Annotated in this window: 62 protein-coding genes (1 of these 62 cut by a window edge); 29 read left to right on the top strand and 33 right to left on the bottom strand. The window is 68.3% G+C overall.

Annotated features, from left to right (window positions below; all coding sequences use genetic code 11):
• The 3 genes in view from AC3DEZ_RS19130 to AC3DEZ_RS19120 are tightly spaced (at most 46 nt apart) and all read left to right on the top strand, a layout consistent with a single transcriptional unit that may run on beyond the window.
• A protein-coding gene (locus tag AC3DEZ_RS19130; protein ID WP_488389626.1) for an efflux RND transporter permease subunit crosses the window boundary here: on the top strand, positions 1-111 show its end. 3,060 nt of this gene lie to the left of the window's left edge; 111 of the gene's 3,171 nt are visible here — the last part of the coding sequence; its start codon lies off the left edge, out of view; the stop codon is at positions 109-111.
• A gap of 46 nt (positions 112-157) precedes the next feature.
• Positions 158-892 carry an SDR family oxidoreductase gene (locus AC3DEZ_RS19125; RefSeq protein WP_488389625.1) on the top strand — a complete coding sequence of 245 codons (735 nt, stop codon included), beginning with the start codon at positions 158-160 and terminating at the stop codon, positions 890-892.
• A complete protein-coding gene (locus AC3DEZ_RS19120) occupies positions 886-2,358 on the top strand; it encodes an efflux transporter outer membrane subunit (protein WP_488389624.1) in 1,473 nt (490 codons plus the stop codon). Before AC3DEZ_RS19125 ends, AC3DEZ_RS19120 begins: the two co-directional genes overlap by 7 nt.
• Positions 2,359-2,445: 87 nt before the next feature.
• On the opposite strand, the gene AC3DEZ_RS19115 is transcribed toward AC3DEZ_RS19120, so the two are convergent.
• Positions 2,446-2,685 carry an XAC0095 family protein gene (locus AC3DEZ_RS19115; RefSeq protein ID WP_488389623.1) on the bottom strand — a complete coding sequence of 80 codons (240 nt, stop codon included), beginning with the start codon at positions 2,683-2,685 and terminating at the stop codon, positions 2,446-2,448.
• Between the two features lie 155 nt (positions 2,686-2,840).
• Between AC3DEZ_RS19115 and AC3DEZ_RS19110 the strand changes: the two genes are divergently transcribed.
• Complete coding sequence (locus AC3DEZ_RS19110) at positions 2,841-3,191, top strand: helix-turn-helix domain-containing protein (protein WP_488389622.1); 351 nt, start codon at positions 2,841-2,843, stop codon at positions 3,189-3,191.
• Positions 3,192-3,357: 166 nt separating this feature from the next.
• On the opposite strand, the gene AC3DEZ_RS19105 is transcribed toward AC3DEZ_RS19110, so the two are convergent.
• Positions 3,358-3,729 carry a BON domain-containing protein gene (locus AC3DEZ_RS19105; RefSeq protein WP_488389621.1) on the bottom strand — a complete coding sequence of 124 codons (372 nt, stop codon included), beginning with the start codon at positions 3,727-3,729 and terminating at the stop codon, positions 3,358-3,360.
• 163 nt (positions 3,730-3,892) lie between these two features.
• Between AC3DEZ_RS19105 and AC3DEZ_RS19100 the strand changes: the two genes are divergently transcribed.
• Positions 3,893-4,936: an oxidoreductase gene (locus tag AC3DEZ_RS19100; protein WP_488389620.1), complete on the top strand. Its 1,044-nt coding sequence runs from the start codon at positions 3,893-3,895 to the stop codon at positions 4,934-4,936.
• An 80-nt stretch (positions 4,937-5,016) separates the two neighbouring features.
• Here the strand turns inward: AC3DEZ_RS19100 and soxR are convergent, their stop codons facing one another.
• Positions 5,017-5,496: a redox-sensitive transcriptional activator SoxR gene (soxR, locus tag AC3DEZ_RS19095; RefSeq protein ID WP_447104673.1), complete on the bottom strand. Its 480-nt coding sequence runs from the start codon at positions 5,494-5,496 to the stop codon at positions 5,017-5,019.
• A gap of 75 nt (positions 5,497-5,571) precedes the next feature.
• Between soxR and AC3DEZ_RS19090 the strand changes: the two genes are divergently transcribed.
• Together AC3DEZ_RS19090 and AC3DEZ_RS19085 are read left to right on the top strand one after the other, a co-directional pair.
• The gene (locus AC3DEZ_RS19090; protein ID WP_488389619.1) at positions 5,572-6,144 is read left to right on the top strand and encodes an NADPH-dependent FMN reductase; all 573 of its coding nucleotides are present in this window, start codon (positions 5,572-5,574) and stop codon (positions 6,142-6,144) included.
• Positions 6,145-6,218: 74 nt separating this feature from the next.
• Positions 6,219-8,063, top strand: coding sequence for an ABC transporter ATP-binding protein (locus AC3DEZ_RS19085; RefSeq protein WP_488389618.1), 1,845 nt, complete (start codon positions 6,219-6,221; stop codon positions 8,061-8,063).
• Between the two features lie 323 nt (positions 8,064-8,386).
• Here AC3DEZ_RS19085 and AC3DEZ_RS19080 read toward each other — a convergent pair whose 3' ends face one another.
• The 7 genes from AC3DEZ_RS19080 to AC3DEZ_RS19050 form a co-directional block, all read right to left on the bottom strand.
• Positions 8,387-8,824 carry a hypothetical protein gene (locus AC3DEZ_RS19080; RefSeq protein WP_488389617.1) on the bottom strand — a complete coding sequence of 146 codons (438 nt, stop codon included), beginning with the start codon at positions 8,822-8,824 and terminating at the stop codon, positions 8,387-8,389.
• Between the two features lie 71 nt (positions 8,825-8,895).
• Positions 8,896-10,215 (bottom strand): PQQ-dependent sugar dehydrogenase, encoded by a 1,320-nt coding sequence (locus AC3DEZ_RS19075; protein WP_488389701.1) that lies wholly within the window; start codon positions 10,213-10,215, stop codon positions 8,896-8,898.
• Positions 10,216-10,269: 54 nt separating this feature from the next.
• Positions 10,270-10,464, bottom strand: coding sequence for a CPXCG motif-containing cysteine-rich protein (locus AC3DEZ_RS19070; protein WP_447104668.1), 195 nt, complete (start codon positions 10,462-10,464; stop codon positions 10,270-10,272).
• A 12-nt stretch (positions 10,465-10,476) separates the two neighbouring features.
• On the bottom strand, positions 10,477-10,764 hold the full coding sequence (locus AC3DEZ_RS19065) for a DUF3247 family protein (protein WP_488389616.1): 288 nt from the start codon (positions 10,762-10,764) through the stop codon (positions 10,477-10,479).
• A gap of 72 nt (positions 10,765-10,836) precedes the next feature.
• On the bottom strand, positions 10,837-11,514 hold the full coding sequence (locus AC3DEZ_RS19060; protein ID WP_488389615.1) for a type 1 glutamine amidotransferase domain-containing protein: 678 nt from the start codon (positions 11,512-11,514) through the stop codon (positions 10,837-10,839).
• Between the two features lie 116 nt (positions 11,515-11,630).
• Positions 11,631-12,533 carry a phosphogluconate dehydrogenase (NAD(+)-dependent, decarboxylating) gene (gene gnd / locus AC3DEZ_RS19055; protein ID WP_447104665.1) on the bottom strand — a complete coding sequence of 301 codons (903 nt, stop codon included), beginning with the start codon at positions 12,531-12,533 and terminating at the stop codon, positions 11,631-11,633.
• A gap of 48 nt (positions 12,534-12,581) precedes the next feature.
• Positions 12,582-13,289, bottom strand: coding sequence for an alpha/beta fold hydrolase (locus AC3DEZ_RS19050; RefSeq protein ID WP_488389614.1), 708 nt, complete (start codon positions 13,287-13,289; stop codon positions 12,582-12,584).
• 106 nt (positions 13,290-13,395) lie between these two features.
• Here AC3DEZ_RS19050 and AC3DEZ_RS19045 point away from each other — a divergent pair, with 106 nt between their 5' ends.
• A complete protein-coding gene (locus AC3DEZ_RS19045) occupies positions 13,396-14,289 on the top strand; it encodes a TIGR01777 family oxidoreductase (protein WP_488389613.1) in 894 nt (297 codons plus the stop codon).
• A 41-nt stretch (positions 14,290-14,330) separates the two neighbouring features.
• Here the strand turns inward: AC3DEZ_RS19045 and AC3DEZ_RS19040 are convergent, their stop codons facing one another.
• The 5 genes from AC3DEZ_RS19040 to AC3DEZ_RS19020 all read right to left on the bottom strand — a co-directional run bounded on the left by AC3DEZ_RS19040 (position 14,331) and on the right by AC3DEZ_RS19020 (position 19,846).
• Positions 14,331-16,541 (bottom strand): TonB-dependent receptor, encoded by a 2,211-nt coding sequence (locus tag AC3DEZ_RS19040; protein ID WP_488389612.1) that lies wholly within the window; start codon positions 16,539-16,541, stop codon positions 14,331-14,333.
• 66 nt (positions 16,542-16,607) lie between these two features.
• Entirely contained in the window at positions 16,608-17,009 is a 402-nt protein-coding gene (locus tag AC3DEZ_RS19035) for a DUF2946 family protein (protein WP_488389611.1), read from the bottom strand.
• Positions 17,010-17,020: 11 nt separating this feature from the next.
• Entirely contained in the window at positions 17,021-18,397 is a 1,377-nt protein-coding gene (locus AC3DEZ_RS19030; protein WP_488389610.1) for a hypothetical protein, read from the bottom strand.
• Positions 18,398-18,458: 61 nt separating this feature from the next.
• Positions 18,459-18,854, bottom strand: a complete 396-nt coding sequence (locus AC3DEZ_RS19025; protein WP_488389609.1) for a DUF2946 family protein — start codon at positions 18,852-18,854, stop codon at positions 18,459-18,461.
• 116 nt (positions 18,855-18,970) lie between these two features.
• Positions 18,971-19,846 carry a CPBP family intramembrane glutamic endopeptidase gene (locus AC3DEZ_RS19020; protein ID WP_488389608.1) on the bottom strand — a complete coding sequence of 292 codons (876 nt, stop codon included), beginning with the start codon at positions 19,844-19,846 and terminating at the stop codon, positions 18,971-18,973.
• Positions 19,847-19,907: 61 nt separating this feature from the next.
• Between AC3DEZ_RS19020 and AC3DEZ_RS19015 the strand changes: the two genes are divergently transcribed.
• The gene (locus tag AC3DEZ_RS19015; protein WP_488389607.1) at positions 19,908-20,327 is read left to right on the top strand and encodes an MmcQ/YjbR family DNA-binding protein; all 420 of its coding nucleotides are present in this window, start codon (positions 19,908-19,910) and stop codon (positions 20,325-20,327) included.
• On the opposite strand, the gene AC3DEZ_RS19010 is transcribed toward AC3DEZ_RS19015, so the two are convergent.
• Positions 20,309-20,821 carry a DUF1993 domain-containing protein gene (locus AC3DEZ_RS19010; protein ID WP_488389606.1) on the bottom strand — a complete coding sequence of 171 codons (513 nt, stop codon included), beginning with the start codon at positions 20,819-20,821 and terminating at the stop codon, positions 20,309-20,311. The two genes, AC3DEZ_RS19015 and AC3DEZ_RS19010, sit on opposite strands and share 19 nt — an antisense overlap.
• 348 nt (positions 20,822-21,169) lie before the next feature.
• Here AC3DEZ_RS19010 and AC3DEZ_RS19005 point away from each other — a divergent pair, with 348 nt between their 5' ends.
• From AC3DEZ_RS19005 to AC3DEZ_RS18980, 6 genes are all read left to right on the top strand, one after another.
• Positions 21,170-21,712: a porin family protein gene (locus AC3DEZ_RS19005; RefSeq protein WP_488389605.1), complete on the top strand. Its 543-nt coding sequence runs from the start codon at positions 21,170-21,172 to the stop codon at positions 21,710-21,712.
• A 109-nt stretch (positions 21,713-21,821) separates the two neighbouring features.
• Entirely contained in the window at positions 21,822-22,340 is a 519-nt protein-coding gene (locus tag AC3DEZ_RS19000; protein ID WP_488389604.1) for an adenine phosphoribosyltransferase, read from the top strand.
• Positions 22,341-22,984: 644 nt separating this feature from the next.
• Complete coding sequence (locus AC3DEZ_RS18995; RefSeq protein ID WP_488389603.1) at positions 22,985-23,413, top strand: DUF6326 family protein; 429 nt, start codon at positions 22,985-22,987, stop codon at positions 23,411-23,413.
• A 21-nt stretch (positions 23,414-23,434) separates the two neighbouring features.
• Complete coding sequence (locus AC3DEZ_RS18990; protein ID WP_488389602.1) at positions 23,435-24,151, top strand: DUF4386 domain-containing protein; 717 nt, start codon at positions 23,435-23,437, stop codon at positions 24,149-24,151.
• Between the two features lie 116 nt (positions 24,152-24,267).
• Positions 24,268-26,541: a CocE/NonD family hydrolase gene (locus AC3DEZ_RS18985; RefSeq protein WP_488389601.1), complete on the top strand. Its 2,274-nt coding sequence runs from the start codon at positions 24,268-24,270 to the stop codon at positions 26,539-26,541.
• A 42-nt stretch (positions 26,542-26,583) separates the two neighbouring features.
• Positions 26,584-27,177: a hypothetical protein gene (locus AC3DEZ_RS18980; RefSeq protein WP_488389600.1), complete on the top strand. Its 594-nt coding sequence runs from the start codon at positions 26,584-26,586 to the stop codon at positions 27,175-27,177.
• A gap of 8 nt (positions 27,178-27,185) precedes the next feature.
• Here the strand turns inward: AC3DEZ_RS18980 and AC3DEZ_RS18975 are convergent, their stop codons facing one another.
• The 3 genes from AC3DEZ_RS18975 to AC3DEZ_RS18965 are packed head-to-tail and all read right to left on the bottom strand — an operon-like array spanning position 27,186 to position 29,825.
• A complete protein-coding gene (locus AC3DEZ_RS18975) occupies positions 27,186-28,331 on the bottom strand; it encodes an MFS transporter (protein ID WP_488389599.1) in 1,146 nt (381 codons plus the stop codon).
• 40 nt (positions 28,332-28,371) lie between these two features.
• Positions 28,372-29,160: a DeoR/GlpR family DNA-binding transcription regulator gene (locus tag AC3DEZ_RS18970; RefSeq protein WP_488389598.1), complete on the bottom strand. Its 789-nt coding sequence runs from the start codon at positions 29,158-29,160 to the stop codon at positions 28,372-28,374.
• Positions 29,157-29,825 (bottom strand): HAD family hydrolase, encoded by a 669-nt coding sequence (locus AC3DEZ_RS18965; RefSeq protein WP_488389700.1) that lies wholly within the window; start codon positions 29,823-29,825, stop codon positions 29,157-29,159. The genes AC3DEZ_RS18970 and AC3DEZ_RS18965 overlap by 4 nt, the downstream gene beginning before the upstream one ends.
• A gap of 162 nt (positions 29,826-29,987) precedes the next feature.
• Here AC3DEZ_RS18965 and AC3DEZ_RS18960 point away from each other — a divergent pair, with 162 nt between their 5' ends.
• Positions 29,988-30,854, top strand: a complete 867-nt coding sequence (locus AC3DEZ_RS18960) for an endonuclease/exonuclease/phosphatase family protein (protein WP_488389597.1) — start codon at positions 29,988-29,990, stop codon at positions 30,852-30,854.
• Positions 30,855-30,997: 143 nt separating this feature from the next.
• Positions 30,998-31,507 (top strand): DUF2306 domain-containing protein, encoded by a 510-nt coding sequence (locus AC3DEZ_RS18955; RefSeq protein ID WP_488389596.1) that lies wholly within the window; start codon positions 30,998-31,000, stop codon positions 31,505-31,507.
• Positions 31,508-31,736: 229 nt separating this feature from the next.
• On the opposite strand, the gene AC3DEZ_RS18950 is transcribed toward AC3DEZ_RS18955, so the two are convergent.
• Positions 31,737-31,949, bottom strand: coding sequence for a hypothetical protein (locus AC3DEZ_RS18950; protein WP_447104644.1), 213 nt, complete (start codon positions 31,947-31,949; stop codon positions 31,737-31,739).
• A 98-nt stretch (positions 31,950-32,047) separates the two neighbouring features.
• Positions 32,048-33,256: a DUF418 domain-containing protein gene (locus AC3DEZ_RS18945; RefSeq protein ID WP_488389595.1), complete on the bottom strand. Its 1,209-nt coding sequence runs from the start codon at positions 33,254-33,256 to the stop codon at positions 32,048-32,050.
• 285 nt (positions 33,257-33,541) lie between these two features.
• On the opposite strand from AC3DEZ_RS18945, the gene AC3DEZ_RS18940 reads away from it, so the two are divergent.
• Together AC3DEZ_RS18940 and wrbA are read left to right on the top strand one after the other, a co-directional pair.
• Entirely contained in the window at positions 33,542-34,039 is a 498-nt protein-coding gene (locus AC3DEZ_RS18940) for a hypothetical protein (protein WP_488389594.1), read from the top strand.
• Positions 34,040-34,285: 246 nt separating this feature from the next.
• Positions 34,286-34,885, top strand: coding sequence for an NAD(P)H:quinone oxidoreductase (gene wrbA, locus AC3DEZ_RS18935; RefSeq protein WP_488389593.1), 600 nt, complete (start codon positions 34,286-34,288; stop codon positions 34,883-34,885).
• A gap of 129 nt (positions 34,886-35,014) precedes the next feature.
• Here wrbA and AC3DEZ_RS18930 read toward each other — a convergent pair whose 3' ends face one another.
• Entirely contained in the window at positions 35,015-36,010 is a 996-nt protein-coding gene (locus tag AC3DEZ_RS18930; RefSeq protein WP_488389592.1) for an NAD-dependent epimerase/dehydratase family protein, read from the bottom strand.
• 364 nt (positions 36,011-36,374) lie between these two features.
• A complete protein-coding gene (locus tag AC3DEZ_RS18925; protein WP_488389591.1) occupies positions 36,375-37,355 on the bottom strand; it encodes an alpha/beta fold hydrolase in 981 nt (326 codons plus the stop codon).
• 113 nt (positions 37,356-37,468) lie between these two features.
• Here AC3DEZ_RS18925 and AC3DEZ_RS18920 point away from each other — a divergent pair, with 113 nt between their 5' ends.
• From AC3DEZ_RS18920 to AC3DEZ_RS18910, 3 genes are all read left to right on the top strand, one after another.
• Positions 37,469-38,299 (top strand): helix-turn-helix domain-containing protein, encoded by an 831-nt coding sequence (locus AC3DEZ_RS18920; RefSeq protein ID WP_488389590.1) that lies wholly within the window; start codon positions 37,469-37,471, stop codon positions 38,297-38,299.
• 77 nt (positions 38,300-38,376) lie between these two features.
• Positions 38,377-39,999, top strand: a complete 1,623-nt coding sequence (locus tag AC3DEZ_RS18915; protein WP_488389589.1) for an esterase/lipase family protein — start codon at positions 38,377-38,379, stop codon at positions 39,997-39,999.
• Between the two features lie 115 nt (positions 40,000-40,114).
• Positions 40,115-40,375: a hypothetical protein gene (locus tag AC3DEZ_RS18910; protein ID WP_488389588.1), complete on the top strand. Its 261-nt coding sequence runs from the start codon at positions 40,115-40,117 to the stop codon at positions 40,373-40,375.
• 134 nt (positions 40,376-40,509) lie between these two features.
• On the opposite strand, the gene AC3DEZ_RS18905 is transcribed toward AC3DEZ_RS18910, so the two are convergent.
• The gene (locus AC3DEZ_RS18905) at positions 40,510-40,878 is read right to left on the bottom strand and encodes a winged helix-turn-helix transcriptional regulator (protein ID WP_488389587.1); all 369 of its coding nucleotides are present in this window, start codon (positions 40,876-40,878) and stop codon (positions 40,510-40,512) included.
• A gap of 79 nt (positions 40,879-40,957) precedes the next feature.
• Here AC3DEZ_RS18905 and AC3DEZ_RS18900 point away from each other — a divergent pair, with 79 nt between their 5' ends.
• Complete coding sequence (locus tag AC3DEZ_RS18900) at positions 40,958-41,554, top strand: FMN-dependent NADH-azoreductase (protein WP_488389586.1); 597 nt, start codon at positions 40,958-40,960, stop codon at positions 41,552-41,554.
• 8 nt (positions 41,555-41,562) lie between these two features.
• Here the strand turns inward: AC3DEZ_RS18900 and AC3DEZ_RS18895 are convergent, their stop codons facing one another.
• Positions 41,563-41,883 (bottom strand): hypothetical protein, encoded by a 321-nt coding sequence (locus tag AC3DEZ_RS18895; protein WP_488389585.1) that lies wholly within the window; start codon positions 41,881-41,883, stop codon positions 41,563-41,565.
• Positions 41,884-42,030: 147 nt separating this feature from the next.
• Between AC3DEZ_RS18895 and AC3DEZ_RS18890 the strand changes: the two genes are divergently transcribed.
• On the top strand, positions 42,031-42,771 hold the full coding sequence (locus tag AC3DEZ_RS18890; RefSeq protein ID WP_488389584.1) for an alpha/beta hydrolase: 741 nt from the start codon (positions 42,031-42,033) through the stop codon (positions 42,769-42,771).
• On the opposite strand, the gene AC3DEZ_RS18885 is transcribed toward AC3DEZ_RS18890, so the two are convergent.
• The gene (locus AC3DEZ_RS18885) at positions 42,687-43,184 is read right to left on the bottom strand and encodes a hypothetical protein (protein ID WP_488389583.1); all 498 of its coding nucleotides are present in this window, start codon (positions 43,182-43,184) and stop codon (positions 42,687-42,689) included. The genes AC3DEZ_RS18890 and AC3DEZ_RS18885 overlap by 85 nt on opposite strands.
• Before the next feature lie 113 nt (positions 43,185-43,297).
• On the opposite strand from AC3DEZ_RS18885, the gene AC3DEZ_RS18880 reads away from it, so the two are divergent.
• The 4 genes from AC3DEZ_RS18880 to AC3DEZ_RS18865 all read left to right on the top strand — a co-directional run bounded on the left by AC3DEZ_RS18880 (position 43,298) and on the right by AC3DEZ_RS18865 (position 45,112).
• A complete protein-coding gene (locus AC3DEZ_RS18880) occupies positions 43,298-43,726 on the top strand; it encodes a VOC family protein (protein WP_488389582.1) in 429 nt (142 codons plus the stop codon).
• A 65-nt stretch (positions 43,727-43,791) separates the two neighbouring features.
• A complete protein-coding gene (locus AC3DEZ_RS18875) occupies positions 43,792-44,106 on the top strand; it encodes an ArsR/SmtB family transcription factor (RefSeq protein WP_488389581.1) in 315 nt (104 codons plus the stop codon).
• A complete protein-coding gene (locus AC3DEZ_RS18870; RefSeq protein WP_488389580.1) occupies positions 44,103-44,459 on the top strand; it encodes an SRPBCC family protein in 357 nt (118 codons plus the stop codon). Before AC3DEZ_RS18875 ends, AC3DEZ_RS18870 begins: the two co-directional genes overlap by 4 nt.
• Positions 44,460-44,503: 44 nt before the next feature.
• On the top strand, positions 44,504-45,112 hold the full coding sequence (locus AC3DEZ_RS18865; protein ID WP_488389579.1) for an ATP-dependent Clp protease proteolytic subunit: 609 nt from the start codon (positions 44,504-44,506) through the stop codon (positions 45,110-45,112).
• A gap of 16 nt (positions 45,113-45,128) precedes the next feature.
• Here the strand turns inward: AC3DEZ_RS18865 and AC3DEZ_RS18860 are convergent, their stop codons facing one another.
• Positions 45,129-45,542, bottom strand: a complete 414-nt coding sequence (locus tag AC3DEZ_RS18860; protein WP_447104625.1) for a hypothetical protein — start codon at positions 45,540-45,542, stop codon at positions 45,129-45,131.
• A gap of 165 nt (positions 45,543-45,707) precedes the next feature.
• Between AC3DEZ_RS18860 and AC3DEZ_RS18855 the strand changes: the two genes are divergently transcribed.
• A complete protein-coding gene (locus AC3DEZ_RS18855; protein WP_447104624.1) occupies positions 45,708-45,920 on the top strand; it encodes a DUF6289 family protein in 213 nt (70 codons plus the stop codon).
• An 81-nt stretch (positions 45,921-46,001) separates the two neighbouring features.
• Here AC3DEZ_RS18855 and AC3DEZ_RS18850 read toward each other — a convergent pair whose 3' ends face one another.
• The 6 genes from AC3DEZ_RS18850 to AC3DEZ_RS18825 form a co-directional block, all read right to left on the bottom strand.
• Positions 46,002-46,463, bottom strand: a complete 462-nt coding sequence (locus AC3DEZ_RS18850; RefSeq protein WP_488389578.1) for a DUF6970 domain-containing protein — start codon at positions 46,461-46,463, stop codon at positions 46,002-46,004.
• Between the two features lie 100 nt (positions 46,464-46,563).
• Positions 46,564-48,282, bottom strand: a complete 1,719-nt coding sequence (locus AC3DEZ_RS18845; protein ID WP_488388304.1) for a putative porin — start codon at positions 48,280-48,282, stop codon at positions 46,564-46,566.
• Positions 48,283-48,336: 54 nt separating this feature from the next.
• Positions 48,337-49,023, bottom strand: coding sequence for a cell envelope integrity protein TolA (gene tolA / locus AC3DEZ_RS18840; RefSeq protein WP_488388305.1), 687 nt, complete (start codon positions 49,021-49,023; stop codon positions 48,337-48,339).
• A gap of 4 nt (positions 49,024-49,027) precedes the next feature.
• The gene (locus tag AC3DEZ_RS18835; protein WP_488388306.1) at positions 49,028-49,438 is read right to left on the bottom strand and encodes an ExbD/TolR family protein; all 411 of its coding nucleotides are present in this window, start codon (positions 49,436-49,438) and stop codon (positions 49,028-49,030) included.
• 10 nt (positions 49,439-49,448) lie between these two features.
• Positions 49,449-51,254 carry a DUF2341 domain-containing protein gene (locus tag AC3DEZ_RS18830; protein WP_488388307.1) on the bottom strand — a complete coding sequence of 602 codons (1,806 nt, stop codon included), beginning with the start codon at positions 51,252-51,254 and terminating at the stop codon, positions 49,449-49,451.
• Positions 51,255-51,289: 35 nt separating this feature from the next.
• Positions 51,290-52,825: ShlB/FhaC/HecB family hemolysin secretion/activation protein (locus tag AC3DEZ_RS18825; RefSeq protein ID WP_488389162.1), on the bottom strand; the 1,536-nt coding region annotated here is incomplete at its 5' end.

The raw sequence follows: 52,825 nt of genomic DNA, 5'->3' as shown, positions 1-52,825 counted from the left end.
CTGTTCGGCCTGTTCCTGACCCCGGTGTTCTACGTGGCGCTGCGCAAACTCGCGCATCGCCCGCTGGTCTCGCACGCCCCGGCGCACGCGACCGGTGAAGCCCACGTCTGATCCCTCCCTGGTTCGTTTCTCCCTCCCCCACGTACTGGAGAATCCCATGCAAGACACATCCCGCATCGCCCTGGTCACCGGCGCCACCCGCGGCATCGGCCTGCAGACCGTGCGCCAGCTGGCCGAGGCCGGCGTGCACACGCTGCTGGCCGGGCGCGATCGCGACCGCGCGGTCGAGGCCGCGCTCAAGCTGCAGGCCGATGGCCTGCCGGTCGAGGCCATCGCGCTGGACGTCACCGACGACGCCAGCATCGCCGAGGCGGTCAGCACCGTCGAGGCGCGCCACGGCCGCCTGGACATCCTGGTCAACAACGCCGGCATCCTGGTCGACGAATCCGGCAAACGGGTCTCCGAGCAGACCGCCGTGACCTGGCGCAAGACCTTCGACACCAACGTGTTCGGCCTGATCGCGGTGACCCAGGCGTTCCTGCCACTGCTGCACAAGTCCTCGTCCGGCCGCATCGTCAACGTCTCCAGCATCCTGGGTTCGGTGGCGCTGAACGCGGATCCGTCCTCGCCCATCTACGACTTCAAGGTGCCCGCCTACAACGTTTCCAAGAGCGCGGTGAATGCATGGACGGTGCAGCTGGCCTATGAACTGCGCGACAGCCGGATCAAGGTCAACACCATCCATCCCGGCTACGTGAAGACCGACATGAACGCCGGCGAAGGCGAACTGGACATCGCCGACGGCGCCCGCACCAGCGTCTCCCTGGCGCTGATCGACGACAACGGGCCGCAGGGTGGCTTCTTCCATCAAGGAGAGGTGCTGCCATGGTGATCCGCTCTCTCGTCGTCGGCATCGCCTCGGCGCTGCTGGCCGCCTGCGCCACCGTCGGCCCCGACTACCGCGCGCCGGAACTGGCGCCAGCCACGCTGCCCAGCGCCAGCGAGACCGCGTTCAACGACACGCGCCCGGTCGCCAACTGGTGGGCGCAGTTCGAGGACGCCACCCTCGACCAGTTGATCGCCGACGCGCTCGCCGCCAATCCCGATCTGTGGATCGCCGCCTCCCGCGTGCAGGAGGCGCGCGCGGTGTTCAGCGAACGCCGGCTGGACCTGGCACCGCACGTGCAGTTGGGAGTCGAGCAGACCCGCAGCAAACAGCCTGTCGCCGATCAGGGCCGGGTGGAAACCGAAACCGACAGCGTCGGCTTCGATGCCGCCTGGGAACTGGATCTGTTCGGCCGCCTGCGCCGTTCCGCCGAAGCCGCGCACGCGGATCTGCAGGCGCAACGCAACGACATGACCGCCATGCAGGTCAGCGTGGCGGCGGAAGTGGCGCGCAACTACTTCGAGTTGCGCGGCGCGCAGAAGCGCCTGGACGTGGCCCGCAGGACCCTGGGCAATCTCGGCGAAACCCAGCGCCTGACCGAATCGCGCTGGCAACTCGGCGCCGGCACCGAACTGGAAGTGCAGAGCAGCCTGGCGCGGATGAAGGCGATCGAGGCGACCCTGCCGGTCCTGGAAACCGCCGAGGCGCAATCACGCCATCGCATCGAAGTGCTGACCGGACGCCGACCCGGCACGCTGGATGCGGTATTGGTCCCGCGTGAAACACCGGCGCTCGCGAAAGTGCTGCCGATCGGCGACACCAGCACCCTGCTGCGCCAACGTCCGGATGTGCGCGCGGCCGAACGCCGGTTGGCCTCGGCCACCGCGCGGGTCGGCGTCGCCACCGCAGATCTGTTCCCGCGGGTCAGCATCCGTGGCTTCGTCGGCTTTCTCGCCGGTGATTTCAGCGGCCTGATCAATGGCGACAACAAGGCCTGGTCGGTGACCCCGTCGATCAGCTGGGCGGCATTCGATCTCGGCAGCGTGCGCGCGCGCCTGCGCGCGGTGCAGGCGCAGAACGACGGCGCGGTGGCCGAGTACGAGAAAGCGGTGCTGGGCGCGCTGGAAGACACCGAGAACGCGTTGCTCGGCTACGCCAAGCGACAGACCCAGTTGCTGCGGGTGAACGAACAGGCCACCGCCGCGCACCGCGCCGCCGAACTGGCGGAGGCCCGCTACCGGGCCGGCGCGTCGGACTTCCTCACCCTGCTCGACGCACAGCGTACGCAGCTGGCGGCGGACGATGCGCTGGCGCAGGCCGAAGCCGGCGTCAACGTGGGCGTCGTCGCCGTGTACAAGTCGCTCGGCGGCTGGGGCGAGCCGGACGTGGATCCGGCGCTGGCCACGGTCAAGCGCGAAATCGGCAACCCCGCGCCGCATGCGGAAAGCAGCACGAGCCTCGTGCAACGCTGAGCGTCACAGGGAAAAGCCATCGGCGGAGCCGGTGATGTCAAGGATGGCGTGGGGTCGGGTCGGGTGGACCCGGCCCCGCTTATTTTCTCACCCCCGCCAACGCGTGGCGGCCAGCGCGTCGCTCATTTCGCGCGCGAGCTGGCGGAAGCAGTGCGCCAGCGCCGACGGCTGCAGGCACAAGGCATCACGCGCGTCATCGCTGCGCTGTCCCGGCATCACCATCGCCGCCATCATTTCGAGTTGATCCCGCACCTGTTGCAACTGCAGCTGCGCTTCTTCCGGAAGGTGGTAGCCGGCGTCGTCTTCCGGCGTTCCGCGTGCCTGCATCCTGGTTCTCCTGTCAGCAATCCTTGCATCACGGGCGCATGTCAAAAGTGAAAAATAACACTGAAAAAACACACCCCGCGACCGTTAGAGAGCCTTGCATATGCACCCACGATAGGCAAGCCTGTTTGCCTGCCACCGGGCACGGCCGTTAGCGTATGCGCATGGTCAAAACAGGCCCCACTCTCGCCCAGCGACTCACTCAGGCACGCGCAGCGATCGGCATGTCACAGGAACAGGTCGCGCAAGCCGTGGGCATCACCCAGCCGAGCTATTCCGCGCTTGAACGCGGCATCAGCAAGAGCACATCCAAGATCGGTTCTCTCGCACACGTGTTCGGCGTGGATGCGTATTGGCTGGAGACCGGCGAAGGGCAGCATCGTCGTGGCCAGGTGTCCGAATCGGGCACGCCCTATCGTCTCCCCGGCGAACAGCGTCGCCTGCTGCAAATGCTCAATCGCCTGAGCGCGCGCAAGCGCCGGGCCCTGATGGATTTCCTGCAGGAATGAGCACCGGTCGGTGGACGCGTCCATCCGGCTGACCCGCAAAGGAAGCGACCTTCTTTTCCGGATGTGCAAAGAGAGAAGCGGATGCATCCTGCGCTGGGATGCACCCGCTTCGTGCCACACACGATGGAAACACCCGCCCGCGGATGCCGCAGGCCTGCTTGCCTGCCTACTTCGTACCGACGCTCAGGCCGCTGCTGTCGACCTTGCGGACACCCTTGACTTCGCGCGCGACCGAGACGGCCTTGTCGATCTGGGCCTGGTTGTCGACGCGCCCGGACAGCTTGACTTCACCGTTGGTGGTTTCGACCTTGATGTCCAGGCCGGAAACATCCTCGGCCGCCAGCAGTTCGGTCTTGACCTTGGTGGTGATCCAGGTGTCGTTGACGGGCTGGCTCGAATCGCCCTGCGCGGATTGCGCGCGCTGCTCTTCCGGCTCGGTCTGCTGCTGCGCCATGGCGCCGGCGCTGACCAGCAACGCGCCGGCGGCCAGCGCCGCGGCGAGCGGAAGACGGAAAGTGGTGACGGTCGACCGTTTCATGGTTCCTCCTGCCTGTGCGGGAACGCGGTGCCAGTCTTGCCATGCGCACGTACAGCAGGCGTGAAGAGGATGATCATTCGAGCGCTTGCGTGACGTGCCATTCAGTTGCGCCACGCAAGCGTTAAGATGCTCCGCACGTCGCCTCCTCCGCGAGAATCCGCCCATGGCCGCCTCCCTCAACGTCGCCCTGCTCGGCTATGGTTTCGTCGGCAAGGTGTTCCATGCGCCCTTGCTGAGCCGCACGCCGGGCCTGATCCTGCATACGGTGGTTTCGCGCGACGCCGGCAAGGTGCACACGGATCTCCCGCAGGTCCGGGTGGTGGCCGACGCCGACGAGGCCTTCGCCGATCCCGCCATCGATCTGGTCGTGGTCGCCACCCCCAACGAGACCCACGCGCCGCTGGCGATGGCCGCGCTCATGCGGGGCAAGCATGTCGTGGCGGACAAGCCGTTCACGGTCACGCTGGAGGAAGCCGAGCGCGTCATCGCCCAGGCACGCGCCAGCGGACGCCTGGTCAGCGTGTTCCAGAACCGGCGCTGGGACGCGGATTTCCTGACTGTTCGACAATTGCTGGGCGACGGCGCGCTGGGGGAAATCGCGGAGTTCCATTCCCATTTCGATCGCTACCGTCCGCAGGTCGCGCAGCGCTGGCGCGAGAGCGACGTGCCCGGCGCGGGCCTGTGGTACGACCTCGGACCGCACCTGGTCGATCAGGCGCTGCAGTTGTTCGGCACGCCGCTGGCGGTACACGCGGATCTGGCGAGGCAGCGGACGGGCGCGCGGGCCACCGACTACTTCCATGTCCAGTTGCGCTACCCGCGCGCACGCGTGCATCTGCATGCCGGTTCGCTGGTGGCCGGCAATGGGCTGCGATTCGCGGTTCATGGCGAGCGCGGCAGCTATCTGAAGCACGGACTGGACGCGCAGGAAGAACGGTTGCGCGCAGGCGGCATGCCCGGTGACGCGGGCTGGGGCCGGGATCCGCAACCGGGACAGCTGGTCCTCGCCGGTGAGGACGGGACGCTGATCGCGCAGACGGTGGACAGCCTGCCCGGCGATTACCGGCACTACTACAGTGCGATGCGCGCGGCCATCGTCGATGGCGCGCCGCTTCCGGTCACTCCCGAAGAGGCCTTGTCGGTGATGCGGCTGATCGAAGTGGGCATCCGCAGCGCGGACGAACACCGCGAAATCCCGTTCGCCTAGCGCGGAGCCTGCTCCGCTGGAGACCGCGTGCGGAAAGGCCCTGTTCTCCGGAATTCCATAAAGCCGATCCCTGCTCAGCGTCAGGGATCGAGCAGGCGCGGACCGGGCCCTTCCTCGGCCAGTTCGTCGAGCGGATTGCGCAGCGGACAGACTTTCAGCGACAGGCATCCGCAACCGATGCAGCTGTCCATGTGATCACGCAGGCGGGTCAGGCGTTCAATCCGCTCATCCAGATCCGCCTGCCAGCGCGCGGACAGCTTGCGCCAGTCGGCGGCGGTGGGCGTGCGCCCTTCCGGCAGCGAAGACAGGGCGTCGCGGATCTCGGCGAGCGGGATTCCGGTCCGCTGCGCGACCTTGATGATGGCGACCCGGCGCAGCACCTCGCGCGGATAGCGACGCTGGTTGCCGGCATTGCGCCAGCTGTGGATAAGTCCCTTGCTCTCGTAGAAATGCAGGGTGGATACCGCCACGCCCGCTCTCGCCGCCACTTCGCCCACGGTCAATTCCATGCAGACGTTCGCCTTCTTCTTCGCCGTTTCCGGTTTGGCTTGCGCGGACATGACCACACTCGCTTGACCTCAATATTGATTGAGGTTTTACCCTGTGCGGCCTCTCCCTGCAAGTCCTTGATGCGCATGACTCCTCCCCTCGAACTGGCCCTGATCTATGGCAGCGACCGCGAAGGCCGTTTCTGCGATGTGGTGGCCAACTGGATCCGCGGCCAGCTCGACCGCCGCCGCGACTACGCGGTGGACGTGGTCGATCCGGCGCTGATGGATCTGCCGCACCGGCATGGCATGACCCCGTCGGCCGACCTGGTGAACCTGCAACAGCGGATCTGGCGCGCCGACGCGTTCCTGCTGGTGGTGCCGGAGTACAATTACGGCTATCCCGCGGCGCTGAAGTTCCTGATCGATTCGGTCCAGGAGCATTGGCAGGCCAAGCCGGTGGCGTTTGTCGCGTATGGCGGCATCAGCGGCGGTTCGCGCGCGGTGGAGCAGCTGCGCCAGGTGTTTTCCGGACTGCACGCCTGCGCGGTGCGCAATTCGGTACTGTTCCCGATGGCGTGGGATCGTTTCGGCGCCGACGGCCAGCCGCGCGATGCGGCGGCCTGCGCGCAGGCCGCCTCCACCATGCTCGACCAGTTGGCCTGGCTCGGCCATGCCCTGCGCCAGGCGCGCGCGGCCTGGCCATACCCGGCGCGGTGACGGTCCGGCGACGCCGACGGCGTCGCGGCGGGCATTCCCCCTGACGTGCCCCGTGCACATGGAAGACACGACCCATGTTCCGATTTTTCGAAAAGCGGATTGATCCCTACCCCGCCGGCGAGCCCGCCACGCCGCCGCGCAAGCTGTTCGCATTCCTGCTGCACTACTCGCGGCCGCTGCTGCCGTGGCTGTTGCTGATGTCGGTGCTGACCGGCGCCATCTCGGCGCTGGAAATCCTGTTCTTCGACTTCATGGGCGATCTGGTCGACTGGCTCGGCAACGCCGATCGCGCCGGCTTCATGGCCATCCACGGTTCGACCCTGCTGTGGATGGCGACGCTGGTGGTGGTGGTGTACCCGCTGCTGGTGCTGGTGCAGTCGCTGGTGATCCACCAGACCATCTTCGGCAACTACCCGATGATCGCGCGCTGGCTGTCGCACCGCTATCTGCTGCGGCAGAGCGTGTCGTTCTTCCAGGACGAGTTCGCCGGGCGCATCTCGCAGAAGGTCATGCAGACCGCGCTGGCGATCCGCGAGACGGTGATGAAGCTGATGGACGTGTTCGTCTACGTCGTCGTCTACTTCGTCGGCACGGTGATCCTGGTCGGACGCGCGGACCTGCGCCTGATCCTGCCGCTGGCGCTGTGGCTGGCCGGCTACCTGGTCATCCTGTTCTGGTTCGTCCCGCGCCTGCAGCGGGTGTCGATGGCCCAGTCCGATGCGCGCGCGCAGATGACCGGCCGGATTGTCGACAGCTACACCAACATCCAGACCATCAAGCTGTTCGCCCATACCATGCGCGAACAGGACTATGCGCGCGACGCGATGGACGAGTTCATGGTCACCGTGCACCGGCAGATGCGCCTGGTGACCCAGCTGACCGTCAGCCTGCACAGCATCAACGCGCTGCTGCTGGCCGGCGTGGGCGGACTGGCGGTGATGGCGTGGCTGCAGGGTTCGATTTCGCTGGGCGCGATCGCGGTCGCCATCGCCCTGGTGATGCGCATCCGCTCGATGTCCGACTGGATCCTGTGGGAAGTCGCCAGCCTGTTCGAGAACATCGGCACGGTCGAGGACGGCATGAACACCATCGCCCAGCCGCTGGCGATCACCGACGGCGATAGCGCGCGCGACCTGGAAGTCAGCCACGGCGAAATCCGTTTCGAGCACCTGCAGTTCCACTATGGCCGGCAGTCGAAGGTCATCGAGGATCTGTCGCTGGTCATCCGTCCCGGCGAGAAGGTCGGCATCGTCGGCCGCTCCGGCGCCGGCAAGTCGACCCTGGTCAACCTGCTGCTGCGCTTCTACGACCTGGAGGGCGGGCGCATCCTGATCGACGGGCAGGACATCGCCCGGGTCCGGCAGGAATCGTTGCGCCGCAATATCGGCATGGTCACCCAGGACACCTCGCTGCTGCACCGCTCCATCCGCGACAACATCCGCTACGGCCGGCCGGACGCGGACGAGGCGCAGATCATCGAGGCCTCCCGGCGCGCGCACGCGGACGAGTTCATCCGCACCCTGACCGACGCCAAGGGCCGCAGCGGCTACGACACCCATGTGGGGGAGCGCGGCGTGAAGCTGTCCGGCGGCCAGCGCCAGCGCGTGGCGATCGCGCGCGTGCTGCTGAAGGATGCGCCTATCCTGGTCCTGGACGAGGCCACCTCGGCACTGGATTCGGAGGTCGAAGCCGCCATCCAGGAGCAGCTGTACGCGCTGATGGAAGGCAAGACGGTCATCGCCATCGCCCACCGCCTGTCCACCATCGCCGTGCTGGACCGGCTGGTGGTGATGGATCAGGGCCGCATCATCGAAACCGGCAACCACGACGAACTGCTGCAGCGTGATGGCCTGTACGCGGCGCTGTGGCGACGGCAGTCCGGTGGATTCATCGGGCTGGACGTGGCCGAGGTGGATTGAGGGCCGGGATTCGGGATGACCGGCCGTGCGGCCGTTGAAAGCCGGGATTCGGGATTCGGCGAATGCTGCTTCTGCCTCCCCCTTTTTAAAAAGGGGGATTGAGGGGGATTTGCTTTTGGCGCCTGGAGCAAGCGCTTCTCAACAGTCGAATGGCTGGTCAATCCCCCGTCATCTGCTACGCAGATGCCCGCCCCCTTTTGCAAAGGGGGCTGTTTCGCCCATCGGCTTCTGCCTCCCCCTTGACCAGCCATTCGGCTGTTGAAAGCGAAAAAAGGGGATTGAGGGTGATTCGCTACTGCTCTTCCCTACACCAGTGCTCTTCCCTACACCAGCCATCCGCGCACCACGCATTTCTGCGCGTAGCGCCAGAACAGCAGGGCGATGATGATCAGGATCACCGGCATCACCAGCCCCGCGACGCCGTAGGCGGTCCAGGCCGGCGTGGCCAGATAGGCGCCGATCATCTGCGCCAGCAGCGCGAGCAGGGAGACGAAGAACATCGTCACCGCCCAGCGTTTCCCCATCAGCATGCCCAGTGCCCCCAGCACGCCGCCGAACACCGCGATCGCGAAGGCCACGTTGAGCCACATGGGCGTGGCCTCGTAGACCTGGCGCTGCTGTTCGGTCATCCGCGCCAGCCCCTCGGCGCTCATGTTGACCTGCATCCAGAACATCGCCACGCCGATCAGGTTCCAGATCAACGCGATGATGGCCACGAACCGGAATCCCTTGGAACGCGGAATCTCCATGGTGCCGTTCATATGCCCTTCCCTCCCCAGGTTGTCGGACGGCGGGAGCATAAACCCGGCGGACTGTCATTGCGCTTACATCCTCAGCGCGGCGCGACCCGCCAGACGACGTTGCCGACATCGTCCGCCACCAGCAAGGCACCGGTCCGATCGAATGCGACACCGACCGGTCGCCCGCGCGCGTTGCCGCCGACATCGAGGAAACCGGTGAGCACATCGATCGGCGAGCCCATCGGCTGGCCCTCCGAAAACGGCACGAACACGACTTTGTAGCCGGCAGGATCGGAGCGGTTCCAGGAACCGTGCAGGCCGATGAACGCGCCTTCGCGGAAACGCGCGGGCAGGGCGTCGCCGCGCGCGAAGGCCAGGCCGAGCGCGGCCACGTGCGCGCCGAGCGCATAGTCCGGCGCAATCGCCCGCGCCACCCTGTCCGGATCCGCCGGCTTCACCCGCGCGTCCACATGCGCGCCGTAGTAGCTGTAGGGCCAGCCATAGAACGCGCCTTCGCGGACACGCGCCAGATAGTCCGGCACCAATTGATCGCCGATTTCATCGCGCTCGTTCACCACCACCCACAGCGCGCCGGTCTCCGGCTCCCACGCCAGTCCGACCGGATTGCGCAGGCCGGACGCATACACGCGGCGCGTCCCGCCGACGGGATCGATCTCCAGCACCGCCGCGCGATCGGTCTCGTTTGCCATGCCGTTCTCGCCGACATTGCTGTTGGAACCCACGCCCGCGTACAGCCGGCGCCCGTCGATACTGGCGACCAGGCTCTTGGTCCAGTGATGGTTGATGGGCCCACCGGGCAGATCCGCTACCTTCACCGGCGTGGCGTCGATGCGGGTCTGGCCGGAGCGGTACGGCACCCGCACCACCGCATCGGCATTGGCGATGTAGAGCTGATCGCCGACCAGCGCCATGCCGAACGGCGAGAACAGATCCGACAGCAGCACGTGGCGGGTTTCGGCGACACCATCGCCGTCGGCGTCGCGCAGCAAGGTGATGCGGTCGGCGCTGGGCACACCGGCGCCAGCCTTGGCCATCGTCCGCTTCATGAACCAGTTGCGCAGTCCTCCCTTCTCGCCTGGCTTGGGCGGCGCATTCGTCTCCGCCACAAGCACATCGCCATTCGGCAGCACGTACAGCCAGCGCGGATGTTCCAGACCACGCGCGAATGCCCGCACGGCCAGACCATCCGCCGCCATCGGCGCCGCGCCTTCCGGCCAGCCGACCGCGGGCGCGATGTTCACCGTGGGAATCCAGCGCTTCTGTGGGGCCGGCAGCTGTGGCCGGGGCCCGATTTCGCTGGTCTGCTGCGCGACGGAGGGCGCACACGCGGTGATCAGCAGCGCCAGCCCACCGCCCAGGAACTTCCGCATGCGCATGGCCGCGCTTCCCATCGGCAAGGACGATTCATGCTGGACCGCGCCGGGGGAACGCCGCGTCAAGACCGCTCAGGCGTCGTCCTGGCGCCGCACCGACACGGCCGGCACGCCGTCCTCGTCCACGCCGACCCGGATTTCGATCGGCCGGCAGCAGACCTGGCAATCCTCGACGTAGTCCTGCTCGCCGGCGGAGTCATCGACGAACAGGGTGATGATTTCCCCGCAGTAGGGACACGCGATGTCGGTCGAAGGAAGCTGCGGCATGGCGGCCCGCGCTCAGGCCGACCCGAGCTGCACGATCTCGCGGATGCGATCCATCCACAGGTAGTGCGCGTGCGCGGGATCGCGCTGATCGTCCAGCCGGACCACCGCATTGAAACCTTCCACGCCGTCCGCGTCGCGGAACACCTGCAAGCTCGGGCGGGTGGAAACCGTGCCGGTCAGCGTGCCGCCATCGACCAGGCGCAATTGCACCACCGCTTCGTCCGGCAGCGCCCGCACCATCGCCTCGAGCCGATCGATGTCGGCCTGCCGCGTATACAGCGTCTGCGGTACTTCGATCATGGCCGTCGCTCCCGGGAGGGACGACCCCACTCTAGCGCCGGGGCGATAAGCAACCGTGAAGATCGCGGAAACTCATCCGATCAGTTCGAGCAGCGCGCGCGCCGCCGGTTCGGAGGATGCGGGGTTCTGGCCGGTGATCAGCTTGCCATCCACCACCACATGCGGCTGGAACAGCGGGCCGGCTTCGAATCGCGCGCCCTTGGCCTTCAGTTCGTCCTCCAGCAGGAACGGCACCACGTCGGTGAGCTCCACCGCCGCTTCCTCGGCGTTGGTGAAGCCGGTAATCCGCTTGTCCTTGACCAACGGCTGGCTGAGCGTGCCCTGGGCATGCCGCAACACCGCCGGTCCATGGCACACCGCGGCCACCGGCTTGCCGGCGGCGAAACGGGTTTCGATCAGGCGGATCGAATCCGCGTCTTCGGCCAGATCCCACAAAGGACCGTGGCCACCGGGATAGAACACCGCGTCCACGTCCTCATCGAGCACCTCCGCCAGCGGGCGCGTCTGCGCCAGTTCGGCGATGGCGGCGGTGTCATTGTTGAAGCGCAGCGTCGCCGGGGTCTGCGCGTCGGCGGCATCGCTCTTCGGATCGAGCGGCGGCTGGCCGCCGCGCGGCGAGGCCAGCACGACTTCCGCGCCGGCATCCTTGAACACGTAGTACGGCGCGGCGAACTCCTCCAGCCAGAAACCGGTCTTGTGGCCGGTTTCGCCCAATTGGTCATGCGAGGTCAACACCATCAGGATCTTCATGATCCGGCTCCATTCGGAAACACCCGGGGAAGTGGCGACGCTAGCAGCGCGATCGCTAAAGGCAGGTAACGATCATGTGGCGATCGCGTTACCGCGGCCGCCACACCCCCTCCGGATCAGCCCTGCTTGATGCGATGCCCGCCGAATTCGTTGCGCATCGCCGCCAGCAGCTTGTCGGCGAACGAATCGTCCTCGCGCGAACGCAGGCGTTCCAGCAGCGACATCGTGATCACCGGCGCGGATACGTCCAGATCGATCGCCTCGGCCACCGTCCAGCGGCCTTCGCCGGAATCCTCGACGTAGGGCGCGATGCCGGCCAGGGTCGGATTCTTCTTCAGCGCATCGGAGGTCAGGTCCAGCAGCCAGGAGCGCACCACGCTGCCGTGGCGCCAGATCTCGGCGACCTGCTGCAGATCGATGTGGAAGGCTTCCTTGCGCTCCAGGATGGCGAAGCCTTCGGCGAAGGCCTGCATCATTCCGTACTCGATGCCGTTGTGGATCATCTTGGTGAAGTGGCCCGCGCCGGACGGGCCGACGTGGCCCCAGCCGCGATCGGCCGCCGGCGCCAGGGTCTCGAACAGTGGCCGCAGCGCTTCCACCGCCCTGTCATCGCCACCGATCATCAGGCTGTAGCCTTCGGCCAGGCCCCACACGCCGCCGCTGGTGCCGCTGTCGACGTAGTGCAGGCCGGCCTCGGCCAGGCGCGCGCCACGGCGCATGGTTTCCTTGTAGTTGGAATTGCCACCGTCGATGACCGTGTCGCCGGCCGACAACAGCGGCGACAACGCGTCCAGGGTTTCATCGACCACGCCGGCCGGCACCATCACCCAGACGATGCGGGGCGACGGCAGCGCGGCGATCGTCGCCTGCAGCGAATCGGCGATGACGATGCCGCGTTCGGCCGCCTGCGTGCGCGCGGCTTCGCCGGGATCGTAGCCATGCACGCGATGTCCGCCGCGGGTCAGGCGTTCGGCCATGTTGGCGCCCATGCGGCCCAAGCCGATCATTGCCAGTTCCATAAATGCTCCTGAGTTTCGGATGTGAAGGGAGGGAAGGAGTTGCATGGCTCAGGCGGTCAGCCAGGCGCGCAGCAGCTCGGTGGTTTCCTGCGGCTTTTCCATGGGGGGAAGATGGCCGCAGTCGGTGAATACGTGCAGGCGCGCACCGGGGATGCCGGCCTGCAGGATCCGCGATTCCTCCGGCGCGGTCATGCGGTCGTCATCGCCGACGCCGACCACCGCCGGCATCGCCAGCGTCGGCAGCAGCGGCTGCGAATCGGGGCGTTCCAGGATCGCGCGCTGCTGGCGGAGGAAGGCGTCGCGGCCGACCCGCTCGGCCATCGCCATGACGTCCTCGCCCACCGCGGTGTCCACCCGGCTGGCGTGCACCAGCTGCGGCAGCAGCTTGCGGGTGACCCCCGCGAAACGGCCGCGTTCGGCCATCGCCAGGCTGGCCCGGCGCACCGCCGCGCGTTTGGGCGGATCGGCGCGCGCGCTCGTGGACAACAGCGCCAGCCGCTCCACCCGCTGCGGCGCCCGGCGCAGGATCTCGAAAGCCACGTAGCCCCCCATCGACAGCGCGCCCAGCGCGAACCGCTCCGGCGCCTGCGCCAGCACGCGCGCGGCCATCGCGCCGACGCTGTCGTCGAGGGTCAGATCGGGGACCGCGACGTCGGCAAGGTCGGCCAGGCCGGCCACCTGGTCCCGCCACAGGCGGGCGTCGCAGAGCAGACCGGGGAGCAGCACGAGGGGAAAGCGCGCGGGGGAATCGGGCATCCGTGAATTTTAGTCGCCCGGCGCCCGGAAGCCGAGCGCACGGTGCTTTCCACGGGCGGAACACGCCTCCCGGCGTAGGCTGGTAGACCCCACATCGTCCATCCACATGCGCATCCTGCTCACCGGCGGCACCGGATTCATCGGCCGTCCCCTCTGTGCCCGCCTGATGGCGGGCGGCCATCGCCTGACCGTCTGGTCCCGCCACCCGGCCCTGGCCCGGCAACGCCTGCCCGGGGTCACGGTCATCGAGGACCTGGCCGAAGCGGGCGAGATCGAGGCGGTGGTGAACCTGGCCGGCGAGCCCCTGGCCGCCCGCCGCTGGAACGCCCGCCAGAAGCAGGCCATCCGCGATTCACGCCTGGGCACCACGGCGAAGCTCATCCGCTGGATGACGCCGCAGTTGCGGCGGCCGCACGTGCTGGTGTCCGGTTCGGCGATTGGCTACTACGGGCCGCATGACGATGCCCTGCTGGATGAATCGACCCCGCCCGGCGAGGACTTCGCCGCCACCCTGTGCCGGGATTGGGAATACGCCGCCATGCAGGCCGAAGACCTGGGCCTGCGGGTGTGCCGCCTGCGCACCGGCATCGTGCTCGGTCCGGACGGCGGCGCGCTGGGGAAAATGCTGCCGCCGTTCCGCTGGGGACTGGGCGGCCCGTTCGGCGACGGACGCCAATGGATGAGCTGGATCCACCGCGAGGATCTGGTGTCCCTGATCGTGTGGCTGCTGGAACAGGAATCGGCGGGCGGCGCGTACAACGGCACCGCGCCGGAACCGGTCCGCAACCGCGACTTCGCACGCGGCCTGGGCAGGACGCTGCACCGGCCTGCCCTGCTGCCGATGCCCGCGCCGCTACTGCGGCTCGCCCTGGGCGAAGCCGCGCAACTGCTGCTCACCGGCCAGCGGGTGATCCCCATGCATGCGCTGGTGGAAGGCTTCCGCTTCCGCTTCCCGCAGTTGGATGACGCCCTGCGCGACGTTCTGCGCCGTCCCGGCTGAGCCGCGCACCCGGAAGGATGCGCGGCTCGACCTCGCCGCGTTCAGAACGACTGCCGCAGCACCAGTTCCCAACTGCGCGGGTCCCCCAGATAGACCATGCTGTCGTTCAACGCATACACCACGTGGGTGCGATCACCGAGATTGCGTCCACGCAGGATGAGCCGCGTCTGCGGACTCCACTGCCAGCTCACATGCGCGCCCCACAGCGCGTAGCCGGCGGTGGACAGCGTATTGGCCGCGTTGGCGTAGCGCGACGACACGCCGCGCAGGTCGACGCCCGCCGACCAGCGATCATCGAAGGCGTAGTCCACCCACAGGTTGCCGACCCGCGCGGGCGTGTTGGCCGGCCGGTTGCCCGCGCGCGATACCGGCGCGCCGCCGACGCTCTCGAAGAAATCATCGAGGCTTGCGTCCACCCACGCCAGGTTGCCCTGCACATCCAGTCCCTCCAGCGGCTGCCAGCCGAAGGTGGCCTCGACGCCGCGCGCCGACTGCCGGCCGATCGGCAGGGTCTGGCCAGGATGATCGGGATCGGCGATGGCCAGGTTGTGGCGCACGATCCGGTACGCCGCCAGCGTCGCGAAGTGGCGGCCATCGCGCGACTGGAACTTCGCGCCCAGTTCTCCCTGCCGGCCGGTGGTCAGATCGAAGTCGCGCACGTTGGCGAAGCTGGCGGTGCTGAGGATGCCGGCCGGCGGATCGGCGGCGGTGCTGTACTGCGCGTACACACTGGCCCGCGAGGTGATCGCCCAGTTCAGCGCGGCGCGACCGGTGGTCGGCGTGTACTCGCGTTCGAACCGCGCCGGATTGCTCGCGCTGGCGGCGCGATGGTTGACCACGTCCAGGCGGATGCGATCCCGGCGCAGGCCGGTCAGCAGCGAGAGCGACGGCGTCAGTTCGGTCAGGTTCTCCACGAACAGGGCCTGGGTATGCAGGCGATTGGTGCGATCCGGCCGATACGCGAGCCGCGCGCCGGGCACGTCGAGAAAATCGCCCGGGGTGACCGCCTCCAGCGGCACGGTGTCGATCACCGCCGGCAGCGATTGCGGGAAACGGGTCTGGCGGTTGTAGCTGATGTCCAGTCCCGCGCTCCAGCGCGACGGCAGCCGGCCCAGTGCGCCGTCATGCGACCACTCCAGGCGGTTGCCGTAGACCTGCTGATCATGGCGCTGCAGCAGCGCGCCCGAGCGGATCACGGCCCGGTTGTCGGCGGTCAGGCGGTAGCTTTCGACATTGCGGTAATCGCGCAGGGCGTCGTAGTGATAGAGCGTGTTGCGCACGGTATCCGCGCCGCCCGGCGACCACTCCAGGATCGATCGCGCCCACAGCACGTCCTGTCCGTAGTAACCATCCGACACGTTGTAGTTGCGGCCCACCGTCTCCGGCAGCACCGACAGGCGCCCGATGGCCGGTTGGCGCACCGGCGTGCCCCAGTAGGGACGGTCGTTGTCCTCCCGCTGATGCTCCAGCGCCAACGTGTGGCGCAACGTGGGCGTCCATTGCGCCAGCCACGACGCGGCGACGGTGGTCGCCTGGCGCTGCTGGCCATCGATGGCGCTGTCGGCGTCACGCGCGCTGACATCCAGCCGCAGCGCCTGGCGCGCGGCATCGCCGCCCAGGCGCAGGTTGGCGCCCATCGCCACGGAACGGTCGCGGAAGGATCCGGCGCTGGCCTGCCATTGCGCATCGTCGCGTTCGAGGTTCGCCAGCCGGGTGACGTAGTTGATGGTGCCGCCGACCGCGCCGGCGCCGTACAGGAAACTCGACGGACCGCCGATCGCTTCCACCCGTTCGTATTGCCAGGCATCGACCGGGCGCGCGGCGATCGAGGCGTACTGCACGTCGATGCCATTGAACAGCTGGGTGATCTGGCTGCCGGAAAAACCGCGCAGGGTCACCGCGTTGCCGTTGCCGGGCGGCGAGGCCACGGTCAGGCCGGGAATGCCGGACAGCGCTTCCTGGGTGGTGCGCACGCCACGCGCATCGAGCGTGTCGCGATCGAGGACGGTGATCGAGACCGGCGTCTCGCGCACGCTCAGTCCCAACCGGGTGCCGGTGCCGGCTGGCGCATCCAGGGCGGTACGGCGGCCTTCGACGCGAACGGCGTCGAGCGTGGTGGCCTGCGTGTCGGCGGGCGGCGAATCCGCATCGGCGGCATGCGCCATCGCGGACGGGAGAACGGAGGACAGGGCCGCGAGCACGGCCAGGGAAAGACGGGACGCGCGAAGCGTGCCGCGATGATGCATCGACATGAATGCGAAACTCCGGAAGCGGCGCATGCGGCGCCGTGGGGAAACAGGGACGGTGATGGCGTTGCGCTACACCGCTGGTGGTCCCCGGCAACCCGCTCCCGCCGGCCGGAATGCTTCCCGCGTCAATGACGTTTCCGGCCCGCGCGCCGGCGCGGGCGGGCACGGCGGCGATGTCCAGTCGAAAGCCTCCGGTGGCGGCGGCAGCGCGGCGGCCAGCGGACATTGCGGACAGGCGTCGCCCTCGTCCGGCCAACCCGACGTCGGCGCGGCGGGTGCTTTTCCTGGTGCCGCTTTCGCGGTGTCCACCCACTTCAATCCGGCGGGCGTGCACAGTTCGATCCATCCGGCCAGCACATCGCCGCCGCGGCTGGCGAGCACGCGGCTGATTGAGGGCGCGAGCACGAGCAGCAGCGCGGCCAGCAACGCCAGCCGCGCCGTCGTCCGCGCGAACGGAATTCCGGGTCGCACCCGCGTGTCCTTCAGCGCACCGAAGCGCCTTTCAATCGCGGCTTGCCGTCGTGCACGTCGGTCCACACCAGCCAGGCGGCGCCGTTGGCCCAGCGCAGGCGCGGCATGCCGCTGGCGCGTCCACGCGCGGCCAGCGTGGCGACTTCCACACGCGTGGCGGATTGCCAGCGCAGGTCGTAGGTACCCAGCACGATGCGCTGGCCGCTTGCACCGCTTTCCTCCAGCCAACTCGCCAGCAGGCGGCCGTCGCCAAGCGCCAGACCCAGCCGGCCCAGCACCTGCCCGCCGCGCGCGAGCGTGATCGGCGCATCGAAGTGATCGCCCGCGTCACCCGAATGGGCCGCGCGCAGTTCCGGCATCCCGCCCGCCTCGGTGTACCAAGCCACCCAGACATCGTGGCCGCGCGCGGCCACCACCGGCCCGTTCACCGGACACGCCGGCATGTGCCAGCCATCGGTATGCACATCGCGTGGCGCGGTCCATGCCCGTCCGTCAAACCGGACGATGCGAGTGTCGCGGATCTCGCCCGCGGTGCGCCCGCGATACACGACCACCACGCCGCGATCGGTAATCGCCGACGCGGTGGTGCAGCAATCGCAGGTGGAGGCATCCAGCGGCCACTCGGCCAGCGGCCGCGCCTGCGCGCCATACAGCGCCGCGCGCAGCATCATCGCGCCGCCACCACCGTGATGGCCGCCGTCGTGCGCGGCGTCGGCGGAATGACCGGCACCGGCCGCCGCCTTCTGCCGGCTGTCCAGCCAGGCGATGCCGAGCTGATCCTCCGCCTGCGTCCAGAAGGTCACGAAACCATGATCGCCGCGGGTGCCGGCCGGATGCACCAGTTGCGGCGCGCTCCAGCTTCGTCCGCCGTCGCCGGAACGCACCAGATCGATGCCGTAGTCCATCCGCGAAGGCCCGGTGCTGCGCAGCCAATGTGCCCACAGCGAGCCATCGGGCAGCGCCTGGACATGCGGGGTGTCGGCCCAGTTGAGGAACCAGTCCTTTCCTTCGGCGATCGTGACGGGTGCCTGCCAGCCCGCTTTGCCGGCCCACGCCAGGCGCAGGCGATGCGCGCCTCCGGTCGCCGGCTCCACCCAGCTCAGCAGGCGTCGTCCATCGGGTGCAATCACCAGATCCGGCTGCGCGGCGCCCGCCGGCGCGGGCAGATGCCATTCGCTCGCCCGCGCCGACGGCGCGGTCGCGGCGATCTTGGTTTCCACCTCCGTTTCCGCGCCCTCGCGTCCGCGATCACCGCAGGCGGCCAGCAGGCCGATCAGGCTCCATGCGCCCACGCGCAGCAGGGCGGAAACGGAAAAGACGGGAGCGCGACGGCTCCCACGGAAGGCAACCCGCGACGCGATCGGGCGCGTCGGCATATGAACGGACATCGGCATTCTCCAAAGCACGGGCACGGCCACGTGGCCGCGGGAACAGCTCGGTACTCGTGGTTCAGAAAATCGTTGGCGGGCCCTGGCCGCCGAGTCCGCGCAGGCGGACCGGAACGTGTGGCACGGGGTGGCGCAGGTGCGTCGCGAGCCGCGCCAGGGGCAGCCACGGCACCTGCGCGATCAACGACAGCGGCATCGGCGGCAACGACGACACCAGCGGGCAGTAGGCGCAGTCCGCGCCCATCGGCGCGGACTGCGCGGGCGGGGTCTTGTCGGGCAGCGCGCCCGCGTCCACCCACTTCAGGCCACTCGCGGTGCACAGCTCGATCGCGGCGGTCATCGCGCCGGCCGCGCCCGCCGCCAGCGCCCGGCTCAGCGCGGACGCGAGCGCCAGCAGCAGCATGGCGCAGAGCGCCAGCCGGGCCATCGGACGGAAGAAGGCGGGATTGCGGATCACGGCGGGGATTCTAGCCCCCGCCGCGGCCCGATGCGCGCGCGGCGTCCGCCGCAAGTGCCTGATCCGGCAGGCGTGCGACGAAATGTCGCACGGCCCGCGCGGGCCCGCCGCGTCGCTCAGGAGGGCACGCTCGCCGGTGTCATCCGCAGGGCGGCCTGTCGCGCGCGATGCCGCCAGCACCACAACGCCATCAGCACGCTGGTGATCGCCAGCATGAATCCGAATTCGTCCACCGCATACACGGTGATGGGTCCGGTCTCGACCGTCAGCAGGGTGAACACCAGGCTGATCACCGCATTGTGGCTGCCGTGCAGGAAGGCGGCGGTCCAGACACTGCCGGTGTACTCGCGCAGCCAGGCGTACACGTAGCTCAGGCCCGTCACCATGATCGTGAAGCAGACCATCGCGAACGGCTTGGGCGGATCGCCGGGAAAGTTCAGCCAGAACAGCACCGGGTAATGCCATACCGCCCAGATCAGACCGGTGAACAGCGGACCGGCACCGAAGCCGAACCGCTGCACCAGTCGCGGTCCGAGGAAGCCGCGCCAGCCGATCTCCTCGCCCAGCGCCATCGTCACGTTGAGGACGAAGCTCACGCTCAACTGCAGCGCCAGCATCATGGCGATGATCGCGCCGTCGGACGCCTCCGGCAGCCCGATCACACGTCGCGCGTAGGGCAGGTAGATCTCGGTCGAGAGCTTGCCCATGCCGGTGGCCCAGATGATCCCGTAGGCGAACAGGCCATAGCCGATGGGAAGCAGATAGCTGAGCCAGGCGGCGCGCCCGCCGGGCCAGCGCCAGCCCAGCGTCGCCAGCGGGATCCGCGCCAGCAGGCAGGTCAGCAGCGCCGCCAGTCCCGGTCCCCACATCAGGCCGGTCACGAACAGGCGCCGCCCTTCCGCGTTGGCGAAGGACAGATTGAGCAGCAGGTAGAAGGGAAGGCTGAGAACGAAGGTCAACAGCAGGAACAGCACCACAGGATAGCGACGCATCATGACGACGACTCGAGGGGCCCCGGTGGCATCATGCCAGCTTGTTCCCCCGCGTGCAGCCATGGACGTCCAACAGACCCAGACCTTCTGCGCCGGCCTTCCCGGCGCCACCGTCACCGAGTGGGGCGAACCGGCCAACCTGCTGGCCTACTTCGTCGGCGGCAAGCGCTTCGCCCACTTCAAGACCAGCGCGCCGGAGCGCTGGCGCTTCAGCTTCAAGGTGGCGCCGGAACGGTTCCTCGAACTGACCGACCAGCCCGGCATCAAGCCGGCACGCTGGCTGGGCCGCTACCACTGGGTGACCGTGGTGGAGGTGCGCGCCATGCCCGACGAGGAACTGCGGGCGCTCATCCACTGGTCGTACCGGGCGGCGCTGGCCACGCTGAGCCGCGCGCGCCAGCGGGAGATCACCGGCGAGACGCCGGCACCGGCGCCTGCCCGGCGCGCGGGCAGGCGGAAGATTCAGGCTTCGCCCAGGTAATCCATCTTGCCCAGCGGCACACCGTTGTGGCGCAGGATCGCGTAGGCGATACCTACGTGGAACAGCAGGTTGGGCAACACGAAGCCCAGCAGATAGTCGCGACCGCTGAAATGCTGATCCCCGCTGCGACGCGGCAGCACCACGTCCCTGCCTTCGCTGCCGTCGATCTGCGCCGGCGTGAAGGTGCCCAGGAATTCCAGCGCGCGATCCAGCCGCGCCTGCAATTCCTCGAAGGTCGTCTCGTTGTCCTCGAAGCGCGGCGATTCCACACCGGCCAACCGCGCCGGCGCGAACTTGGCGGTGTCGGTGGCGATCTGCACCTGTCGCAGCAGCGGCAACATGTCCGGATACAGGCGCGACTGCAGCAGCACCGCCGGGTCGTAGCCCTGCGCCAGTGCATGCGCGTGCCCCTTGTCAAGGATGTGCCTGAAATTGCGCAGCGCGCGGATCAGCACGGGAACGGAGGCCTGGTACATCGACAGGGATTCGCTCATGGCGGCGGGCTCGGGACAGGGAAGCGCGCAGCTTAGACAAGTCCGGTTCCGGTGATTAGCCCTTTCCGGCGGGAGAGTCCATCCCGAATCGCGTGCTGCGTCCGCATGCGTTCCCCGCTTCAAGGAACGGGCGCGCGCGTTGTGCGCAATCCATCGCGGAAATCCAGTGCCGATGCGTCATTCCTTCGTTCCATCGACGGGAAACTGCATCGCCGACGCCGCCGTTTGTTCCGGCATTCGCATCCCTATCTTTGTTTCGCACGACGGCTGCCCAGGCATTCCGCCAGGACCCGTCGCCAGAAGCATCGCCACTCCCTCCCCCGCGCGATGCATGCAGGAGTTCCAGACATGAAGAACAACAACAAGCTGTCCCGTGCCCTCCTTTCCGCCGCGCTGCTGGGCGGTATCGCCTTCGGCGCGCAGGCGGCCGAGCCCAAGGGCTTCTATGCCGGCGTCGGCGCCGGCCAGTCCAGCGTGGACGAACAGCGCTACGACGACGAGGACACCGCGTTCTCGGTGTTCGGTGGCTACCAGTTCAATCATTGGTTCAGCCTGGAAGCCGGCTATTCGGATCTCGGCAAGCTGGAACCGCGCGGCAACCTCGGCCGTCCGCTGGAGGCCAGCAGCATTTCGCTGACCGCGGTCGCCACCGTGCCGTTTACCGAGAAGTTCTCCGGCTATGCCAAGGCCGGCGTGCAGCGCTGGGATCTGGATCGCGCGTTGCCGGAGGTGACCCGCACCCGCGACGACAGCGGCACCGACGCCACCTATGGCCTTGGCCTGCAATACCGCTTCACCGACAGGGTCGCGCTGCGCGGCGAATACAGCCGCTTCGAGATCGAGGACGCGGACGTGGATCTGGCGCAGTTGCAGGTCCGTTACGACTTCTGATCCCGCACGCGGTTCAGCCTTGAAAACCGCCGGCCCGTCCGGCGGTTTTCGTTCGCGGGCAGGGACGCGGTAGCATCGCCCTCCCCCCTTCTGCCTGGCGAGTTTCCCGATGTCCCACTGGTCCGACCTGATCCGCGACGTGCCCGATTTCCCCAAGCCGGGCATCGTGTTCAAGGACATCACCCCGGTGCTGGCGGACGCCGACGGCTTCGCCGAGGCGATGGCCGAACTGGCCGAACCCTGGCGCGGCACCGCGCTGGACGCGGTGATCGGCGTGGAATCGCGCGGCTTCATCCTGGGCGCGGCGCTGGCGCGCGAACTGGACATCGGTTTCGTGCCCGTGCGCAAACCGGGCAAGCTGCCCGCGCGCACGTTGACCCTGGACTACACGCTGGAATACGGCAGCGACCGGCTGGAAATCCATGCCGACGCCCTGCCGGCGGGCGCGCGCGCGCTGGTCATCGATGATGTCCTCGCCACCGGTGGCACGCTGCGCGCGGCGGTGGCCCTGGCACGCCGGCAGGGCGCCGAAGTGGTCGGTGCGGCGGTGCTGGTGGAACTGGCGTTCCTCGGCGCGCGCGAACGCTGGGACGACCCGACACCGCTGTGGTCGGCGCTGGCGTTTTGATCCCGACCAATGTCCATCCGCCGTCAACTCCCCCCGCCGCTCCGTCATTCCTGCTCCGCTTCATTCCAGTTCTCCCGTCATTCCAGCGAAAGCGGGAATCCATTTCGACTTGAGCGGGGCATCGACCGCACGACTTCTTCACCTGTCTCGTCCCTCATACGGGATTCGAATTCGTCTGGACGCGCCACGACGGCCATGTGGTGCACTGGCGTACCCACGCGCCGGACTGGCCCCCTCCATGCGCTTCCCTGTGGGAGCGACGTGAGTCGCGAGCTTTTCGCCGTGCAATCCGGGAAACATCGCGACTGACGTCGTTCCCACAAGAGATCACCGCCTGGCCGTGGGAGCGAGATCAGTCATGAGCTTTTCCGGCAATTCCGGCTGCATCGCGACTGACGTCGCTCCCGCAAGGAACGGGAACGGATTTCGCCCTGCCGACAGGCACTAGCCCATCCGGCATATGGCCGGGCATAAGGCGCGTGCTAACGTCGCCACCGGCCACAACGGGTGTGGACGGGCGAGGAGAGACGCGTGGCCTGCCCGTTGTCGGCTCTTCGCTTCCTGCGGCCCGCATGATTCCGTTGGCCGTTTGCGCCGCACGCTGTTCCTGATCGTCACGCGATACGTTCCGGCTGGGGAAATCCATGGCAACGAAGCAGACCACGCCTCCGCTGGAGGACGCGAAGATTCCGGTGAAGATCAAGCTGTCCGCGCTGTGGACCAGCCTGATGCTGTGCTACGTCTATGGCGACTATTTCGGCCTGTACCGGCCGGGCAAGCTTGACAACATGATCAACGGCAAGATGGGCCCGCTCGGCGCGGTCACCCAGAACGTGCTGGTCGGCACCTCGATCATGATGGCGATACCGGCGTTGATGGTGTTCCTGTCGCTGGCGATGAAACCCGCGCTCAGCCGCTGGGTGAATGCGCTGCTGGGCCTGGCCTATGCCGCGATCATGGTGCTGACCATGCCGGGTGCCTGGCGCTTCTACCAGTTGCTCGGCGTGATCGAAATCCTTCTGTCCCTGACCATCGTCGGCCTCGCGCTGAAATGGCCGCGCCGCCCGCTCTGACGCCCCTCCCGGACGCTCCCCATGAACATGGATTCCGTCATCACGCTGCCGCATCCGCGTACCACCGCCCGCATCGCCGGGATGCTGTACCTGATCGTGGTGCTGGCCGGCATCTTCAGCATCGCCTACGTCCCGTCGCAGACGCAGGTGGCCGGCGACGCGGTGGCGACCGTCGCGAAGATCACCGCGAATGAGGGCCTGTTCCGGCTCGGCATCGCCGCCGGACTGGTCTGCTACCTCGCGTTCCTGTTGCTGCCGCTGGCGCTGTACCGGTTGCTCGCGCCGCACGGCAGGACCGCCGCCACGTTGATGGTCGCGCTGGCGGTGGCCAGCGTGCCGCTGTCGTTCTTCAACCTGCTGCACAAGCTCGACGTGCTGAGTCTGCTGGACAACGCCGGCTACCTGCGCGCGTTCACGCCCGAGGAACTGAACGCGCAGGTGATGCTGGCGCTCAAGGGTTACGCCAACGGCATCCTGGTGTCCAAGCTGTTCTGGGGATTGTGGCTGCTGCCGTTCGGCTGGCTGGTGTTCACTTCGCGCCTGCTGCCGCGCGTCCTCGGCATCCTGTTGATGCTGGGTTGCCTGGGTTACGTGATCGATGTCTTCGCCCGCCTGCTGGTCCCCGGCTTCGCCGAGACCGCGCTGGCGGGATACATCACCCTGCCCGCCACGCTGGGCGAAATCGGCACCTGCCTGTGGCTGCTGGTGCTGGGTGTGCGCATCCCCGCGCGGCGGTAATCCGCCTTACCCGCAACGCCGGCCTCCACCAGGGCGGACCGGCAGATGCGCGCGGCCATGGCTTCCGGCATCATCCGCCGACTTCCGGCCACCGGCTGGACACCAGGGAGCAGCGCATGCGGACGCGTAACCGGCAGGCACGGAGACAGGCGCCATGGAAAGCGGGACTGCTGGTCGTTGCATGGTTCCTGATCCCCCTCGGCCTGCATGCGCAGACCCTTGCCTGGCCGGACAAACCGTCGGCTTCCAACCCCGCGCTGGAACGACAGGTGCCCGCGCTGGCCCGCAAACTGCTGGCTGATTACCAGGATCCCGATCGTGAGCGCGGACTGATCAACCGGGTGCGCCTGCAGATGGTGGCCGGACAGCCGAAGGCCGCCTTGGCGAGCATCGCCGCGCTGCGCGAGGTGCGCCGGGAGACGGCGCCGGAGCAGGCGGATGTGCTGTTCATCCAGTACGAAATCGACGCCGATGCGCGGATGCGCGGCGAGGCCAATCCCGCCGCCGCGTTTCGGCGCACGTTCGCGCGCCTGGACGATCGGCAGGCCGCCCGCGCGCTGCCGGTGCTGGGCGCGGATCTGCCGCGCGCGCGGCGCGATCTGGATGCTGCGTTGGAGAAGCAGCGCGGCAAGATCGCCATCGAACGGGCCGACGCACTGGAGCTGGTCCGCCTGTATCAGTTCCATACGGTCTATACGACGCTGTTGCCTGTGCTGCCGCAACTGTTGGCCGAGGACGAAGCCAACCGCTATCTCATAGAACGCGACGTGGTGATTCCCGGCGCCGATGGCACGAGCCTGCGCGGCCTGGTGGTGCGTTCGCGCAAGGTGACCACGCCGCAGCCGGCACTGCTCGGTTTCACCATCTATGTGAATGACGACTGGACGCTGTCCGACGCCAAAGCTGCCGCCGCGCATGGTTATGTCGGCGTGTTCGCCTTCAGCCGCGGCAAGGCCGGAGCGCCGGGCACGCCGGTGCCCTACGAGCATGACGGCGAGGATGCCGCGGCCGCCATCGACTGGATCAGCCGACAGCCATGGTGCGACGGCCGGATAGGCATGTATGGCGGCAGCTACAACAGCTTCACCCAATGGGCGGTCGCCAAGCATCGGCCGCCGGCTCTGAAGGCGATGCTGACCTCGGCCTCGACCGCGCCGGGCATCGACATTCCGATGCAGGGCAATGTCTTCCTCAACTTCCTGTATCCGTGGCCGCTGTGGACCGCCGCCAACGCCACGCTGGACAACGACAGCTACGGCGACGAGGAACGCTGGCGGCGCCTGGACGCCACCTGGTACCGCAGCGGCCGCGCCTACCGCGATCTGCCCGCGATAGACGGCCATCCCAATCCCTATTTCTCGCGCTGGCTGGAGCATCCGTCCTACGACGCCTATTGGCAGGCGATGACCCCGCAGGGCGAGGAGTTCGCCGCCATCGACATTCCCGTGCTCGCCGTGACCGGCTACTTCGACGGCGCGCGCGTGGGCGTGCAGCATTACTTCGACGAACACCTCCGCCACAACCCCAAGGCGGATCACACCCTGCTGATCGGGCCCTACAACCATTTCTCGATGCAGACCGGCGCGGCGCGCGTCCAGGAAGGCTATGAAGTGGATCCTGCAGCGCTGATCGATCTGCCCGCCCTGCGCTTCCAATGGTTCGATCATGTTCTGCGCGGCGCGCCGCGTCCGTCCGTCCTGAAGGATCGGATCAACTATCAGGTGATGGGCGCCGACGCGTGGAAGCATGCCGCGTCCCTCGAGGCCATGGCCAACCAGCGCCAGCGGCTGTACCTGCAACCGTCCACGGCCGGCGGCATCGAGGGCGTGCTGTCGGAACAGGCCTCCAACAAGCGCGGGCAGAGCGTGCTGACCGTGGATCTGGCCGACCGCAGCGACGCCGACTGGAATCCGCCGACCCTGTCGATGCTGGACGCGCTGGACCCGCACGGCGCGCTGGTGTTCCGCGGCGCACCGCTGTCCGCCCCGGTCGAGTTGTCCGGTCTGTTCTCCGGTGAGCTCGACTTCATCACCAACAAGCGCGACTTCGATCTCAACCTGGCGCTGTACGAGCAGTTGCCGGATGGTCGCTATCTGCTGCTGTCCTGGCACATGGGTCGCGCCAGCCACGCGCGTGACCGCGGCCGGCGCGAGCTGCTGGCTCCGGGCAAGCCGCAGTCGATCGCGTTCCGCAGCGAACGCCTCACCAGCCGGCAGTTGCAGCCGGGCAGCCGGCTGGTGGTGGTGCTGGGCGTCAACAAGCAGCGCGACCTGCAGATCAACTACGGCAGCGGCAAGGAGGTCGGCGAGGAGACCATCGCCGATGCCGGCGCGCCGCTGGAGATCCGCTGGCTGGGCAGCAGCCATATCGAGGTACCGCTGCTGCGTTGAGTGGCGTCTGCCGCTACAGTGATGTTACACAGGCGGCCAGCGATGACCCACGTTTTCGTCAGCATCAACCCGAACATTCCGGAACCGGATCTGTCGCGGCTCAAGCTGTTCCACGATCGGGTGGTGGCGCTCGCCAACACCCGGCTGGTCAAGGCCGGGCAGTCGAACATCCATGCCTCGATCACGCTGGACGCGGCGAAGGGCATCGCCCGCCGCGTCGCGTTGCCGCCGGAAGAACAGGTCGCGCAGTTCCTGATGGCTTTCCGGTTCTTCTACATGAAAAGCGAGGAGACCCACTTCCCGCGCATCGTGAACCTCGTGTCCCGGCACGCGGCCCCCGGGGCGGCGGTGGTGTTCCGCGCCATCAAGGCGCGCTGGGAGAATTCCTGCTCGGTCCAGTTGCGTCTCAACGGCGAGCCGATCACCTCGGGCAGGCTCATCGACCTGTGGTTCAACGCGCACTACTTCCATGGCGAACCAGCCAAGCGCGAACAACTGGATGGCATGAATGCGCTGCTGTCCGACGACCTGAGCAAGTTCATGCTGCTGGACGCGGTCTACAACGCGTCGGAGATCGTGCGCGGATTCCACACCGGCATCGGCGCGCTGTTCGTCCCGGTCGGCACGGAAATCTAGCCGCGCGCTCAGTTGCGCAGCGCGCGCCCGCACATCGCCACGCCGACCATCATCGCCGCCAGCAGCAGGAACGCGGTGGGCAGGCTGCTGTGGTGGGCGACGAAGCCGATGCCGGCCGGACCGGTCAACACGCCGGCATAGGCGATCGTGGTCATCGCCGGCACGGCCAGCGCCTGCGGCATCACCTTCTGCCGGCCGGCGGCGGTGAACAGCACCGGCACGATGTTGGAGCAGCCCAGGCCGACCAGCGTGTAGCCGGCCAGCGACCATTGCCATTGCGGCAGGCAGGCCGACAGGGTGATGCCCGCGGCGGCCAGCAGGCCGCCCTGCCACACCACCCGCGTCGGTCCCAGCCGCGCCACGATCGCGTCGCCAGCGAACCGTCCGCCGGTCATCGCCAGCGCGAAGCAGGCGTAGCCGAAACCGGCCTGCGCCGAGGCCATGCCGCGCTGTTCGGTCAGGAACACCGCGCTCCAGTCCAGCATCGCGCCTTCGGTCAGGAACACCACGAAGCCCAGCACGCCCAGCAGGATCACGAACCCGTGCGGCACCGCGAACAGCGGACCCTCGTGAGGGCTGCCGTAGGGCAGCAGGCCGCGCCAGTTGAAGGCCAGCAGCAGCAGGATGAAGGTCGCCCAGAACAGGGTCATCGCCAGCGGCGCCAGGCCCAGCGACATCATCACCGCCGCACCCGCCGCGCCGACGATGCCACCCAGGCTGAAGAAACCATGGAAACCGGACATCATCGGCCGCCCCGCCGCCTCCTCCACGATCACGGCCTGCACGTTGAACGCGCAGTCGGCCGCGCCAATCGCCGCGCCGAACACGAACAGCACCGCGCCCAGCGCGTACACCGACGGCACCCAGGCCAGCAGCGGCAGCATCAGGCTGGACACGATCGTGCACAGCACCAGCACCCTCCGGCAGCCCTGCCGCGTGGTCCAGGCGCCGGCCAGCGGCATCGCGATCAGCGAGCCCAGGCCCAGGCACAGCAGCAGCGCGCCGAGCGAGGCTTCGTCCAGGCCGGCGCGGGCCTTGGCGAATGGCACCAGCGCCGCCCACACCGCCACCGCGCAGCCGGCGGCGAAGAACAGCAGGCGGGTGGCGCGGTACTCGACACGGGAAATGACGGAATCGGAAGCGGCGGCGGACATCGGGATGATTCTTGGGGGAGGGGATGAAACGGTGCGGGATTCAGCGCCGATCGGCGCGATGGACGGCGATTTCCTGCTGCTCGAAGGAACGGCGCAGGCTTTCCAGCGCGTCGTGCTCGACGATGAGGTGATCGATCTGATGCAACGAGGCGAACTGGAAGCGCGCGTCCGCGCCGAACTTCTCGTTCATCACCACCACCGCGGTCTCGCCGCTGCATTCGATCATCGCCCGCTTGAACAGCGACTCCTCGGCGTCATTGCCCCACAGGCCGCTGTCGATGTCGACCGCACAGGTGCCCGGGAAGCATAGATCCGCACGCACCCGCCGCAGTTCCTGCACCGCCTGCGCGCCGATGGCCGCGCCGATCCGGTGTTCGATGCGCCCGCCGATGACCAGCACTTCCACGTCGGTCCGTTCCATCAGCCGGAAGGCGATATCGGGCGCGTTGGTGACGACGGTCAGATCGAAGTTGCGCGGCAGCGCGTCGGCGATCGCGCTGTTGGTGGAACCGGCATCGAGAATGACCGTCTGGCCCTTGCGCAGCAGACCCAGCGCGGTGCGCGCGAGCAGTTGCTTGCGCTCGGAATCCTGGCCCTGGCGCTGCAGCAGCGGCTTCACTTCCGGCGCGTGCAGCAGGGCGCCACCATAGATGCGCCGGCACAGGCCGCGCGCGGCCAGTTCGCGCAGATCGCGACGAATGGAGTCCTCGGAGACCGCGAATTCCTGAGCCAGTTCCACCGCCAGCACGCGTCCCTGCGCATGCAGGCGCTGGAGGATGCGCTGCTGGCGTTCTTCCGGCAGCAGGTCGAGGCCGGGAACCGCGCTCATCGAGGCGGCGCCACGCCCAGGCGCGCAAGTTCTCCATGCAGCTGCGCGGCGTCGTGGAAGTGGATCGCGTGCATGCCCAACCGCGCCGCCGCCTCGACGTTGCAGGCCGTGTCGTCGATGAACACCGTACGGTCGGCGCGCAGGCCGTGGCGCTCCATCAGCAACTGGAAAATGGCCGGGTCCGGTTTGGCCATGCGCTCCTGGCCGGACACCATGATGCCGTCGAACCAGCCGAGGAAGCCGTAGCGTTCCAGCGCGTGCGGGAAGGTTTCGCGCGACCAGTTGGTCAGCGCGTACAACCGGCAGTCGCCGCCGCGCAGTTCGTCCAGCAACCGCACGGTGGGCGCCAGCGCCTCGCCCAGTGTTTCGGTCCAGCGATCGCGATAGGCGCGGATGCGCGCCGCCTGATCGGGATGGCGCGCGATGGCTTCGTCCACCGCCTCGTCCCAGCCACGACCGGCATCCTGCGCGGCATTCCAGGCCGGACTGCACACCTCGGCGAGGAACCATTCCATGCCGGCGACGTCGTCGCCGAACAGTGGGCGGTAGAGATAGCGGGGATTCCAGTCGATCAGCACGCCACCGAGGTCGAAGACGATGGCGTCGATGGCCGGCGCCGGGGAAGGCGCGGGAGCGGGGGCGGAAATGGGTTCCGGGCGGTGCATGGGGGGAATGACCTGTGCGGGCTGGCGGCGATTGTGCATAAACATGCACAATCGTGCAACATCAGGCGCTCCCCCGCCTCAACCTGGGTGCTGCGCCACGTCACGAGGGCTCGGCGGACGACGGTTACACTCCGGCGCTCCCCCGCACGAACCCCGGAAGCCATGCGCCGACTCGCCGCCCTGCTGCTCGTCCTGTCCACCACCCTGACGGGTTTCGCCGCTTCGGCGGCCGACGCCACCATCGCTCCCTTGACGGTGATGACCTTCAATGTCCGCCTCCCCACCGACGCCGACGGCGAGAACCGCTGGCAGGCGCGCAAGGACATCCTGGTGGATACCGTCCGCGCGCGGCATCCGGCCGTGTTCGGCACCCAGGAACTGTTCGCCGAGCAGGGCGACTACATCGTGCGGCACCTGCCTGAGTACGCCTGGTTCGGCGTCGGCCGGCGCGGCGACGCCGAGGGCGCCGGCGACGAACACATGGGCGTGTTCTACCTGCGCGACGAATTGAAGGTGATCGAGTCGGGCGATTTCTGGCTGTCCGATACACCCGACGTGGCCGGCAGCATCACCTGGGGCAACCTGTATCCGCGCATGGTCACCTGGGCGCTGTTCGAGCGCATCGCCGATGGCCGCCGCTTCTACTTCTTCAATACCCACCTGCCTTATCGCGACGAGGACGAACCCATCCGCGAGCGCGGCGCCACGCTGCTGCTGAAACGGCTGTCGGAGCTGCCGGCGGAAGTGCCGGTCGTGGTCACCGGCGATTTCAACACCGGCCCGGAAAGCCGCGTGCATGCATTGCTCGCGGGCGACCTGGTCGACGCCTGGGAACGCGGCACGCAACGCAGCGGTCCGGAAGCGACCTTCCACGCCTTTTCGGGCAACGCGGATCGGCGCATCGACTGGATCCTGGTGCGTGGTTTCGATGTCGGTCCGGTCGCCACGGTGACCGATCAGAAAAACGGCCGTTACCCTTCGGATCATTTCCCGGTGATGGCCGAACTGCGCTGGTCGGCCACGCCCTGATCGAGGGGCTGGCGTCATGGTCGCGTCCGGCATAGTCTGCGCCGACGCGCGGTGACCGTCCCGGAGGGGGAAGGCACGACGACCGGGGGCATCCCGTGCGGCAGGTCGAAGTTCCTTTTCCTCCCTTCGAAAGGACACGCACCATGGCGCCCTCGTTCTCGCCGCTCGGCATCGTCCATACCGTTCTCAGTCTGCTGCCCGTCGTGTTCGGCGCCATCGCGCTGATCCGCGATGGCCGCATCGAACCCGTCTCGCGCACCGGCAAGGCTTATCTGGCCGGCATGCTGGTTTCCATCTTCACCTCCTTCGGGTTGTCGAGCACCGGCGGTTTCAACGAGGCGCACGCACTGGGCATCGTCGCCCTGCTCGCGCTGGCCGTGGGCTTCACCGCGCGCCACTACGCCTGGCTGGGCGGCGGCGCCGAGTATCTGCAGAACCTCAGCCTGTCCTTCAGCTACATGCTGCTGTTCATCCCCGCCATCAACGAGACCCTGCGACGCGTGCCGCCCTCGCAACCGCTGGCCGACGGACCGCAGTCGCCGCTGGTGCTGGGATTGGTGTCGATCGTGTTCGTGCTGTTCGTGATCGGCGCCAGCTACCAGGCATTGCGCCTGCACGCGCGGCGCAAGGTCATGGCCACCAACGCCGCCTGAAGGCGGTCTTCCCGGCGCAGGCCGGTGGCGACAGGCCAGCCTCCCGCAGCGCCGGGCCTGCCCGGCCGCGGAGTCCTGAAGATATCTTTGCCGATGGCCGTCCGCGATCAGCGGAGCAAGTTCGGCTCCACACGTTCCCACGTGGAGCCGAGCCTGCCCGGCTGCGGAATCCTTGAGGTTCTTTTTCGAGGGCCGCCCACTGTCAACGGAGCAAGCTCCGCCCTGCCGCTCAATCGCGCATCACCGTGACGTAGGCGCCGGTGCCCAGCACGCGGAAGGTATCGCGATCGATCCGATGCAGACGCGATCCGTCCTCCAGCAGGTAGACCGGTGCGTTGTCATGCAGCGTCGCCTCGCGATCGCGCATGTCGCAGGCACGCAGCACATCGACGCGGCAGCGGTTGCCTGCGTCGTCCTGGGCGAAGAAGTAATCGGTGTTCATGCTTGCCTCCTCTCGACGACGGCAAGCGAGCCTAGTCCCCGGCGCGTTAAGAAGACCGTAGCGATTCGTGAGTGTTGCGTGGCATTCCGTGGCGGCGATCACGAAGCGGGAACAGCGCCGCGCGGCAGGCGCATCGGCTGCATGGCGCCATACGTCAGGCTGCGCCACAGCCATTCGCAGGGTCCGTAGCGGAAGCGCGCGAGCCACCAATGGCTGAACAGGATCTGCGCACCGAATATGCCGACCCACGCCAGCAACCAGCCGGCCGCGCCGGTACCCGGCCCCAGTCCCAGTCCGATGCCGTAGAACAGGAAGATGCCGAACACGCTCTGCGCCAGGTAATGGGTCAACGCCATCCGTCCAACCGGCGCCAGCACCCCCAGCACGCGCTCGCCGCGTGGGCGCAGGAACAGCAGGGTGAAACCCGCCGCCCAGGTGACGCCCAGGGCCAGGGAGTCGAGGCGGAACAGGAATCCGTTCACCCAGCGCGGAAGGCTGTCCACGCCCCAGCCCAGATGCGCTTTCGCCAATTGGAGCAGCGTGCCCGCGATCGCGATCGCCAGGCTCCCCCAGAACAGCTTCCGGAACAGGTCGCGATGGCTCCACGGCTGTTGCAGCAACCGCCGCCGGCCCGCCCAGTAACCCAGCAGGAAACGGCCCAGTACGAAACAGATCAGCATGCCGCCGGACAACCGTGTCCAGTTCACCATCGCCGCGTTCGCGGTGAATACCCGTCGCCAGTCGTCGGTGCGGAAGGCCTGCAAGGTCAGCGCGTCGATCTCGGCGCGCGGCGGCAGGCCGGGAAATCCGCCGCCCAGCCACGGCACCAGCAGGGTGGGCAGGACCAGCGCGATGAACAGGCCGCCCCACAGCAGCGCGCCGTCGGGGACCCGTCGGAACAGCACCAGCAACAGGCCGACCAGCGCGTACGTCATCAGGATGTCGCCCCACCAGATGAAATAGCTGTGCGCCAGGCCGATGACCAGCAGCCACCACAGCCGGCGCACGAACCGCGACATTCCGGCGCCACGCGCCTGCGCACGCTCGATCTGGATGGCGAAACCCAGTCCGAACAGCAGCGAGAACACGGTGATGGCCTTGGCGCTGACCAGCCATTCGATCACGCCGATCGCCACCGCGTCGAAGCCGGCGCTCGGCAGGGCGGCGCGCGCCGGTTCGGTCAGCAGGTTGTAGAGGCTGAGGTAGCCCAGGTTGGCGAGCAGCACGCCGGCAAGCGCGAATCCGCGCAGCGCGTCGATGAGGTGATGGCGATCTTCGGGACTGACCGGTGCATCGGCTGCTGGCATGGGCAATCGTTCTTCCGTGGACAAATGCCGCGATGGTGAAGGCGGTCTCCGTGTCCGGAACGTCGCCCGGCGCCCGATCCCGCCGCCATCGAGGATGGCCGAATGTAGCAAAGTACGTAGCGCCGCGCGCCTGCCTTCCGGCGAGGCCGGGGAGCCGGTGCCGGCCCCTGGGTCGGCCAGGCACCCGAGGCGTGCGGGCAGGGCGGACAAGGATGTTTCGGATGTTTCCGATACCTGGGCGGCCGCGCCTTTCCTAGAGTGCACGGTTTCTTCCGGAGCCTGCATTTGCAATCGACCTCGTCCGAATCCCTCCCCACCCCATCCCGGGAGGGCCACCCCATCATCCGTTTCCGCCCACAGAGCACCTGGCTGTTGCTGTTCCTGGCCTTCATCACGTTCGGTGTCTACTACGGCCACTACACCCTGCGCCAGACGCGCGCGCTGAGTCCCTGTCTACCCGAGGACAAGGGCCGACAACTGCTGGCCGCCTCGTACCGTGTGCTGATCATGGGCTACGCGTCGCTGGTGCCGGTCGCGGCGCTGTGGCTGCTGCCGTTGAGCGCCGGCACGGCGGCTGTCATCGGCATGCTCGGCAACGTGTGGCTGTTGGCCTGGTTGCTCATGCATTCCGTCTGGTCGGTGATGTTCCGGACCCACCTCAATGCGTACTACGGTTTCCAGCCAGGTTCGCCCGACTGGTTCCATGGCTTCTGGTCATTCTTCTTTCCGTCCCTGTACGTGAACTACAAGATCAACCGCATCGTCGAGCGTCGTCCCTCTTGAGCGCGTCGCACGCGCAATGAAGCGGCATTCCGGTACGCCGGCGCTGCGCGTCGGCGTCATCGGGTGGCCGCCGGCATACGAACGGTTCCTGGCGCGCACGACAGGGTGCCGGAACCTCCACTATCCGCACGGATGGAACAATCCAATTCCGCCACGGGCCTCAATCCCGCGCGGGAGGCTGGCCTATAGTCACCGCGCTTGCCGCATCGCGACCGGCTCCCCCTCCTGCCACCCGTGGAGATTTCCATGTCCAAAGTCCTCGTTCTCTATTATTCCGCCTACGGCCACATCGAGAAGATGGCCGAAGCCGTCGCCGAAGGCGCGCGTTCCACCGGCGCCACCGTCGACATCAAGCGCGTGCCCGAACTGGTGCCGGAAGATGTCGCCAAGGCCTCGTACTACAAGCTGGATCAAGTCGCGCCGATCGCGAAGGTCGACGACCTCGCCAACTACGACGCGATCATCGTCGGCACCGGCACCCGCTTCGGCCGCATGGCCTCGCAGATGGCGAACTTCCTCGATCAGGCCGGCGGCCTGTGGGCCAAGGGCGCGCTCAACGGCAAGGTCGGCGGCGCCTTCACCTCCACCGCCACCCAGCACGGCGGCCAGGAAACGACCCTGTTCTCGATCCTGACCAACCTGCTGCATTTCGGCCTGGTCACGGTCGGCCTGCCCTACAGCTTCCAGGGCCAGATGCGTCTGGACGAAGTCACCGGCGCCAGCCCCTACGGCGCCTCCACCATCACCGGCGGCGACGGCTCGCGCCAGCCCAGCGAGAACGAGTTGGAAGGCGCGCGCTTCCAGGGCCGCCATATCGCCGAAGTCGCGAACAAGCTGTTCGGCTGATGGCGCCAGCGCCCCTCTTCCGCCAGCGGGAGAGGGGTGAAACTCCGACGAGGAGTGGGCGCGTCCGCCGTCCATCGTCTGCCGCTGAGCATCACTGCCGACGCGGACGTCGCCCGCGCTCCCCGCGTCTCAATGGCTCTCGACCGGATACGGACCATCCGCGAAAGACTCCGCGTGGTAGCCCTTGGCGCCGATGTGCTTCGCCAATGCGCTCAACACCGTGCCTCCGGCCTGGAGGCGCGCCAGCACCGCGGCGAAATCATGCCGCGGCCGCCAGCCCAGTTCCTCGCGCGCCCGCGCGTTGACATAGACGCGATCGATGCCGGCCGGCAGTTGCCAGCCGCGCCGCGCGTATTCCGGTTCGAATTCCGCAACGCGATCTCGCAGCGCGCCCGCCATGTCCGTGCGCAGCCGTGGCAGGTCCGCGCGCGTGAACGGCGTGGTGGCGCTGATGATGTAGCGGCCGAAGCCCAGCGCGGGCGCCCGCTCGATGGCGAGCAGGTGCGCATCCACCACGTCCTCGATATCCACCCGCCGGTACAGGAACTCGTTGGCTTTCAGGTTCGCGTCATCGAAGCTCGCCCGCGTCCGCCGGTCGTCGTCTTCCTCGGCGAAGAAACGCGAGGTGCGCAGGACGATGCAGGGCAGCTTCTGGTTGCGCTGGAACAACTGGCACAGATCCTCGGCGGCGGCCTTGGTGACGCCGTAGATGTTCTTCGGTTCAGGCCGCACATCCTCGGTGATCCACGCCGCCGGCTCGCCCGGCGGCGGCACCAGTGCGTCGCCGAACACGCTGGTGGTGCTGGTGTGGACGAAGGCGCGCACGCCGTTGGCCACCGCTTCCTCCAGCAGGTTGAGCGTACCGGTCAGGTTGGTGTCGATGAATTTCTGGCGCGAGTGGGTGGCCACGTGCGGCTTGTGCAGGGTGGCCGGATGCAGCACCACCTCCACCCCCGCCATCGCCTCGCGGACGAAGGCGCGGTCGGCGATCGTGCCGACCCGGTGCGTATGCGCGCCGGGCAGCAGGTCCACGCCGACCACGTCGTGTCCGCGCGCCTGCAATGTGCTCACCAGCGCTTCGCCCAGGTGCCCCGAGCTGCCCGTCACCAATACCTTGCCGTACATGCGTCATGACCCTGTTGCGGTGCTCAGGATCCTACAACGCATGGGATGGCTGACTGTAGGAGCGGCAGGATCCACGACTGTTGGTTCCGGATTTCCGGTATCGCGACTCACGTCGCTCCCACAGGGTGGGGATCGTGGGGGCGATGCGAGCGGTGATGGCGGTTCGGATTTCCGGTATCGCGACCCACATCGCTCCCACAGGGTGGGGATCGTGGGGGCGATGCGGGCGGTGATGGCGATTCGGATTTCCGGTATCGCGACCCACATCGCTCCCACAGGGTGGGGATTGTGGGGGCGATGCGGGCGGTGATGGCGGTTCGGATTTCCGGTCGCGACTCATGTCGCTCCTGCAGGGATGAAGTCATCACACACCCCACAGGCGGCGCGCTTCCTCGGCGACCAGATCCGGGAACTCTTCCGGCCAGAACAGTTTGGCGCCGTCGATCCGGCGTACACCCCGCGACTCGCCGAACACGCCGGCGAGATAGCCCGGGCTGTCCTTCGAGAAGATGTCGTCCCCGGTGCCCCACAGGATGCGGGTCGGATAACCGCCCTGCTTCAGCGCGGCTTCCACGCCCGCCAGCACGTTGCTGTCCAGGCCAAGCGCGTAGGCATGGGTGCGCGCCGCGTTGTCGACCAGCGGCCGCAGGTACATCTCGATCGCCTCGTCGGTCGGATTGTGCGGATGGGTGAAGGTCATGCCACCCAGTCCCCGCGGCGAGCGCGCCAGCGCGTGATCCGCCAGCCACGGCGCCAGCCATTCGGTCGCGAAGCGCCCTTCGCGCGCCAGGTCGATGACCGGCTTGAGCGCCGGTGGCGGGCAGTCGGTCTCGGCGTCGCAGTTGGTCAGCAGCAGACTGCGCACGCGGCGCGGATGCGCGACGGCGAACAACTGCGCGACCGCGCCGCCACTGTCGTTGGCCACCAGATCCACGCTGTCCACGCCCAGGCGATCCAGCAGATCCGCCAGCATCCGCACCTGATCCGCCGGTGTCACGCCCTGGCCCTCGGCCACTTCGGTGTAGCCCAATCCCAGCATGTCGGGCGCGATGCAGCGGCGATGCGCCGACAACCGTTCCAGCGCGCCCCGCCATTGAAAGCCGTTGAGCGGGAAACCGTGCAGGAACAGCGCCGCCGGGCCAGCCCCGCGCTCCACGTGGGCAATCCGCCCGAACGGCGTTTGCGTCCAGCGCCGGGCCGCCGTCCACGCGGCGGCGTCCAGTGCCCCGGTCGACAAGAGAGCGCCCGCCTGCGCGAGGCCGTCGCTCCAGGCGCGCCCGGTCCAGCCGGCGGCCAGGGCCGCCATCGATCCCAATCCCAGCTTCAGCATGTCTCTGCGTTGCATGTCCGTTCTCCGGTTCCGTCATTCGGTGGCGGCAGGATGGGCGCCGCCGCATCCGCACTCAATTACCCCGGAGGTCATGGCGACGATGACCGCCGCGCCGCTATGCTGCGGGCATGAACGCCGCCCTTCCCGATACCGCGCCCGGCCTGGGTTCCCTGCTCCGCGAATGGCGTGGCGCGCGCCGTTTCAGCCAGTTGGATCTCGCCCTGGCGGCGGACATTTCCGCGCGCCATCTCAGCTATGTGGAAACCGGAAAATCCCGGCCCAGCCGCGAAATGGTGGTGCGGCTGGCGGACGCGCTGGCCCTGCCGCTGCGCGAGCGCAATGTCCTGCTGCACGCGGCCGGATACGCGGCGCAGTATCCGGAGACCCCATTGGCCGCGCCCGAGCTGGCGCGCATCCAGCGGGCGATCGATTTCATCGTCGCCCAGCAGGAGCCGTATCCGGCGTTCGTGATCAACCGGCATTGGGACATCGTGCAGGCCAACGCCGCCGCCGCGCGGGTCAACCAGTTCCTGATGGCCGGACGCGCCAGTCCGCACGCCAACATGCTGCGGCATGTCTTCGATCCCGCCGATCTGCGGGCCGCGCTGGTCAATTGGGAGGAAGTGGCCGGCGATCTCATCCATCACCTGCACAACGAAATCGCCGCGCATCCTTCCGATCCGGTGCCGCGCCAGTTGCTGGCCGAAGTCCTGGCGCAGCCCGGCGTACCGCAGGCATGGCGCCAGCGCGATCCCGGCCAGCGGCCATCGCCGCTGCTGACCACGATCTTCGAACGCGAAGGCCAGCGCCTGCAGTTCTTCTCCAGCATCACCGTGTTCGCCGCGCCGCGCGACGTCACCCTGGACGAACTGCGCATCGAGTGCTGCTTTCCGATGGACGACGCCACCGCCGCGTTCTGCCGACGGCGCGACGGGCGCCTGAACGCGACTTGGCCGTGACCGGCGTCCAAATCCGTAGCCATCTCTGGGACTAAGCTGTCCCGCGCATGCGGATCCCCCGCCGACAGGAGTTCACGATGGCCAAGATGGAAGCGCCTTACTACCCGATCATCTACGTCCGCGGCTACGCGATGACCCGCGGCGAAATCGACGAAACCACCGCGGATCCGTTCTGCGGATTCAACCTGGGTTCGACCGTGTACCGCGCGGTCTCGGATCCCTCGCGCAAGCCCCGCAAGTACGTGTTCGAATCGCCGATCGTGCGATTGATGTCCGAGTTCGGCTACTCGGACGTATACGAGGACGGACGCGACATTCTGGATCCGGAATGGGAAACCGATGCCGAAGGCCAGCCGACCCGCAACCGGCTCGGCAGCCGCTCCATCATCATCCATCGGTACTACGACAATGCCTCGGGCCTGTTCGGCACCGGTAACACGCCGAAGATCGAGACCTTCGCACGCGAACTGGGCGATCTGATCGTCAAGACCCGCGACCTCATCTGCGGCAATCCCGACAACGCGGTGAAACCGGCCGACTTCCGCTGCTATCTGGTCGCCCATTCGATGGGCGGGCTGGTCTGCCGCGCGTTCCTGCAGAATCCGGCGCTGGATCCGAAGCAGTCGCGCAAGTACGTGGACAAGCTGTTCACCTATGCGACCCCGCACAACGGCATCGACGTGGCCGGGGTGAACGTGCCGCAATGGCTGTCGGCCTTCGACATGAACAATTTCGATCGCGACAAGCGGATGCCGGAATACCTGGATCTCAAGGCGGCGTTCAAGCAGCACAAGCGCGTGGACCTGCTGCCCGAGGATCGCTTTCCGTCACGGCGCGTGTTCTGCATGGTCGGTACCAACCGGATGGATTACGCGACCGCCGCCGGCCTCTCGCGCACCTTCGTCGGCCATGGCAGCGACGGCCTGGTGCTGATCAAGAACGCGACCCTGCGCGGACTGAACGCGGACGGCTCGATCGGCGCCTACTGCGCCAAGGCGTTCGCCTATCGCGCGCACTCGGGTTTCTTCGGCATCGTCAACAGCGAGGAGGCCTTCCAGAACCTGGCCCGCTTCCTGTTCGGCGATGTGCGCGTGGACGTGTGGCTGGATGTGGACGACATCCGCCTGCCCGAGCCGGTGCAGAAGGCCGCCGACCAGGGCCGCCAGATCGACGCGCTGTACCAGGTCGAGGCGCTGGCCTCGCCGCGCGGCAAGCTGTGGTACCTGACCCGGCGCATGTCCGAGGAGGATTCGGTGTCCTGCTTCTCGCACACCGAATGGAAACAGCAGAAATCCCACTACCTTTCCAGCGTGTTCCTCGCCAACCGCGCGCGGGTCAATCCCGATCGGCGCTCGCTGTCCTACAGCATGACCCTGGGCGTGCGCGTGCCGGACTACGAGATCGAGCGCAAGCTCTGGATCAACGAGCACTACGAGGGCGGCTACCTGTTCCGCAATTCACTCATTCTCGATCTGACGCCACCCGCGCAGGCCGGCGGCAAGTGGAAGATCAGCTACGCCTGGCAGGATGCCGGCGTGGCGATGGCGCACACCGAGGTCGATGCGAAGAAGATCAGCGGCGAGGAAGTGGAAATCGCCATTCCCTTCGACAGCCACACGGTCGCCGCCGACGGCAGCCGGCGCCCCAGCGTGCCGGGCATCCGCGGCAAGGTGCGCCTGCGGATTTCGGCCTGGCAGTGAATCCATGGTTCCCGCCGCGCGGGTTCCGTCTTCGACACCGCTTGCGCGGGGACACGCAAGCGGATGGCATGGCATGGCTTCCCTCCGGAAGTCATCACGACACAAGGACGATCCGATGAACATCTGCAAGCAGGCACATCGCTATGACGCCCGCTTCGAGTCGCTGCCCGAGGACCAGAGCTATCCGGGCCGCCATCGTTGCGCCGGGTGCGCCTACGAGCTGGGATACGCGGCGGGCGAGCGTGGCGATTCCCGTTTCCGGCTGGATCTGGACACACTTCCGGACAGCCAGGCGGGCAGCGTTCGCCACCGGGATCCGGAGGCGGCTTTTCAACTTGGCTTTCGATTGGGTGCGTTGGCGGCCGGAAAGGCCTAGGCAGCAATCACAACGGTGTTCCGGCGGGTTGCGGCGTTCGCCGTCTCATGGACGGCGGGCCGTCGGCCACGGCTCGCGTCGCTCCCGCGACCTGATGATGGGCATCCGGACCGCGGGCCACTGACCGGCAACCCTCACTCGGCGGCGGCCTGCTCCGCCGGTTTCCCGCTGGCCACCCAGGTGAACAGCGCGTCGAACACCGGGCGCAGCCGGCGCGCGTGATCGGCAAGCGTGTACTCCACGCGCGGCGGCACTTCCGGATACACCGTCCGGTGTATCAATCCGTCCGCTTCCAGTTCACGCAGCTGCTGCGTCAGCATGTGCTGGGTGATGCCGGGAATCGCTCTCCGGAGCTCGTTGAAACGATGCATGCGCTGGCCGAGCAGCCAGAGGATCTCCAGTTTCCACTTTCCGCCGATCGACTGGATGGCGGATCGGATTTCGCCGTGGAGGATCACGACCTCGTCGTAGGATTCCGTGCAGGGGGCGGTCTGGTTTTCCATACTCGGTATTGAAAAACATCCTTCTTGAAGGAATGGCGGTACCCCAATAGTTTCATGCGCCCCACTCGAGCGAACACGCATGAACATCCTGCACATCGATTCCAGCATCCAGGGCGAGCAGTCCGTCACCCGTTCACTGTCCTCGGCCATCGTAGCCCACCTGCGCGATCAGCTTCCCGACACGCAGGTGATCCATCGCGACGTCGCCGCCGCGCCGCTGCCGCAGTTTTCGGCGGAAGCGGTGCTGGCCGATCCCGCGGCCGCGCCGACCCCATCGGCGCGCGAACTGACGATGGCGCTGGAGGAAGTGCTGGCGGCGGACGTCATCGTCATCGGTGCGCCGATGTACAACTTCGGCGTTCCCAGCCAGCTCAAATCATGGCTCGACGCGCTCGCCGTGCCCGGCAGGACGTTCCGCTATGGCGCCGACGGCGTCGAGGGCCTGCTGGGCGAGAAGCGCGTCATCATCGCCTCCTCGCGTGGCGGCTTCTACGGATCGGAAAGTCCGATGGCCGCATTGGAACACCAGGAGAGCTATCTGCGTGCGTTCTTCGGTTTCCTGGGGGTCACCCGGCTGGAGGTCGTCGGCGCGGAAGGCGTGCGCATGGGTCCGGAACGCGCCGATATCGCCATGCGCGAGGCAATGAACCAGGTGAGCCGATTGCGGGCGGCCTGAGTGTCGCGCTAGCCGGGTCCGGCGCGCGGTCTGGCCGAGCCCTGCGCGCCCTGACCGCGAGCGCGGCCTCCGGCTTCGGGCCTGAAGGCGGGCGATGTCGCGGTTCGGCTGGCGAAATCGACGCCCGCGCCACTGGCGGCGATGCCGGAACCCAGCGCATCCGATGCGGTATCGTGCAGCTCCGCGCGGAGGTTCGCCCCGGGTGCCGACGCGGGGCGGTGCGATGTGGTCGCGCGCTCATGCGCATCGCTCCGCCCCAGGGTGTAGGCGCTGGCCCACAGGCACAACATGCCTGCCAGCAACAGCATATGACGGGTCGCGCTCTTCATCGGGCATCTCCGAACCGGCGCGCAAGGGTCGGCAGGGGTGCCACGGTGCGCCTCGCGGAGTGACGAACAGGTCAAATCGGAATCCCGCGTTGCGCGCGGACCCGGGCGGGCGCTAGCGTGACGGCTCGTTCTCCAGGGCTGTCCGCCATGCGCCTGTTCACGTTGCTGCTGCCGCTCCCGCTCGCCTTCGCGCTGGCAGCGGCCGCGCAGACATCACCGCCGCGCGAGGAACATGCCGGTGGCCTGCGCCAGTTGGTGTTCGAGACGGGCGGCGGAACCCCGGAACAGCCGCTGCCGTTGATCATCGCCCTGCACTATTCGGGCGCGGAACCGGAGGTGCTGGTCGATGCCTTCGATGATCTGCGGGTCCCGGCGCGGGTTGTCCTGCCGGAAGGGCCGCATCCGCGTCCGCACGGACACTCCTGGTTCCCGCAGGGCATCGGCCAGCGCTCCGCCACCGATCAGGCCGCGCTCACCCGGGAGGGCGAGAGCCGGTTGTTCGACTTCATCCAGGCGGTGGAAGCCCGCTACCCGGGACGCGGCAAGGCCATCATTTCCGGTGTTTCCTACGGCGGCGATCTGAGCTTCCTGCTGGCGCTGGATCATCCCGATCATTTCCGAGCCGCCTTTCCGGTGGCGGCGCGCCTGCTGCCGGAATGGTTGCCGGCACGCGCGACCTGCACGGCAGCTTGCCCGTTGCTGCATGCAATGCACGGCAGCGATGACACGACCGTGCCGATCGGCCCCACCCGCGCGGCGGTGGAAACCCTGCGTGCCCGCGGATACGACGCCACCCTCGCGCCCTACGCCGGCGTCGCCCACGACTTCAGCGCGGACATGCAGTCGGATCTGCGCGCGCGCATCGAGGCGCTGTTGCGCGCGCGTTGAATCCGCCCATCGCCTGCACGCTCTCGGCGCAACAGGCCCTTCGGCGCCAGCAGGCGATGACTCAACGTCAGGTGCGTGGATACGGCATCCCGGTCGGTGTCCGCATCCAGGCCGATGCCGGCGATGTCCGGCCACCACACCGGCTTGAAGTACGGAGGCCGGCGGAAGCGCATCGAATCTCCCCCGGACACCGGCACCCGGAACGTCGCCACCGCCTGCGGACCTGGCGAGCCGGCCGCGCGCGCATGGGCCGGCGGCCAGCCGTTCTCGATCATCAGTGCGTGGGCGAAGTCGCGCTTGCCGATCATCCAGCGCGTGCCGGCCCAGGCGGCTTCCTCGTACGCCGCAGGCAATGCCAGGCAAAGCATGCGCAGCCGGGTGAGCCCGTCCTCCGGTATCTGCCCACGACTCATCGCAATCTCCCCGCCGCCTTGAACGGATGCGGCATCGGCTTGAAAACATCGTGAAGCGGCGCGCCGCCTGCCGGTGCTATAAGACGGCTCCACTCCACCACAGGGCAACGCCCATGGAAACCAACGAACTCCACCGTGGCCGCCTGATCGATCACGTGCAGCTGGTCGTGCGCGACCTGGAGGCGAGCCGCCGTTTCTACCAGGCCGTCTTCGACGTACTGCAGATTCCGATGAGCGGTACCGGCGACGATTACTTCTGGGCCGACGAACTGTTCGTCTCCACGCCCGGCAGCGCGGCCGCGCAGGATGAACTCACCGGTCGCCATCATCTGGCCTTCCAGGCACGCGATCGCGCGATGGTCGACGCCTTCCACAAGGCGGCGCTCGCGCATGGCGGCCGCGACAACGGCGCGCCCGGCGATCGTCCCTATCATCCCGGCTATTACGGCGCGTTCGCGCTGGATCCGGACGGCAACAACATCGAAGCCGTGTACCACGGCGAGGCCAGGCGCAGCGCGCCCTCGGTGAAGGTCACCTTCTGACCACGGGGCACCGTCTTTCCGGGAGGCACTTGCGCAACACATAAGTATTCACTAATGTGTTGCGCATGGTCGAGAACGACATTTTCAAGGCCCTGGCCGACCCGACCCGCCGCGCGATCTTCGAGAAGCTGGCGGCGGGTCCGATGAATGCCAGCGCCCTGCGCGGCGGCCTGGACATCAGCCAGCCGGCGATGTCCCAGCACCTGGCGGTGCTGCGCAACGCGGGACTGGTGCGCGAGGAGCGCGAGGGCCGGTTCATGAACTACGAAGTCGATCCCGACGGCCTCGCGCTCATCGCGCGCTGGCTGGCGAAGTACCGTGCCTGCTGGCCGGCGCGGATCGATGCCCTGAAGGCGCTGCTGAAGGACATGGACCAATGAAAGAGCCGGTCGAGGAAACGGAAACGAACGAACTGGTGCTCGAATACGAACTCGATGCGCCACCGGCCAAGGTCTGGCGCGCGATCAGCATTCCCGCGTTCCGCGAGCAATGGTTACCGGACGTCGCGCTGGCCGACGCGACGCCGCTGCCTTCCCGTGGCGACGGGGAAATCCGTTACCGCCTGCGCGATGACGAACCGCCTTTCCTCGAAAGCGTGGTGACCTTCCAGGTGCGTCCCAACGCGGACGGCGGAAGCACGCTGCGGATCATCCATGCGCCACCGGCGCCGCGGCTGGCGCTTGCCGTGCCGGCCGCCAACGACGACATGCCCTGCCTGATGCGCGCGGCCTGACGCCGCGTCGGTCCCCCTCCCCGTCCGGAAACAGGAGTTCGCGCATGCGCGAAACGATGCAACTCGTCCCCATGGTGCTCGAACAATCGAGCCGCGGAGAGCGCTCCTTCGACATCTATTCGCGATTGCTGCGCGAACGGATCATCTTCCTCAATGGTGAAGTCAACGACACCGTCTCCGCGCTGGTGTGCGCGCAGCTGCTGTTCCTGGAGGCGGAAAACCCGGACAAGCCCATCCATCTCTACATCAATTCGCCGGGCGGATTGATCACCGCCGGACTGGCGATGTACGACACCATGCAGTACATCAAGGCGCCGGTGCACACGCTGTGCATGGGCACTGCCCGTTCGATGGGTTCATTCCTGCTGATGGCCGGCGAACCCGGCGAGCGCAAGGCGCTGGCCAACGCCAGCCTGCACGTGCACCAGCCGCTGGGCGGTTTCCAGGGACAGGCGTCGGACATCTTCATCCATGCCGAGGAAATGCGGAAAACCAAGGAGCGCGTCATCCGCCTGTACGCCGAGCATTGCGGACGCAGCCACGCGGAAGTGGAACGCACGCTGGATCGCGACCACTACATGAGTGCCGACGAGGCCAGGGAGTGGGGATTGATTGATCGCGTGCTCAAGCACCGCGACGCGCAGGCGGCCTGAGGCGACGCCTCCGCGCTCAGGCGCGCAGCACGCCTTCCACGTGATCCCCGAACGCCGCGTGCAGGGCGTCCCGGTCGCTGCTCAGCTCGCCTCGCATCCGCTCCGCGTCGAGCGGGCGCACGACCCAGTCGTAGCGCCCATTCCGCCAGCCGTTGCGCACGTACTGCGCGACCGCGACGTAATAGTTCGGACCCGGACCGACGCAATACCAGAAGGCCGCCAATGGCGCGTGATCGCTGTGGCGCGAGACATCGTGGGTCACCCGCTTGACCACGGTGATGTCGGCCACCCGCAGCGTCCCGGTCTCGGCCGGAAAGGTCAGGCCGTCGAAGGATCGCTGCAGCAGCCGATCACCGACGCGGCTGTGCTGGACATGCAGCATCACCACGACGGCGAAGATCAGGACGGAAGCCAGGAACGCATAGACCATGACCGGACCCGCGGACGGAACAAGCTGGCGCCTATCTTAGCGCCCATCCCCTCGCCGCGTCGGTTTGCCGCCACCGATCCCGGGATGTGAAGGACATCCCGTTTTCCGGATACGGCAGCTCCTATGGTGCGCAGGCCACACGGGTGGCGCAAATGGAGCTTGCACATGAAAACCCGCAACCTGCTTGCCTTGTCTTCGCTGCTGCTTCTCGCAGCCAGTTTCCCGGCCATCAGCGGCCGCCAGTACGCCAGCCATGTCACCTATTTCGACGCAAACGGCTCGGTGGTCGGCTGGGAAGTCATTCCGTGCCAGGGACCGCCCACGACATGGGGCGTGGTAACCAACAACTATCACGAAGATTTGTTCGAGTGTTCGTGAAGTCCTCTCTCTCGCGGGTGGAATGGCGACGGGACCCGAGGGTCCCGTTGTTTTTTCATGTCTGTCGCCCGGAGCCGGGGCTTACCGCGATTCCAGGCCCGGTGGCGCGGGATCCTGCTCGGCCTGTCCGGGGTGCACCCATATCCGGATGGCTTGCGTACCCGCATCCATCGGTCGCGGGCACTTGCCGTCGCCGGCGCCGGTGAAGCCGCCGGACGGACTGCAGATTTCCTTTCCCTTGGCGTCCAGCAGCGGATTGAACTGATCGCAGCAGGGCGAGACGAGGTAGAACGCGGACGCGCCCTGGTGAGTGATGCGCCAGATCGCGCTGGGCGCCTGCCGCGCCGGCTGGCGTTCGTAGTCGGCGATTCTCGTCCGCAGCCAACCGGGCAGCGGCGCGGAATCCGTGGCGGGATCCACGGCGGGATTCACGACGGGATCCGCCGCGGCCTCCGCGGGCGAATGCATGCACGCCGATGCCGGCAACGACAGCAGCAGGCAACTGGCGATCCGCACGCGCGTCATCCATCGAAGCGATTGCATCATCCCTTCCCGCGCTCATCGAGAGGACCGCAGCGTAGCAGCCCACCGCCGGTTTTCCCGTGGATACGCGGCCACCGCAGGGGGGCCGCGGCGTACGGCCTCAAAACCCGGCGTTGACCTCCAGCTGGAACACGTCGATGGACAGCGGCGGGCCGAACACCTCCTTGGCCGCCATCCAGCGGCCGGTGAGCCAGACGTTGCGGTCGAAGGCATACGAGGCGCCCAGGGTGTAGCCGCGCGCATTGGTGCCGCCCAGGTGGAAGTTGGAGTCGTTGAACCCGTCGGGCAGCGCGTCCGGGTCGATGTGCTTGTAGCCCAGCCACAGGTTCCAGTCCCCGGCCTGGCGCAAGGCCAGGTCCCCGAAGGTGGCCTGGAACAGCCAGGCGGTGTCGCCGCTGCGGATGTCCGCGGCGGTGGGGGCCGCGCCGGCCGGGGTGGCCAGGTTGGTGACGATGCCGCCGTGGGCGCGGGTCCACAGGGCCTGCGGGTCGTAGGCGGTGTTCTTCAGCCAGTGGCCTTCCAGGCGCAGGCGGGTGTCGGCCAGGGCCGGGGTTTCCCAGCTCAGGTTCACGTCCACCAGCTTGAAGCTGGCGGCCAGGCCCACGTACTGCGGCAGCGGGGTGTTGGCCGGGTCCAGCGGGTCCAGGGCCAGGTTGCGCAGGAGCATGAGGGTGTTGCCCTTCTGCATGAAGGCCGGGCGGGTGCCGTCGGTGCTGCAGACCTGGGCGCCGGCATACAGCGCGCAGGGGGCCGAGTACTCGCCGGAGATGTTGCGGAACTGGTAGTAGGCCAGGGCCGCGCGCAGGCGCTGGTCGTCCCCGAAGCGCCAGTTGGCCCCCACCTGCAGGCCGTTGAGCCACTTGTCGCGGCTGGCCTGCTTGTCCTGACTGGTGGCCGGGAAGTTGTCGGCCGAGTACTCCAGCGGGCTCAGGCCCAGGGTGGCGAACAGGTCCAGCCCTTCGCCCGCGGCCCGTTCGTACTTGACCGCCACGCCGTCGAAGTTCAGGTCATTGGAGAACAGGATGTCGGTGGAGCGGTACGGGTTGGCGAAGCGTCCGCCGGTCAGTTCCAGGCCCGGCAGCGGTGTCCAGGCCAGCCAGGCCTGGTCCAGCCAGGCGTCCTTCTTGGCCAGTCCGCCGCCCAGGGTCTGGGTGGTGGAGACCGGGCTGGTGTCGTTGCCGGTGGCCAGGCGCACGCCGGCGCGGGTGTGTTGGCCCAGTTGCGCCAGCACGCCCAGGCGGGCGCGGATGCGCCAGGAGTTGTTGCGGTCCTGGCGGGTGTTGCGCAGCGGCGGCAGGTCCAGGTGGGTGTTGGGGTTGATGTCGTAGCCGGCCCCGGCGTTGATGCGGGCCCAGTCGGTCTCGATGGGGCTGTTGCGTTCGGAGAACAGGCGCGACTCGTTGCGCACGCGCACGTCCCCGGTCACCTGCACCCGCTGGGTCCACTCGGGCACCGCGTCCGGGGCGGCCCAGCGTTCGGCCTGGGCCTGGGCCAGCACGTCGGCCTTGACCTCCTCGCGCAGGCCCTGGCGCACGGACTCGGACAGGTAGGGCACGCGCACGTCGCCCGGTTCCAGCGCCGGGCCGGCGGCGGTGGCCGGGCGGGCGGCGGCTTCGCGGCGGGCCTCGTCCAGCAGTGCCTGGCCCACCTCCGGGGTGAGGGCGCCGCTGTCGATGAGGCCGCGGATGAGCTTGACCAGGGTGCTGTCGGGGGCCGGGGCGTCCTGGGCCCGGGCGGCGGTGGACAGGGCCAGGGCCAGGCCCAGGCCGGCGGCCAGGGCGGCCAGCGGGCGGGCGCTACGGAGGGGGGAACGGGTCATGGGGGGCTCGCAGAAAGTCATCAGGAAAAGAGGAAGAAAGGCGGACGGGCCGGCTCAGCCGGCCGGCCGGCGGCCCTGCACCAGCACCCGGGCCGGGAAGGCCAGCGAGGCCGGCGGGCGTTCGTCCAGGCGGCCCACGGCGCGGATGGCCGCCAGCACCGCCTGGTCGGCCTCGGGGTTGCCGCTGCCGCGCACCAGTTCGACCCGGCTCAGTTCGCCGCCGGGGTCGAGCCAGATGTTGAGGGTCAGCTGGAAGGCCAGCGGGCGCAGGCGCTCCTCGCGGGCCACGGCCTGCTGCAGCACGTAGCCCAGGTAGCGGCCATAGGCGGCGTTGCCCGCGCCGCCCGCGCCCGCGCCGCTCATGCCGCCGCCGCTGCCGGACTGGATGCCGAAGTTGTCGCTGCCGGCCTGGGCGTCGGCGTTCATGGTCACCGGGTCGGCGGTGTCCGGGGTGGGGGCTTCCTCGGTGGGCTTGGGCACGTCCTCCAGCGGTTCGGGCTCGGGCATGACCTCTTCGGGTTCCACGTCCGGTTCGGGCGTGGGTTCCGGTTCCGGCGGCGGCGGCGGGGGTGGCGGCAGGGCCAGCAGCGGCACCGGGGCGACCGGCCGCTTGCTGCTGGCCGGGCCCTGGAACAGCAGCCACCCGACCGTCAGGGCCAGCAGCGCCAGCAGGCCCAGCACGCCGGCGGCCACCGGCCAGCGCCGCGCGCGGGCCGGCGGGGGGGACGGGGGCAGGCTCATGCGCTCACCCCGGCACCTTGCCGGTGACCAGGCCGACCTGGGTCAGTTCCAGCTTGCGCAGCAGGTCCAGCACCTCCACCACCCGCGCGTACTGCACCTGCGCGTCTCCGCGCACGATGACCGGCAGGTCCGGGTTGACCGCCTGCTCGGTGCGCAGGCGCTCTTCCAGTTCGGCCAGGCTCACCGGGTAGGCGTCCAGGAAAACCTGCCCGGCGTTGTCCACCGTGATGGCCTTGGTCTGCGGCTTCTCCAGCGCCACCGAGGCGCTGGCCTTGGGCAGGTTCACTTCAATGCCGGGGATGGTGGCGTTGCTGGTCAGAATGAAAATGACCAGCACCACCAGCAGCACGTCCACGAACGGGGTGACGTTGATGCCCTTCTCGCGCTTCTTGACGCCGAATCTCTTGGCGGCCATGGCGCGCTCCTCAGGCCCGCACCGAGTGCAGCACCGGCGGCGCGGCGCCGGCGGCGTCGAACTCTTCGGCCAGGCGGGCGCTGAACTCGTCCACGAACACCGCCATGTCCGCGGCGATGGCCTCGGCGCGGGCGGCCAGCCAGTTGTAGCCAAACAGCGCCGGGATGGCCACGCCCAGGCCGGCGGCCGTGCACAGCAGCGCCGCGGCCATGCCCGGGGCCACCGAGTTGATGTCCACCGCCCCGGCCATGGCCGCCACGGCGAACACCAGCATGATGCCGATGACGGTGCCGAACAGGCCCACGTAGGGCGCCCCTTCAATGGTGGTGGAGAGCCAGTTCATGCGCCGGCCCATGCGTTCGGTCTCGCGGATGAGTTCGGCGTCCATGGCCGCGCGGATGGCCGCCAGCGCGGCCGCGCTCAGGCCGTGGGCGTGGGCCTGGCGGCCCTTGAGTTCGGCCATGGCGATGGCGTACAGCCGCCACAGGGAGGAGGCCTGGCACACGTCCTGGCCCAGGGCGCCGGTGCCGGCGCGTTCCTGCAGGGCGGCGGCCGGCTGGCCGGCGACCTGCTGGTACTGGGCCGAGAAGGCCGCGTTGGCCCGGGTCACGGCCCCGAAATAGCGGCCCTTGGTCAGCATGAGGGCCCAGGACAGCAGCAGCATGGCGGTCAGGATGGCCACCACCACCCAGGCATCGACCGGCATGGCCTTCAGGATGAACCCGAAATGGCTCACCCCGGCGTTCTGTTCGTCTTCCCCGAAGGCGGTCAGGCGCGAGGCCGCCCCCTGCGAGAGCGCCTCGGCCCGCAGCAGGCCGGCCGGGCGCGCGACCTTGGACAGGCGCACCTCGTCCAGGGCCCCGGCGAAGGGCTGGGCGGCCGGCACCGGGGCGCTGGCTTCGGCGGCCAGCGGGTCGGCGCCCAGCCGCGCCGGGCCGGCCAGCGCCGGCAGCGGACTGGCCAGCCGCGCCGCTTCGCGCCCGCCCACATACAGCACCACCCCGCCGGCATCGGCGGTGAAGGCCAGGTGGCTCCACTGCCCGGCCGTCAGCGCCGGCACCGGCGCGCTGCGCGCCTGGTCCACCTGCACGAACGGCACGCCGTTGTCCACGCCCAGCAGCAGCACGTGCTCGCCGTCGCGGCGCGCGTACACCGCCTGGGTCGGGCCCAGCTGCTCGGGCTTGACCCAGGCCGAGAACGTCAGGGAGCCGCCGGCCGGCACCGCCAGCGAGGCCGAGGCCGGCAACTGCAACGCCTCCCCGCGCTGCGCGCCGCGGCCGATGACCGCCGCGGCCAGCGGGGTGAACGCGCCGGTGGCGTGGTTGGCGTAGGCGGTGACGTCGCGGGCCTGGGTGTCCGGACCGGCGAAGTGGTACACCGCGGTGTAGTCCGGGTCGAACACCAGTTGCCCGTTGCCGGCGGCCGGGGCCTTCGGGTTGCCGTAATACATCCACAGGGTCTGCGCGCTGGCCGTCACCGCCGGCACGTCCACCCAGATGAGGGCCATGCCCAGGTCCGCGTCGTACAGCTCGACCTGGTGGTTGAGCACCGTGCGGCCGTCGGCGGCCAGGAAGCGCAGGTCCTTGCCGCCCTGGCCCACCCCGTCGAAAGCGAAATTGCCGGTGTGCAGGCGCACCAGCACCGGCATGCGCCCGACGCTGGCGCCCAGCCCGGCGCCCTGCGGACCGGCGTCCACGGTGATGGGCTTGCGGTACTTCCAGTCGGCCTGCCACCACGGGGCCGGGGCCTGGGCCCAGGCCAGCCCGGGCAGGAACAGGCCCAGGCACGTCAACAACAGAATGAGCACGCGTTGCATGTGAATCTCCAGAAAAGAAAGACGGGGGAAGGCGCTCAGTAGCTGGCGCCCACGCTGATGTGCAGGCGGTCGGCGCCGCGGGTGGTGGTGGGGCCGTCCAGCAGGCTGTGGCCGTAGTCCAGGCGCACGTTGAAATGCTCGGTCACCTGGAAACTGGTCCCGAACCCCAGCGCGGCCAGCGAGGCCTCGGCGGCCTGCTCGGGCAGCGGCTTGCGCAGCCCCAGCCAGGCCCCGTCCAGGTAGCCGTGGAAGCGCCAGTCGCGCAGGCCCCAGCGCGCCACCGGCGCGCTGCGCCACTCCAGGGTGAACATCGCCCCGTAGTCGCCGATGGCCTCGGCCGAGCGGTAGCCGCGGGTGGTGTACATGCCGCCGGCGGCGAACTGCTCGCCGGACACCAGCGGCTGGTCGGTCAGCTGCGCCGAGACCTTGGCGAACCACTGCGCCCCGCTGGCCAGGGTGAGGGTGTCGCTGACATCGGCCTTGAGCACGAAAAAGCTGGCATCGGCATAGGCCCGCTTCCAGTCGAACGCGTCCGCGCCGCTGCCGTAGCCCAGCAGGCTGCGCGCCCCGAACACCGCCTGCAGCCCCAGCGCGAACTGGTGCCGCTCGCCCTGCCGGAACCCGCTGTAGGCCAGGCTCACCGGCGCGTACTTCAGCGGCGCGAAGTCGGCCGCCATCCCGGTCAGGGCCACCGCCTCGTCCATGTCCTTGAAGTCCACCCCCACCGCGACCTGGTGCCACCAGGGCCCGCTCACCGGCAGGGTGCGGCTGAACTTGACCCCCAGCGCGTGGCCCTTGCCGGTGACCTGGGTCTGCCCGCTGGACACCACGTTGCTGTCGGAACGGTAGCCGGACACCTCCAGCGCCCCGTCCGGGCCGCCCAGCGGCAGCCGGTAGGACCCGGACCACACGCTGGCCTCGTCCCGGTCCTGCGGGGCGGCGAACCAGGTCAGCGAGGCGCTGTGCTCGCGCTGCCACAGGTTCTCGTGGCCCACCGTCAGAATGCTGCGGGTCGGGGTGGTGTCCACGCTGTGGTCGTTGTTGACCGTGGCGCTGACCCGCCACGGCGAGGCGTCCTCCACCTTCAGGTCCACGTCCATCGTCCCCTCGCCCGCCCCGGGCTTGACCAGCGGCACCACCTGCCGGCGCGCGGTGCGGTTGAGCGCGGCCAGTTCGGCCTGGGCGCGGGTGAAGTCCGGCACCTGGCCGGCCGCCAGCGCCGGCACCGCCGCGCGCAGCCGCGCCGGGTCGTGGTAACGCGCCCCCACCACCTGCACCGTCCCCACCCGGGTCTGGGTCACCTGCAGCAGCACCACCCCGCCGCTGACCTGCTGCCCGGGCAGGTCCACGTACACGGACTGGTAGCCGCGCTGCTGGTAGGCCGCCTGCAGCGCCGCGCGCGCGGCTTCCACGTCGGCCAGGGTCCGCCCCGGGCCCAGGTACGGGCTCACCGCCTGCTCGATGGCCCGCGCCTCCAGCACCGTGTTGCCCCGCACCCGGTACTCCTGGATGTTCACCCGCGCCACCGGCGCGCTCGCCCCCGCTCCCGGCTCGCCGGCCTGCGCCTGCGC

This window comes from Pseudoxanthomonas sp. 134C1, assembly GCF_057773065.1.
This window is presented reverse-complemented; position numbering and strand designations above follow the sequence as displayed.

Bases quoted from the DNA above. Each gene is read 5' to 3' on its own strand.
- AC3DEZ_RS19125 (WP_488389625.1), top strand. From the start codon at position 158: ATGCAAGACACATCCCGCATCGCCCTGGTCACCGGCGCCACCCGCGGC.
- AC3DEZ_RS18915 (WP_488389589.1), top strand. From the start codon at position 38,377: ATGGCCAAGATGGAAGCGCCTTACTACCCGATCATCTACGTCCGCGGC.
- AC3DEZ_RS18955 (WP_488389596.1), top strand. From the start codon at position 30,998: ATGGCGCCCTCGTTCTCGCCGCTCGGCATCGTCCATACCGTTCTCAGT.
- AC3DEZ_RS18990 (WP_488389602.1), top strand. From the start codon at position 23,435: ATGAACATGGATTCCGTCATCACGCTGCCGCATCCGCGTACCACCGCC.
- AC3DEZ_RS18945 (WP_488389595.1), bottom strand. From the start codon at position 33,256: ATGCCAGCAGCCGATGCACCGGTCAGTCCCGAAGATCGCCATCACCTC.
- AC3DEZ_RS18930 (WP_488389592.1), bottom strand. From the start codon at position 36,010: ATGTACGGCAAGGTATTGGTGACGGGCAGCTCGGGGCACCTGGGCGAA.
- AC3DEZ_RS18860 (WP_447104625.1), bottom strand. From the start codon at position 45,542: ATGGTCTATGCGTTCCTGGCTTCCGTCCTGATCTTCGCCGTCGTGGTG.
- AC3DEZ_RS19015 (WP_488389607.1), top strand. From the start codon at position 19,908: ATGGACGTCCAACAGACCCAGACCTTCTGCGCCGGCCTTCCCGGCGCC.
- AC3DEZ_RS18950 (WP_447104644.1), bottom strand. From the start codon at position 31,949: ATGAACACCGATTACTTCTTCGCCCAGGACGACGCAGGCAACCGCTGC.
- AC3DEZ_RS18895 (WP_488389585.1), bottom strand. From the start codon at position 41,883: ATGAAGAGCGCGACCCGTCATATGCTGTTGCTGGCAGGCATGTTGTGC.
- AC3DEZ_RS19070 (WP_447104668.1), bottom strand. From the start codon at position 10,464: ATGCCGCAGCTTCCTTCGACCGACATCGCGTGTCCCTACTGCGGGGAA.
- AC3DEZ_RS19075 (WP_488389701.1), bottom strand. From the start codon at position 10,215: ATGGGAAGCGCGGCCATGCGCATGCGGAAGTTCCTGGGCGGTGGGCTG.
- AC3DEZ_RS18835 (WP_488388306.1), bottom strand. From the start codon at position 49,438: ATGGCCGCCAAGAGATTCGGCGTCAAGAAGCGCGAGAAGGGCATCAAC.
- AC3DEZ_RS19080 (WP_488389617.1), bottom strand. From the start codon at position 8,824: ATGAACGGCACCATGGAGATTCCGCGTTCCAAGGGATTCCGGTTCGTG.
- wrbA (WP_488389593.1), top strand. From the start codon at position 34,286: ATGTCCAAAGTCCTCGTTCTCTATTATTCCGCCTACGGCCACATCGAG.
- AC3DEZ_RS18960 (WP_488389597.1), top strand. From the start codon at position 29,988: ATGCGCCGACTCGCCGCCCTGCTGCTCGTCCTGTCCACCACCCTGACG.
- AC3DEZ_RS18905 (WP_488389587.1), bottom strand. From the start codon at position 40,878: ATGGAAAACCAGACCGCCCCCTGCACGGAATCCTACGACGAGGTCGTG.
- AC3DEZ_RS18920 (WP_488389590.1), top strand. From the start codon at position 37,469: ATGAACGCCGCCCTTCCCGATACCGCGCCCGGCCTGGGTTCCCTGCTC.
- AC3DEZ_RS18855 (WP_447104624.1), top strand. From the start codon at position 45,708: ATGAAAACCCGCAACCTGCTTGCCTTGTCTTCGCTGCTGCTTCTCGCA.
- AC3DEZ_RS19120 (WP_488389624.1), top strand. From the start codon at position 886: ATGGTGATCCGCTCTCTCGTCGTCGGCATCGCCTCGGCGCTGCTGGCC.
- AC3DEZ_RS18830 (WP_488388307.1), bottom strand. From the start codon at position 51,254: ATGCAACGCGTGCTCATTCTGTTGTTGACGTGCCTGGGCCTGTTCCTG.
- AC3DEZ_RS19105 (WP_488389621.1), bottom strand. From the start codon at position 3,729: ATGAAACGGTCGACCGTCACCACTTTCCGTCTTCCGCTCGCCGCGGCG.
- AC3DEZ_RS19090 (WP_488389619.1), top strand. From the start codon at position 5,572: ATGACTCCTCCCCTCGAACTGGCCCTGATCTATGGCAGCGACCGCGAA.
- AC3DEZ_RS18995 (WP_488389603.1), top strand. From the start codon at position 22,985: ATGGCAACGAAGCAGACCACGCCTCCGCTGGAGGACGCGAAGATTCCG.
- AC3DEZ_RS19085 (WP_488389618.1), top strand. From the start codon at position 6,219: ATGTTCCGATTTTTCGAAAAGCGGATTGATCCCTACCCCGCCGGCGAG.
- AC3DEZ_RS18910 (WP_488389588.1), top strand. From the start codon at position 40,115: ATGAACATCTGCAAGCAGGCACATCGCTATGACGCCCGCTTCGAGTCG.
- AC3DEZ_RS19050 (WP_488389614.1), bottom strand. From the start codon at position 13,289: ATGCCCGATTCCCCCGCGCGCTTTCCCCTCGTGCTGCTCCCCGGTCTG.
- gnd (WP_447104665.1), bottom strand. From the start codon at position 12,533: ATGGAACTGGCAATGATCGGCTTGGGCCGCATGGGCGCCAACATGGCC.
- AC3DEZ_RS19005 (WP_488389605.1), top strand. From the start codon at position 21,170: ATGAAGAACAACAACAAGCTGTCCCGTGCCCTCCTTTCCGCCGCGCTG.
- AC3DEZ_RS18980 (WP_488389600.1), top strand. From the start codon at position 26,584: ATGACCCACGTTTTCGTCAGCATCAACCCGAACATTCCGGAACCGGAT.
- AC3DEZ_RS18900 (WP_488389586.1), top strand. From the start codon at position 40,958: ATGAACATCCTGCACATCGATTCCAGCATCCAGGGCGAGCAGTCCGTC.
- AC3DEZ_RS18965 (WP_488389700.1), bottom strand. From the start codon at position 29,825: ATGCACCGCCCGGAACCCATTTCCGCCCCCGCTCCCGCGCCTTCCCCG.
- AC3DEZ_RS19040 (WP_488389612.1), bottom strand. From the start codon at position 16,541: ATGTCGATGCATCATCGCGGCACGCTTCGCGCGTCCCGTCTTTCCCTG.
- AC3DEZ_RS19065 (WP_488389616.1), bottom strand. From the start codon at position 10,764: ATGATCGAAGTACCGCAGACGCTGTATACGCGGCAGGCCGACATCGAT.
- tolA (WP_488388305.1), bottom strand. From the start codon at position 49,023: ATGAGCCTGCCCCCGTCCCCCCCGCCGGCCCGCGCGCGGCGCTGGCCG.
- AC3DEZ_RS19020 (WP_488389608.1), bottom strand. From the start codon at position 19,846: ATGCGTCGCTATCCTGTGGTGCTGTTCCTGCTGTTGACCTTCGTTCTC.
- soxR (WP_447104673.1), bottom strand. From the start codon at position 5,496: ATGTCCGCGCAAGCCAAACCGGAAACGGCGAAGAAGAAGGCGAACGTC.
- AC3DEZ_RS18845 (WP_488388304.1), bottom strand. From the start codon at position 48,282: ATGACCCGTTCCCCCCTCCGTAGCGCCCGCCCGCTGGCCGCCCTGGCC.
- AC3DEZ_RS19110 (WP_488389622.1), top strand. From the start codon at position 2,841: ATGCGCATGGTCAAAACAGGCCCCACTCTCGCCCAGCGACTCACTCAG.
- AC3DEZ_RS18875 (WP_488389581.1), top strand. From the start codon at position 43,792: ATGGTCGAGAACGACATTTTCAAGGCCCTGGCCGACCCGACCCGCCGC.
- AC3DEZ_RS19045 (WP_488389613.1), top strand. From the start codon at position 13,396: ATGCGCATCCTGCTCACCGGCGGCACCGGATTCATCGGCCGTCCCCTC.
- AC3DEZ_RS19000 (WP_488389604.1), top strand. From the start codon at position 21,822: ATGTCCCACTGGTCCGACCTGATCCGCGACGTGCCCGATTTCCCCAAG.
- AC3DEZ_RS18975 (WP_488389599.1), bottom strand. From the start codon at position 28,331: ATGTCCGCCGCCGCTTCCGATTCCGTCATTTCCCGTGTCGAGTACCGC.
- AC3DEZ_RS18865 (WP_488389579.1), top strand. From the start codon at position 44,504: ATGCGCGAAACGATGCAACTCGTCCCCATGGTGCTCGAACAATCGAGC.
- AC3DEZ_RS18890 (WP_488389584.1), top strand. From the start codon at position 42,031: ATGCGCCTGTTCACGTTGCTGCTGCCGCTCCCGCTCGCCTTCGCGCTG.
- AC3DEZ_RS18925 (WP_488389591.1), bottom strand. From the start codon at position 37,355: ATGCAACGCAGAGACATGCTGAAGCTGGGATTGGGATCGATGGCGGCC.
- AC3DEZ_RS19010 (WP_488389606.1), bottom strand. From the start codon at position 20,821: ATGAGCGAATCCCTGTCGATGTACCAGGCCTCCGTTCCCGTGCTGATC.
- AC3DEZ_RS18985 (WP_488389601.1), top strand. From the start codon at position 24,268: ATGCGGACGCGTAACCGGCAGGCACGGAGACAGGCGCCATGGAAAGCG.
- AC3DEZ_RS19100 (WP_488389620.1), top strand. From the start codon at position 3,893: ATGGCCGCCTCCCTCAACGTCGCCCTGCTCGGCTATGGTTTCGTCGGC.
- AC3DEZ_RS18970 (WP_488389598.1), bottom strand. From the start codon at position 29,160: ATGAGCGCGGTTCCCGGCCTCGACCTGCTGCCGGAAGAACGCCAGCAG.
- AC3DEZ_RS19115 (WP_488389623.1), bottom strand. From the start codon at position 2,685: ATGCAGGCACGCGGAACGCCGGAAGACGACGCCGGCTACCACCTTCCG.
- AC3DEZ_RS18885 (WP_488389583.1), bottom strand. From the start codon at position 43,184: ATGAGTCGTGGGCAGATACCGGAGGACGGGCTCACCCGGCTGCGCATG.
- AC3DEZ_RS18870 (WP_488389580.1), top strand. From the start codon at position 44,103: ATGAAAGAGCCGGTCGAGGAAACGGAAACGAACGAACTGGTGCTCGAA.
- AC3DEZ_RS18880 (WP_488389582.1), top strand. From the start codon at position 43,298: ATGGAAACCAACGAACTCCACCGTGGCCGCCTGATCGATCACGTGCAG.
- AC3DEZ_RS18850 (WP_488389578.1), bottom strand. From the start codon at position 46,463: ATGCAATCGCTTCGATGGATGACGCGCGTGCGGATCGCCAGTTGCCTG.
- AC3DEZ_RS19030 (WP_488389610.1), bottom strand. From the start codon at position 18,397: ATGTCCGTTCATATGCCGACGCGCCCGATCGCGTCGCGGGTTGCCTTC.
- AC3DEZ_RS19060 (WP_488389615.1), bottom strand. From the start codon at position 11,514: ATGAAGATCCTGATGGTGTTGACCTCGCATGACCAATTGGGCGAAACC.